Origin of the sequence: Blautia marasmi (assembly GCF_900258535.1) — a bacterium.
Taxonomy (GTDB): Bacteria; Bacillota; Clostridia; order Lachnospirales; family Lachnospiraceae; genus Blautia; species Blautia hominis.
The window spans coordinates 1,238,185-1,295,855 of record NZ_OIWX01000001.1; the positions used below are offsets into that span (position 1 = coordinate 1,238,185).

Consider the following 57,671-nt stretch of genomic DNA (forward strand, 5'->3'; position numbering starts at 1 on the left):
TTTATCCGAGATATCTTTATGGGTTAATACATAGGTCTGCATACCTTCATAGGCCCATCTGTCCGGTGAAAGCTCTGTCACGATCTGATGATAGGTTGTAAATCCCATCAGCACGGTATCTACTGTCCTGATAAACGCAGGATAACTTCCCTCCTCCAGGCCATCCGGATATTCCCCGGTCAGCCAGCTCACATCCCCATCGGGTGCTGCAATAAAACCATCCAGACTTTCCGCAATATATAATACTGTTTTTCTCAAAACTCTCTCCTTTCTGCTGCTAAAATCCTTTTTTCTTCAAACCCGCGATTTTTACTGCTGTCCAAATCATACCAGATAAGAGCAGAATAATAAACGCCGTACTATATTTATTTACAGAAAAATAGGTTTCATCCGCAAATATTGCCATCACATCTGATACAGGGGGAAGTACCCATAAAATCACAGCCAGCACAGGTACTTCTTTTAAAAGAGCCGTCTTTGTCACAGCCGTGACTGCCAGCAGAAAGGTGAAGATAATGGCGGCCTTTCTGTCCTTGTTCAGCCTGGGATGTGAGATCTCTCCCAGGGATGCACCTGAGAATCCGCTCAGGCACATAAGCGTAAAACCGCCGGCCAGGTCTGCAGCACCAAAAGGCCGTTCAAAAAGCTGTCCCTGATTCCACAGATCCATAAGGACCGGAAAGATAACCGCAACGGCACTTATCATCATTCCAAGTAAAAACAGGAACACTGCGTGACTGACATAATATTTTCCGGCACTCTGCACTCTCAGTATCAAGATCTGTTCCGATACCATATCCTCCATATCGCAGGCAGTGACCCCAACCCACACCATGACTAAAAACAAAAATACACAAGATACTGTCAGGCTGTCCATCACTCCCACCGGCTTTGAAGAATAAATACTGTACAATAAGATCATGAGCACGGCAAAAGGCATGACAAACTTGCTGGTGCTGAAATACTGCTGCATCTGATATTTTATCAATCCGTTAAATTCCCGCATCACGCATCCCCCTCAGTTTCCATCCGCACCGGATCATCTCCATTATCATCTGACTGCTCTCATCTTCGGGGATCCTGGCCCTGCAGCCTTCCCCTGTCTGCCGGATATAGTGACTGTATTTCTCCGGCATAGTGGCATTTTTCTGCTTTTCAAACCACAAAATGCACTCTCTTCCGGAGAATGCTGCAGTTATGTCAACCTTTTCCACCTTACCCTCTCCCACTGATAATACCGTGTCCGAAATACTTTCCATCAGATATTGTTCGTGACAGGACATGAGAAGTGTGACATTTTCTGCTCTGAGGGCATTCATTTTCTCAATAAAGACCATCTGGGAATCCATATCCTGGCCGGACAGAGGCTCGTCCAGCAGCAGCACCTGCGGCTTACGCAACAGGGCCTGTATGACACCTATTTTCTGCAAAGTCCCCTTGGACAAGTCCTTCATAGAGGTATTGACCATCTCGGTCAGGAAAAAATCCTCAAACAGGTTTTCGCAACTGTCTTCCAGAACTTTCCGCGGTATCCCGTCTATCTCCCCCATCCTTTTTAAATACTGCCAAGCTGTGAGGCTCATTTTAGGAAAACGTTCCGGTACATAATGAAACAGCAGCCTGTCCCTGTAAACCACTCTTCCGCCGGAAGGCTTGACCAGCCCGGCAATAATCTTTAGCATGGTGCTTTTTCCGCTTCCGTTATGACCGGTAAACGCAATAGACTGCCCCTCATATATGGATAGATTAATTTGGTTTATGATCCGTTTATGATCATATTCTTTTGAAATCTTTTCTAACTGAATGATCTCTTTCATCTGCTCCCCTTAATGGGTGACCATCACTTTTCCGGTGATGTCACGTTCCCTGATCATATGCTCATTATTTTCTGATGCTTTGAGATTATCCTCCAAAACAAAATATTCATCACTGCCAAGTTCTGTCTGCGCCAGACTGCAGTCCTTTGGATAATCCTTGTACTCCCCGTATCGTCTGCCGTCAATGTACACGTCTCCCTGTCTCATCTCCACACATTCCCCGGGCAGGCCTATCACTCTGGTAATATGGTAAATGCCGTCTTTCTCATATACAAGAATATCCCTGCGGCTGGGGACATCTGTTTTGTATGCCCATTTATTTATTATGTAATACTCCCCGTCCCTGACGGTTGGCGCCATACAATCACCTGAGACAATGGCCGGCTGAAACATGCTGGCTGTTATAATGAAGATCAAAACACATAATAATACAACAAGCCCCACCACTCCTGCCCGCCTGCGGCGGATACGCTTTGCCACTTTTTGATACCGCATTCTTTCCTCTGACTCATTGGCCGTGTTGATGTCCTCCCCCTTTATCTTTTCATAGAGCGCTCTGCACTCCCCGCACGCTCTCAAATGCCTGCTGATCAGTTCTTCCGTCTCCTGACTCAGCGCACCATCCCCATAGAGGGGCAGCAGATCCTTTACTGCCGGACAGAAACTATTATCCTTCATCCCCATATCCCTCCATTCTATCACGAATCATGTTCTTCCCCCGGTGATAGATCACCTTTGCGGAATTTTCTTTTATCCCCATCACCTCTGCGATCTCATGAAAAGACATATCGAAAAACAGACGGTAGATCAGCACATCCCTGTACTTTTCTTTCAGTCCCATGATCTCCTGCACAGCATGGGAAAATATCTCCTTCTGCTCTGCCCTTTCCTCCATGGAAGTAAATTCCCTGTCTTTCAGAAAAGCAGGCTCTATTTGCTCAAAGTCTGCTGTGGCAGGATTTTTCTTATAATATCTGCGGCAGACATTTTTTGCAATGGCGCAGATCCAGGTGAGAATGCTGGAATCTCCTCTGTATTTGGGAAGGGAGAGGTATACCTGATAAAAGGTTTCCTGGGTCAGTTCATCTGCAAGGTCCGCATTGGAGTTGGTAAGTTTCAGCATAAAATTGTAGACGTATTGATTGTATTTTTCATACAGTTCCTGAAATTCCTGCATTTTCTCACTCCCCTCTATAGATTAGTAACTGATTTTTCCGAATGGTTACATCTTACCCGCAGAATTTATATGATACTCCGTAATTGTTCAGTACCCTCACAGTTACAGGCAAAAATCCATGCAGAATCGCCTTCAACTACAACAAGCAGGTTCTGCCATTTTGTATGAACTGCCAGACCTGCTTGTTATAATGATTTTACAGCTGTTGTTATCTGTACCCTTTATTGTGAGGCTGAATCATATTTGTTTCTGTGATGAAGGCAAACCATGATAGCGACTGCCGTGGCTGCTGCTAATATAATAAACGGCAGTGTAACTCCCGGAAAGATATTCCATAGAAAATCATTTTCAAAGGAAATACCTCTCAGAAGCACAATAACCGCAATGGCCGCCAGATAAATACCCACACAGCTCAGGACACAGAACTGTTTTTCTTTTCTCTTCCTGCTCTCTCTTGCAAGTTCCTGCTGCTGTTTTTCCAGCATTTCTGTTTTAATAGAAAGCTCATCCAGTTCTGAAGGCTTCAGCAGATGATCGGTAGTCACTTCAAAAATCCCACTCAGCGCCACAAGCTTTTCTAATTCCGGTACAGACTGTCCTGATTCCCATTTTGAGACTGACTGTCTGGAGACATTGAGCTTTTCCGCCAGCTCCTCCTGTGTGAAACCCTTAGCTTTTCTAAGCTGTAATATTTTTTCTGATACATTCATTTATATTTCCTCCTTTTGTTTCCCCAACTATAACAAACATGGTGGTTGCACACCAGCAAGTCTGCCGTATAATTGGGCAACCGGCAGGTGCATACAGGGGAAATGCCTCTATTTCAGCTTTGGAAGTATCTCACTGAGTGTTTTGGCCGCCCCGTTCAACTGCCGCAGTTCTTCCTCTGTGAGCTGTTCCTCCAGCATCTGAATAAAGACTTTGTTTTTCAGATAATACTCATCCAGATAGGCCGATGCCTTTGGGGTGAGCTGAATCCAGACCGTCCTTCTATCTTTTTCATTGCTCACACGCTCCACAAACTCATATTCACTCAGCTTATCGATCAATTTTGTAACCTGCTGCTTGGGCACTTTCAGTTCCCGGGCAATCCTTGTCATGGTCACAGTGCCGCACTGCTTCACCGTCTCCAGACAATAATATGTCTCCAGGCTCATCTCCCGGTTCAGTGTATCCTTAAACGGTTTTACCAACTTAGAATGCCAGTTTGGCATAACCAAAAGTAAATTTTGTACAAACTCTTCCGAAACTTTTACATCCTTCATCTTTTTTCTCCCCGTTGACAAATATATTGAAAGGTGTTATGCTGATAAATTAGTAAACAAAATATGACTATCATATTTATTTAACAATAACAGACTCATTATAAAACATATGGGTTTTAATGCAAAAGAAACAGAAAAGGAGATGCCGTTCTACATGCAAAAAAATAAATGGAGCATACCGGATGTGATAAAGGATAACTTCCGATTCAGTACACTGAGTTTTATTTTTATCATTTTCTATGTGAATGTATTTCAGATCCTCTTCGGCGCCGAAAATTCCATCGTGGGTGTCATCTTTACCATTATGATGTCTGCCTCCATGGTACGCGATCTGACTGCCACACCTTTTCGGCATCTTTGCATTCAGGCCATGGTTCTGATCTGGATGGCACTTGCTGCATTCTGGGTCAGCACACTTCCCGCCCCTCTGTCCTTTGTCATTAATTTTATCACATTATCGGTGATTTTGTATGCATTTACATATGAATATTCCAGTCACATATATTTTCCATATATCTTGTCATATTTATTTCTTGTATTTATTTCACCTGTAAACGCACAGCAGCTCCCCAAAAGAATGCTGGGTATGGCGGCAGGTGCCGTATCCATTATGCTTTATCAATGGATAATGGGAAGAAAAAGAGTGGTGGAAACTGCCAGAGATGTACTGACTGAAATGATTGATGATATATGTCTTCTTATCTCCCATCGGATGGATGAGACAGCGGAGGAGCCGAATCCCCCGGACATACACCGGAAACTCTGCCGGCTTGGCAGAACGGTATATGAGCGCAGAAAAAAAGTACTGTGTATTTCAGATGCAAGTTTCTCCATGGTGGCCGCAGGACGTGGACTGGAACATCTGCTGCTGCTGGTCCATGAACTGCCTGATAAACTTTCTGAACAGGAAACTGCCCTTCTTGCAAAAACTTCTGACTATCTGGCCTCTTTCCGCTCTTTCCTCCATATGGAAATCGCGGAACTTCCGCCTATTGCTTTACCTGACTTTCCCGCTGTTCAAAGCGAAAAAACAGCCCGTCTGTTTTATAATACACTGTTGTATACCCAGGACAGACTTCTGCACATGACTGACCCCCAGAACAAGACCCATTACAGGAAAACAGCCATCTCCTTAAAGGTGCGTATTCAGGCAGCGCTTGATCTAAGCCCTGTGAGAGCCATCTATGCGTTTCGTACCGCACTGCTCTTATCCTGCGCCACCCTGCTTGTGCAGTTTCTCGGTCTTCCCCATGGGAGATGGCTGCTCTTCACCCTGGCATCCGTCTCTCTGCCCTATGCGGACGATGTGCCTTCAAAAATGAAAAAACGTATCGCCGCAACCATAGCCGGCGGGATCTTATCTGTTGTGATCTACTCACTGATCCCGTCTCCGGCGGGACGGACGGCTGCCATGATGCTTTCCGGATACCTTTCCTTTTACTTTACGGATTACAGGGAGACTTTTACTTGTTCCACCATAGGTGCGCTGGGAGGAGCTGTCTTTATGAACCGTTTCGGTTTCCAGGCTGTGGGCAGTATGTTCCTGATCAGACTTGGCTATATTTTTGTGGGGGCTGCAGCCGCTTATCTGGCAAACTGCGTGATTTTCCCTTACAACCGTGCCAAAGCCACAAGACAGCTCTGGAAAAAATATAGATCCGTCACAGAGCTCCTTGACAGGATCTGCCTCTCCGATTCCATGGACACCCAGCTTTATTATCATCTGGTCATACAAGCTTATCTGCTGGAGGAAAAACTTTCCCAAAACGCGGATTTGGATGCCTGGGAAGAGTTCCCCGCACTTCTGACCACATATCAGGAAAAAATACGGAAAGCCCACCGAAAACTCATAGCGGGACGGGCAAATGCCCCTGTGTTTGAAGGCGGACATTTAAAATAGTCCGCCTTTACACATAATCTTCAATCCAGCCAGTGGTCCCCTGCTTTTTCCAGCATCTTTTCTGCGGCATAGGGACCATAGCTCCCCGGTTCATACGCATAGACCGGAAGCTTCCTGTCATGATATCTCTTGCGGATCTCGTCTACATATTTCCAACTGGCCTCAATCTGGTCCCACTGGGAGAACCAGAACCGTTCTCCTCTGACGCAGGCTCCCAAAAGCCGCTCATATGCCTCCGGTGTGTTCATCTGGTTAATAAAAGAACAGCTCTGGCAGAAGTCCATTTTTGCCTGGGCAATCTCATCTTCCTCACCCGGTCTTTTAATATTAAACTGCAGATAGACCCCTTCTGTGGGCTGTATCTTAATATTCAATATATTGGACTGCACATGAGGGGCTGCAGGTTTAAATACCACAAGTACCTGCATTTCACGGTGACCCAGCTTTTTCCCTGTCCGGATATAAAAAGGCATACCTTTCCACCTGTCATTGTCAAGGAAAACCTTCATGGCTGCATAACTTTCCGTCAGGGAATCCTCCGCCACTGCTTTTTCTTCCCTGTAGCCTCTATACTGTCCCAGGACGAGGCTGTCCTCAATATCCTCAGGCGTATGCAGGGAAGACAGGACACGGATCTGTTCCCTGTGCATCTCTTCACCAGCAAGCATCAGATCCCCCGGCTGTTCCATCGCCACTATGGAAAGGATCTGAAACAGATGGTTCTGCACCATATCTTTCATGGCCCCGCTGTGGTCATAATATCCGCCTCTTGTCTCCACCCCAACCTCCTCCAGGGCTGATATCTGTATACACTCAATGTGTTCCGCATCCCAGACCCCCGAAAAAATAGGATTGGCAAACCGTATGGTCTGTATATTCCGCACCATTTCCTTCCCCAGGTAGTGGTCGATCCGGTAAATGTTATCCGGTTGGAAAAAGCTTTCCATCTTCTCATTCAGCTCTTTTGCCGCTGTCAGATTTTCACCAAAAGGCTTCTCCAGAACCACTTTTCCATGGCAGGCATGTTCCACATGGGCCAGTCCTGTCACAATGGAAGAAAAAAATCTGGGGGCAACCGCAAAATAGAATATATGGCTTTCTGCCTCCATCTCTTCGTAAAACTCGTTGAGCTGTGTATAGGCTTTTTCATCCGTAAAATCCATCTTATAGTAGAAAATGCCTGCTGCCAGCCTGTCATAATCTTTTTCCCTGTACGGCAGCCGGGCAAATTTTTCCACCCAGTCCCTGGCGATGACCCGGTACTGCTCACTGGTATAATCTCTTCTGCCGATGATGATCACCTGTCCCACAGATTCCCTTTTGCTCGTCACGGACATATTGTAGAGCGCCGGAAGCAGTTTCCGGAAAGTCAGGTCACCGGTGCCTCCGAATATGGTAAATGTGAGTTTTTTATTCATATCCCTGCCCCCATTCATGATGGAAGGTGCCCTGCCTGTCAACCCGCTCATAGGTGTGGGCACCAAAACAATCCCTCTGTGCCTGAATCAGATTGGCCCCCACGGGCATTCCTCTGAAGGCATCCAGATAGGCTGCGGCCTGGCTCATGGCTGGCATGGGAATCCCTGACAAAATGCCGCAGGATAAGATGCTGCGCAGGCTCTCCTGGTTTTTATTGATCTTGTCCAGGAAAAATCCGTCCAGGATCAGGTTGGTCAGTTTGGGATTCTTCTCAAATGCTCTGGTGATGTCGTTGAGAAACTCTGCCTGAATAATACAGCCGGCCCGGAATATGGCTGCGATCCTGCCAAAGTCAAGATCCCATCCATATTCAGTGGAGGCATGGGACAACAGGTCAAATCCCTGGGCGTAAGCTACGATCTTCGCCGCGTAAAGACCTTCCCTCACAAGGTCTGCAAAGGTCTCTTTCTGCACAGGTGTTTTCCGTGTCCCCTCCATGGTTTTTGGTCCCTTTATGACTTTTTTCGCTGCTGTGCGCTCCTCCAGGCGGTTTGACATGATCCTGGCATTGCAGGCAGCCGTTATCATGGAAACATTTACCCCCTGTTTCAGGGATTCCAGACTTGTCCACCTTCCGGTGCCTTTCTGCCCTGCACTGTCCACAATATGATCCACCAGCCTGCCCTCTTCAAAATCATCCGCCTCACTGAAGATCCCGGCCGTTATGCCGATGAGAAAACTTTTCAGTTCACCCTGATTCCATTTGGAAAACTCATCAGCCAGTTCCTCATTGGTAAATCCACCCGCGTATTTTAACAGTAGGTAAGACTCTGCGATGAGCTGCATGTCCGCGTACTCAATCCCGTTGTGCACCATTTTCACATAATGTCCCGCCCCGTCAGGTCCCATGTATGCACAGCACGGCTCTCCCTGTGCCTTTGCTGCGATCGCCTCCAGTATAGGTGCCACAGCCTTATAGGCCTGTTCATTTCCACCCGGCATAATGGACGGGCCGAACCGCGCTCCTTTTTCTCCGCCGGAAACTCCCACGCCAAAGTAATGAATCCCTTTTTGTGCAAGCGCCTCTGTGCGCCTTCTGGTATCTTCAAAGAAAGAATTTCCCCCGTCAATAAGAATATCCCCCTCATCCAGAAGCGGTTCCAGTTGGGCGATCACTGCATCTATCGGATTTCCGGCTTTCACCATCATCATGAATTTTCTGGGGTGTTCCTGGGATTCCACCAATTCCTCCAAGGTATAAAATGGTATGAGATTTTTATGAGGATGCTCTCTCATGACCGTGTCTGTCACCTCTTTGCTCCTGTTGTACCCTCCTACTTTAAACCCATGGTCTGCCATATTTAATGCCAGACTTCTGCCCATCACTGCCAGGCCTATGATCCCTATATCTGTTTTCTGCATGATCTGCCTCCTTTTTCATTCATTTCCGCGCCACTCCCGGCGAAATACCGGGTCATCTGCCGGAAGTTACACCAGTATCACAGATACTCCCTGGGGAATATTTGTCTGTCCTGTTATCTTCACGATCTTTCCGCTGTTAAGGTCCCTTTTCATACTGACAAGCCCGCCCCGGCTCCTGTTTACGGTCAACACAAATTGCCCGTCACTGCTGAGTATAAAGTCCCGGGGATGTTCCCCCTGGCTGGACACACGCTCCACCGGTTTTAAATGTTCTCCCTCCGCTGCCAATACTGCGATCTGGTCTGCTCCCCGCAGGGAAATGTACAGAAAGCGTTCGTCACCGGATAAACGGACAGCCGCGGCTGCCCCTTCCTCCCTCTGCAGAAGCGGAAATGTCTCCTTGAGCTGAAACTTGTCTTCTTTTACTGCAAAGTAATAAACTTCATTGCTCCACTCGCTGACAACCCAGAATTTACTGTGGGCCCGGTTAAATATTCCATGCCTGGGGCCACTGTTTTCCGGAAAAAGCAGTTCCCCGGTTTTTTCAAAATTCCGGGTTCTGTCAAAACACAGAATACGATCCAGCGTCAGGCAGGGAACCAGCATAAGCGGACCGTGAAACAGGATCTGGTGGCAGCCTGCCCCGGGCGCTGTGACGATCTTTTTCACAGGGCAGAGCGCTTCCCTCTGTCCCGGCCTTTTCTCATATATCATGACCAGGCCTTCGTGATAGTTGGCGGTATATACATACGTCTCATCCTGAAGGATATAGCAGGGCGTATGTTTTTCCGTCAGAACTTCTCCCAGAAATTCAGCCTTTCCGTCCGATATATCTAAAAGGCAGGTGCCGGCCCATGCATGTTTTTCCACAGGTACTGCCATGATATTTTTATACAGGGATATCCATTTTGCATCTTTTGCTTCATAGAATAACTCCGGTTTTCCTAAAGTCCCGCTGACTGTGTCAAATGTAAACCGGTATACGCCCTTACTGTTTTCAGATGCATATGTGCCGATAAATCCATTTATTTTTCCCATGACCTGCGCCTCCTGACCGTTTTTCTTACTCTATCACTCTATGCGGGTTTTCCATGACTTTGCCCCCGGAAGAAGTGCCTGCCACAATACGGCTGCACATCTGTCCAAAATACCCGGTCTCCACAACCCCCGGCATTTTACGGATCCTCTCCGCTGCTGCAGGAATATCCGCATCCTGTGCAAACTGTATATCCAGAATATGGTTCCCGCTGTCTGTCAGATAGGGTGACCCGTTCCTCACGCGCAGGACAGGGACTTCCCCCATCTCCCTGATCCTAAGCTTTACAAACGGCATACCGAAAGGTACTGTCTCAACAGGGAAGGGAAAGGTTCCCAGGTGTTCTACCAGTTTGCTCTCATCCATGATCCAGATCACATCATCTGCCCGGGATGCAATGATCTTTTCCCTCAAAAGCGCACCGCCGCCGCCTTTGACTGCTCTGAAATCCCTGTCTATTTCATCCACACCGTCAATCGCCAGGTGAATCTTCCCTGCCTGCTTGGGTCCAAGAAGTGGTATTCCCAGTGATGCTGCCAGTTGTTCCGATTCCCTTGATGTGGCGATTCCGTAAAAATGAAGTCCCTGTGCATATTTTTTCCCTGCTTCCCGGATCAGATAATGGGCAGTGGTACCGGAACCAAGTCCGATTGTCATGCCTTCTTTGATGTAATTTGCTGCGGTTTGGGCTGCCTGTTGTTTTTGCTGCTCTTTTTTCCTGTTCATTTTCCCACCCCTTTTTGTTATTCCCCAAATGGATGAATCTCACTCTTTTGCTTTTACATGGGAGATTACTATGTTGTATTAATGTAATTATAATTGTTACAGTTTTGTTTGTCAATGTATTTCGGGAATAAAATAAACAGAGCACCAATCATCTCTGACGGGTGCTCTGTAAAACGTTCTGGCTGTCAATTTCGTTTTGGCAACGACAGAAAGCACGCTCTGCGGGCTTTCTATTGTCAAGAATTAAATAAGGCAGTCTTTCTTTTCGAGAATCGCTTCTGCGGCTGCACATGCCGGGCAGTCACAGTATTTTGCTCCGGCTGCCTTGATCTCCTTTGCGTGTGCTGCAACATTTTTCGCAACATCAGCTCCGAAAACCTGTGCACCGGCATCCGATTCTGCAAAAGCGATCAAACCGTCAATGGGCATAATATCCGCTTCCAGCTCAGCTATGTATTTTTTGGTTTCTTCTGCCTCATTTTCCGTCCCAACAGCATCCAGCCAAGCCTGAGCTGCTGTTTTTGCCTCACTGCTGCATGATGCCGCATTCATTAAATCATGCGTTTTCTCAACTACAAAATCTAATACTTCTTTTTCCATAATTGACATACCTTCTTTCTTTTGGAATATCTATATTTTACCATAAAGGGGATGTAATTAGAAGATATGGGGGATATTTAATTTTTATTTTATACTCTGCCGCACGGGTGCAAAAAACAACAGCCTGTTACATTTTCCATATCCGGAACTTTTTACCGCCTATGGTTTGTAGAAAGCTGCTTTTTGAGAGAAGATCAAGCTTTGCGCTTCAAAAAATATTGCACCATGGAGACAGCATCTATCTTTTCTTTCTTTTCTATTTCAAAGAAATCAAGGAGAATTACTTCAAATTCCTCCGTGGACATGTCAAATTTATCAGGCCTGCCCATAGAGGTCTCAACCAAATTCATAAAATGGCGCATTTTTCCTGCATGATCAGGAATATCCAGAACAAATTTACTATAAGGCTTCAGTATCCTATGGATTTCTATAAGAACTTCCCTGACAAATGCTTTTTCATAATATTCCAGAACACCTATACAAGCCCCTATATGGAAATAATTGTCCTCAAAAGGTGTCTCATGTATACTTCCGCAGTGCAGCATACCTACACGGAGTCTCTTCTTTTCGGAAAACTCCCTGAGAAGCTTTATTGTTTCGGTACTTATATCAACCCCATAATAGGTGGATGGCCATTGATCATACCCATTAAACATTAGATTCAGACAACACCCTAAATCAACGAATCTTGCATTTACTGCTGGTGACAGAAACGCTTTGATTTCTATACGCCCGCTGTCTGAATCTAAACCGTTTTCTCTTGCTGTTTGAAAATTAATGTAATCCGGATCCTTCATTAGATATTCCGGTAAATTATTGTATGAATCGATACCGTTTCTTCCTAATTCAATTGCTCTGTCATAGGACTGCGCTATTGCTTTTAAATGACTGTTTATGTTTTTCATCTCCTTCGGTGGCTGTTGATTCCGGGGGCGAACTCTAATTCTGTTACCCGGATGTGCTTATCCTATAAAGAAAGTGTTTCAATGTCTGATTTTTCCACAAACCTAATCTTCACATACTCCCCTCCGCATACTCTAACCCATGCTCCCGGCACCACTGGATCGCCAGTTTCCTGTAACATTCTGTCTGAAAATCATACCACTGCTGTGATATTCCCATTCTATCTACCTTATCCTTAAATCTCCTGAATGCTCCCCGCCCCCGTATGGCACATTCCAGTTTATCCGCCTTTTCACCTTTTAAAGTCCAGATAAATTCTTCCATTATATGGTATTTGTGAATTTCAAAACGATGCCAATAGCATCTGCACGGATGTCCCTAATCCGTTCAAGTAATTCTTTAAAGTAACTACCGCCACCCAAATTTTTCAACCGTTCATTATCCAACGCAAAACCTTTTCGCATATTGCTTGTTCGCCTAAAGGTTCCAATAAAGCGTCTTTAAAGTTCGTTGCCTTTTTAACCAGAGCCTGCCTTTCATGCAGCTTACTTTCAATTTGATGCACTAAAACAGTACTTGACCACCCATTTTCCATACATTGTTGTGCATACCATAAATATTCCTCCAAATTTTCAGTTTTATCTATCAATCTGGTAATTGCTCTCCAACTTAATTTTGCACCCACCTGTTACAAAATTTCTTCTGTAGGTATCCGAATGGCAAACTGCTTCATTTTCCTCCATTATTACTCACAGTAAATCTCTTCTTTTTTTGACAATATAGGACTACCTCTTGTTTAAAGATAGTATACAAAATTTCCCTGGCATAAGTTTCACTAAATTACTCAAAAAGTTGTAATAACTTTTTCTCTGGATTTTCTGTTATAAAATCTTCCATAAACTGTGGTAAATATTGTTCGCAAATATCTGACCTTACAATTGCATTTCCACCATATATCAAAAAAACAACAGCATCTAATTGACTATTAATAATCATTGGTTTTCCTATCACTTGTTGACAAGATTCTATAGCAGCCTTTGGTATTACTGGTCTAATTCTCCGGATTTCCAATTTACATTCATCATCTGCCCAACCCACCCATTGAGTTTGTCCTCCAATATATTCATCTTTCAATTCGATCCAGTAATATTCAGCTCCTTCTGTGATTTCATAATTATTCATGCATCTGAGATATTGACTGTATAATTCGTTATAACCTGTTTCTCCCCTTAATTTGTGTTCGCGTTCCTTCATTTGTTCTTTATATCCCTTTAATCCAAGCAAATAATCTACAGAAACATCAAAGAAAGTTGCAAGCTTTACTAAAGCATAAGTATCTGGTCTATATCCACGTTCATAACGTTGCACAGATTTTACAGTAATGCCTAAGTGCTTTGCAAGCTTCTCTTGACTTAACCCTGCTGCCACTCTTAACTCCTTAATCTTATTAGCAAACAAATCCATGTTCTACCTCCTTTTTATACCCTGATTATATAGTATTAAAATAACAATTAGTAGAGACACTTCTGTCCTTAGAATAAATCTATATGTTTGCTTATAATAGTTTTGGATTTCATTCAACCTTGATTTTCCACACTCAACACTATATTAAACAACAATATTCATCCACTCTTTTGCCAAAACGTTAATTTTTCTTACCCCACCCCAGTAACCGGAAACTTATATCATTTAAATCAGCAAAAAAGCACACCTATATATCCAGCTCAAATCCCCGAAACCCTTTGATTTACTGGGCTTTTCTCGTCAGCAGCGCAACCGTCTCAACATGCACCCCAGCCGGAAACATGTCACAAACTGCCACCCTCTCCAACGCATACCCCTCACCGCACAAAATCTTCAAATCCCTTGCCAGTGTAGAGGAATCGCAGCTCACATACACAATCCTCTCGGGTTTCATGTCCAGCATAGTTGACAGCAGTTCCTCATCGCACCCTTTTCTGGGCGGGTCAACCACAATCACATCGGCACAGATGCCTTCTTCCTTGTATTTCTTTGGCAGGACCTCCTCCGCCTTGCCCACATAAAACGCCGCATTCTCTATCCCATTCAGCTCTGCATTCTTCTTGGCATCCTCTATTGCAGCAGGTACTATCTCAACACCATACACCTGCTTTGCCCTCTGCGCCAAAAACAAAGAGATGGTTCCAATACCGCAGTACAGATCCCAGACTGTCTCGTTCCCCGTAAGACCTGCATATTCCAGTGCCGTCTCATACAGTTTCACTGTCTGCACGGGATTGACCTGGTAAAAAGAAAGGGGGGAGATCTGATATTTTACATTACCGATATAATCCGTGATATATTCCTGCCCCCACAGCGGAATGATCTTGTCCCCTAAAATCACATTGCTCCGCTTTTTATTCACATTTGCCGTAATACTTGTCATTCCCTGAACCTTTGTAAGCTTTTCGATCAACCTCTCCTTTTTCGGAAGGCGCTCCCCATTGATGATCAGACATACCATAATTTCTTTTGTAGTAAAACCATAACGGATCAGCGCATGACGGACAAGGCCTTTCCCTGTCTCCTCATTGTACGGCTCCACGTGGTTCTCTTCCATGTATGCAATGATAAGATTCAGTATCTCCTCATTTTCTTTTACCCCCAGATAACAATTCCTGTTTGGGATAATGGCATGGGTCCTGCCGGCATAAAACCCTGTGACGATCTTGCCGTCCTTATCTTTCCCAAAGGGAAACTGCGCCTTATTTCTGTAACGCCACGGCTCCTCCATACCCATTACCTTTTCAATGGCAAAATCCTGAAATCCCCCGATATGGCGCAAATTTCCATCCACCTTGTTTTTCTTGAACTCCAGCTGTTTTTCATAGCTGAGAAACTGAAGCTGGCATCCGCCGCATGCCCTGGCCTTTGGACATTTGGGTTCAGTCCGGTCAGGGGACGGGACAAGTACATTTATGAGACGGGCAAATCCATAATTCTTTTTTGTCTTCATGATCTTTGCTTCCACTTCATCCCCGATTACCGCGTCTTTAATAAAAAGCGTATACCCGTCCGCTTTACCGATTCCGGAACCGTCATGGCTCATATCTTCTATTTTTACTGTGACAATATCATTCTTCTTAAATTCCATCTCTGCTTCCTTCCATCCGGATAAATTCCACTGCCTGTATCAGAGCGTGTCTGAATCTTTGTTCCGACATAGTGTCACGCACCTCTTGCCAAAAACAATTTTCAAACCCACTCCGGCCCAAAAAGGGAGTGGCTTCTGCCTAATGGCATTCTGCCGCTCCCCTTATAATGATTGCCGGGCAGATAATTACACTCTGCCCGGCTGCCTAGCCAGGTCAAAAAATATTCTCTTCCCCTTACTCTTCACATCCGGTCTTTCTCAAATTTGACTCAAACAGCCGATTATAACCCAGCCATTCCTTACTATCTCCTGCTGCGCGGAAGATTTCCGTCAGCGTCTCCATCTTGGCATCCGTATTGTCCGCAAGATTCAGTGCCATTGCCTCTGCAAGGGCAGGTTTCTTGGGTGACCCGTATTCCAGTTCACCGTGGTGGGCCAGTATACAATGCTTCAGCTCACTCTCCAGCCTCTCCGGAAATCCCGGGATTTCGCGGGCCTTATCATGGATCATTTCCGCCCCGATCATAATATGTCCCAAAAGCTGTCCGTCATCCGTATAATCGTTCATGGGAAACGGGCTGAGTTCTTTTGTCTTGCCGATATCATGGAGCATTGCCGCTGCAATCAGCAGGTCCTCATTCAGAATCGGATATGTACTGCAGTAATAACTGCAAAGTTTCACTACACTCAGCGTGTGCTCCAAAAGCCCACCGATAAATCCATGATGCACGGTCTTGGCAGCGGAATTGCCCTTGAACGCCTTGATAAACGCCTCATCCTCCGCAAAAAAGCTGTGCAGGAGACGGGAAAGATAGATATTCTTCACTTGGCTTACAAAATTCAGGAGTTCCCCATACATGGCGTCCACGCTTTTGTCGCTGACCGGAAGATAATTTCCCGGTTCATACTCTCCCTCCGATGCCTTGCGGGCGCGCTTGATGCTCACCTGCAGAGCGCCCTGGAAGCTGGTGACATCACCCACAACATCCACATAGTCCAGTGTACCGAAATCATCAATCCCAAGAGAATTGGGATCCCATATCTTGGCGTCAATGGTGCCTGTCTTGTCCTGTAAAATCACGTTTTCGTAGGGTTTTCCGTTTTTTGTGACTGCCGGCTGCTTATGTTTGCACAGATAGATCCCCGCTAACTTTTCGCCTTCGTGCAGTTCATTGATAAATCTCATATTTCAACCACCGGCGCGGTAAAATGCGCTCCGCCGCCGGTTCTGTGTGTCTGTTTCACACAGAATCCTTTCTTTTTATAATGCCCCCAGAGTCACTTCAAAAGTGACCTCCACATAGCCTTCTGTTCCCTGGCGCATTGCCTTGACTTCTATGACAGATCCGGCTTTGCAGGACTTAAGCTGCTGCTGATAGCCTTTTACTGTCTCCACCTTTTCTTTGTTGACCTCCACGATCACATCCGCATTCCGGATATCGGCCTGCATAGCCGGTGAATCCACCTCCACGCCTTCCACAAAGACGCCTTTGGGAATGCCTTTCTTCTCGGAAATCTCTGTGGTGATGGTCTGGCCTGTGATTCCCATATAGATAATATCCTTATTGTTGGACAGATTTTCGATCAGATCCTTCGTCTGGGAAATGGACAAACCGGTAATGATATTTTTTGTATCAGCCTTGGCAAAGGACTGGGCAATCACACCCACAACCTCTCCTTTGAGATTGACCAGAATACCGCTTCCGTCTCCGCTCCCCACAATATCCGTCGTGAGGATACCGTACTCCGCATCCACTTTTGACACAGAATTGGTGGTAGAAGTCACCACTCCATAAGCTATAGAATCACTATACCCCATCGGGCTTCCAATTGCAATAACAGGTTCACCCTGATTTAATCCGTAGGAATTTCCCAGAGGTGCGGTTATGATTCTTTCCTTTGTCTCCGCCGGGATATCGGTCACGGGAACCTTCAGGATAGTAAAACCTGTATTCTTATCCGCCTTTTGGAATCTGGCATCCACCATGCTTCCGTCACAAAATACCACTTGGATCCGGTCCACATTCTCCACGATCCTATACTCTGTGAGTATAAACATCTCCTGCCCGTTATCTGCCACGATCAGACCTGATATCTGGTTCTCATAAGGCGTTTGAAACCAGTCCTCGTCCTTTTTGCTGCCGATCACAGTCACCATGGCTTTCTTAGGTTCCTCCGCCTGCTTCAGGATCTCCGTATACAGGTTCTCGTAATCATCCAGCGTGATTTCCCTGGGTTCCGCCTGGGCTGTCTGGCTGTCCTCCCCGGTATTGTCCCCTGTCTGCGGTTCTTCCTGCCCGTTGTCTTCTGAAGACTGCTCCTCCTGTGTCCCGGGTTCTTCATCCCCAGGAATATTTACATAAGGAACCTCTTTGCGCTGCATGTTTTTCTCTATCTTGGGTTCCACATAAGCAAATGTCAGCGCAGCCACAAGTCCGAAAAGAACGCCACCGGCTGCAAGAAAGCCGGCGTGCCTGGCCAGCTTTTTTTTATCAATAGGGCGCTCTTTGATTGTCTCTTTCAGAAACTCATAATTATCTGTTATACTGTCCTGTTCCTGCTTTTCGTCCTCGTGCCTTAAATCTTCTTTTTTTTCATCATCCATAACACATCTCCTGCCGCTCTGTAAAAGATGCAATAATTTGTAACTATACAGCAGGTCTGCGCATTTACTGCGCTGACCGTAAGAAAACGTTCAACAGCCAGGCAAAAATCCCATCGCCATAGGCGATTCTGCATGGATTTTTGCTTGTAACTGTGAAGGTACTGAACAGTTACAATAACTTTTAACTATTTTATCAGACAGATATGAACAATTTGTGAAGAAGGAGAAAATTATTTCTCCTACTCATAAAATGCACCTTTCCTTTCCGGCAATTTTGCGTTAGAATAAGAATATCTGTGTTACTATTCACGGCTGTTGTCCCGCGAGGCGTTTTTATGCGCTTGCGCATGAAAATCCCGAGGCAGCCAGCGCGATATGGGGCAGCATGCTCCATATCTGTGCATCGCGAAGCGTGTTACTGTTTACAGAACTGCGTTTTTTGCAGGGCTGTGAATAGTAACATATCTGTATCATGGCCATAGTATGCCATCACAGAACCGGACATATCAATGATATACTGAAAAAGGTGAAATTTATGAATGAAAAAGCATTAAAAACTCTTGAGTATCACAAAATCATAGAACAACTGGAGAGCTTTGCCACATGTTCCATGGGAAAGGCCCTGTGCCGGGAACTGGCTCCGCTGGATGAGATCGGAAAAATTGAAGTGATGCAGCAGGAAACTGCAGATGCCCTGGCCCGGGTCTATCAGAAGGGCAGCCTGTCTTTCGGCGGGGTAAAGGACGTTCGCGGCTCCTTAAAGCGCCTGGAAGTGGGAAGTACCCTGGGCGCCGGTGAACTGCTGGCTGTCTGCTCCCTGCTGGAAAATACAAACCGGGCAAAAGCGTACTCCAGAAAGGAAAACGAGGATGACCGTACAGACTCCCTGGACAGCATGTTTGAGGTACTTCAACCCCTGACTCCCCTGTCTGCAGAGATAAGGCGCTGTATCCTCTCCGAGGAGGAGATCGCCGACGACGCAAGCCCGGGACTCCGCCAGGTACGGCGCTCCATGAAAAACGCCAACGACAAGATACACAGCCAGCTTACTTCCATTGTGAACGGCGGCTCCCGCTCTTATCTGCAGGATGCGGTGATCACCATGCGGAATGGCCGCTACTGTATCCCTGTAAAAGCAGAGCACAAAGGCCAGGTACCCGGTATGATCCATGACCAGTCCTCCACCGGCTCCACTATTTTTGTAGAACCGATGGCTGTAGTAAAATTAAACAATGACCTGCGGGAACTGGAGATCGAGGAGCAGCAGGAAATAGAGATCGTGCTGTCAAACTTAAGCGAATTAGCTGCCGAAAATCTGGAACTTATCGGTGACAACCTGAAAATCATGGTAGAACTGGATTTCATCTTTGCCCGCGCCCTGCTGGCGAAATCCCAGAACGCCTCAGAACCTGTCTTCAACCGGGATGGGATCATTGACATAAAAAAAGCCCGCCATCCGCTAATTGAAAAGCACCAGGTAGTACCCATTGACGTGCGCCTGGGCGAATCCTTTGACCTGCTGGTAGTCACAGGCCCCAACACAGGCGGCAAGACCGTATCTTTAAAAACAGTTGGGCTTTTGACCCTCATGGGACAGTCCGGCCTTCACATACCGGCCTTTGACAACTCCCGCCTCAGCGTTTTTAAGGAAGTCTACGCAGATATCGGCGATGAGCAGAGCATTGAACAAAGCCTCAGTACCTTCTCCTCCCACATGACCAATGTGGTACGTTTCATTGAAAAAGCGGACAAAGATTCCCTGGTGCTCTTTGACGAGCTGGGTGCCGGAACAGACCCCACAGAGGGTGCTGCTCTGGCAATCGCCATCCTCTCCTCCCTGCATGAGCGGGGTGTGCGTGTTATGGCAACTACCCATTACAGTGAACTGAAGGTCTATGCCCTCTCCACCCCCGGTGTTGAGAACGCATCCTGTGAATTTGACGTGGAGACCCTGCGTCCCACATACCGTCTGCTCATAGGTATTCCCGGAAAGAGTAATGCCTTTGCCATCTCCGGCAAGCTTGGGCTGCCGGAACATATTATTGACCGCGCCAAAGAGCAGATCAGCCAGGAGGATGAATCCTTTGAAGATGTACTGACCAGCCTGGAGCAGAGCCGCATAACAATTGAAACGGAACGGGAGGAGATCGCTTCCTACAAAGAAGAGATCAAAGCCCTGAAGGCACAGCTTGAAGAAAAACAGGACAAACTGGAACAGCGTAAAGAACGGATCCTTGCCCAGGCCAACGAGGAAGCACACCGTGTACTGCGGGAGGCCAAGGAGTACGCAGACCAGACCATGAAAGTATTCAACAAGGCCGGTAAAGAAACCCTCTCCGCCAAAGAACTGGAGCAGAGACGTTCCGAACTGCGCAAAAAAATGGATTCCGCAGGCAAAAAGGTTGCCCTTAAAACACCTCCTAAAAAAACATCCACACTCCGCCCCCAGGATTTATCTTTGGGCGACTCCATCAAGGTACTGAGTATGAATGTAAAAGGGACCGTAAGCTCCAAACCCGATGCCAAAGGAATGCTCTTTGTACAAATGGGCATCCTGCGCTCCAAGGTACACATTTCGGACCTGCAGCTTCTGGATGAACCGGTCATCACAGGCCCGGCACTTTCCAAAACAGGGGCCGGCAAGATAAAAATGAACAAATCCGCCTCTGTCAGCACAGAGATCAATCTGCTGGGCAAAACCGTGGATGAGGCGGTGGCAGAGCTGGACAAATACCTGGATGACGCATATCTGGCGCACTTAAACAGTGTCCGCGTAGTCCATGGAAAGGGCACAGGCGCCCTGAGAAAGGGAATCCACAATTACTTAAAACGCCTGAAATATGTAAAAGACTATCATCTGGCTGAATTCGGCGAAGGGGATGCCGGAGTCACCATAGTAGAATTCAAGAAATAAACCATAGGGGGTATATAATGGCTGCGAAACAGAAAATACTGATCGTTGATGATGACAACAACATAGCAGAGCTTATCTCTCTGTACCTCACCAAAGAATGCTTTGACACCATGATCGTCAATGACGGGGAGGAGGCTCTGAAGGCCTTCGCCTCCTTTGGCCCCAACCTCATTTTACTGGATCTGATGCTGCCGGGTATGGACGGCTATCAGGTCTGCAGGGAGATCCGCCACAAATCCAATGTTCCCATCATCATGCTCTCCGCCAAAGGGGAGATTTTTGACAAGGTGCTGGGACTGGAGCTGGGCGCGGATGATTATATGATCAAGCCTTTTGACTCTAAGGAACTGGTGGCAAGAGTGAAAGCCGTCCTCCGCCGCTACCAGCCCACCGTGGCTCCCGGAAACCAGCCTTCAGGAAAATACGTGGAATATCCGGACCTGGCCATCAATCTGACCAACTATTCTGTTGTGTACTACGGAAAACAGGTGGATATGCCGCCAAAGGAACTGGAGCTTCTCTACTTTCTGGCTGCTTCCCCCAATCAGGTCTTCACAAGGGAACAGCTTTTGGACCACATCTGGGGATATGAATATATCGGTGACACAAGGACCGTGGACGTACATATCAAACGTCTGAGAGAAAAAATAAAGGACCACCCCGCCTGGTCGATCAGCACCGTATGGGGTATTGGCTATAAATTCGAGGTCAAAAACGGATGAAAAAATCGCTTTATATCAAGTTTGTGGCCTTCTTCCTGATCCTGGGGTTTATGGGATTCTTCGCAGTTTCCATGATAGGCCCCTCCATGGTGGAAAGCCACCTGGAAGATGTCTACAGCGGAGATTTATACCGGGAAGCTGCCTCCATAGCGGAAAACAGAGCCTCCAAATATTATCAGGAACAGGCCTCCCTGGACAGTGTGGCCATGAATCTGAAAACCCTGTCCATCTATCAGGATGCGGAGATCTGGCTCATCAGTCCCAAGGGTGAGATTCTTCTGAATACCTCCGATGATTTTTCCGCGGAGGAGAAAAAGATCATAGAGCATTTTAACCCCGGACATTCCAGCGGCTCCTATTACCAGATTGGCAGCTTTTACAGCCAGTTTGAGGAGGACCATCTCAGCGTCATGGTGCCTGTCACCTGGAAAATGTCCATTCAGGGCTATGTTGCCATGCATCTGCCCATGTCCATTCTGCAGGAGCAGGAAAATGATGTCATGAATATTATTTACATTCTGATCCTGATCATTTTTCTGGTCATGCTTTTAATGCTGGCTGTATTTTCCTTCATGGTCTATCGTCCCCTGAAGAAGATCATTGCGGGAGCGGACCAGTTCGCCTCAGGTAACCTGAAACACAATATCCCGGTTTACACCAGGGATGAGATGGGCTATCTTGCCCTGACTCTGAATTATATGTCTGATGAGCTTGACAAGACAGGAGAATACCAGCGGAAATTCGTCTCCAATGTTTCCCATGACTTCCGCTCCCCTCTGACTTCCATCAAAGGCTATACAGAGGCCATCCTGGACGGCACGATCCCCCCTGAACTGCAGACCAAGTATCTGAACATTGTGGTGTACGAGACAGACCGCCTCTACAAATTGACCCAGAGTCTTCTCACCCTGAATGACATGGATGAAAAGGGCAGGATGCTGGACTATACGAACTTTGATATCAACAATACCATCAAGACCACTGCTGCCGCCTTTGAGGGCACCTGCCGGGAAAAACGCATTTCCATTGAACTGCTGCTCACAGGCCAGACCCTGTATGTTTCCGCAGACATGGGCAAGATCCAGCAGGTCCTTTATAACCTCATTGACAATGCCATCAAATTCAGTCCCGCAGATTCCGTCATCAAGGTGGAGACCACCATAAAACATGAGACTGTATTTGTCTCCGTAAAGGACTCGGGCTGCGGTATCCCCAAGAGCAGCCTTCCGAAAATCTGGGACCGCTTCTACAAAACCGACCCCTCAAGAGGCAAGGACAGAAAAGGCACCGGACTTGGACTTTCTATTGTCAAGGAGATCATCAATTCTCATAACCAGCATATCAATGTCATAAGCACAGAGGGCGTGGGAACGGAATTTATCTTCACGCTTTCTAAAGGCACCGAAAACAAAAACTAAAAACAACAGGCAGCCAAATACAGTGGATCATACTGATTTTGGCTGCCTGTTATTTTTGTGCCTTCTATTAATTCCAATCGTATTTCGTCAGATGTCCCTCCATCTGCATATGGTCAAAATGATTCTGCCGCAGCGCCTCATAGAGTACGATAGCCACGGAATTAGCCAGATTCAGAGAACGGATATTTCCGATCATAGGGATACGGATGGCTGTCTCCTGGTTTTCCAGAAGGATCTCCTCAGGAATCCCGGCACTCTCTTTGCCGAACATAATGTAACAGTCCTCCTCATACCGGACATCCACATAAGTCTGAGGGCCTTTTGTTGTTGCCATATATATTTTCGCCCCCGGATTGCGCTCCAGAAAATCCTCATAATTAATGTAGGTGGTCACATCCAGGTCCTTCCAGTAGTCCATCCCTGCGCGTTTGATCGCCTTTTCATTCAGCATGAAGCCCAAAGGCTCGATCAAATGCAGTCTGGTGCCTGTGGCCACACAGGTTCTCCCGATATTTCCTGTATTTGCCGGAATCTCCGGCTCGAAAAGTACAATGTTAAGTTTTGCCATAATTGCTTCGCCTCTTTTTCCGCCCGGACGCTTTCCGGTCCGCCTGCGGATCTTTATCCAAGATATATTTTATAAAGCTCGTCACTCTGGGGTTTATCCAGATATCTGGTATCCTCACCATTTCTCAGGATCCTGTCATTGCTGTCCGTGACTTTTCCCACCACTGCCGCATGAATGCCCGCCTGCCCCAGCTTTCTGACCAGACCAAAACCGTCATCCGTGGTTATGAGCATAGAGCCGCTGGACATGAGGATATAAGGGTTCAGCCCCAGCACCTCACACACCTCCACCGTCTCCTGCCGAATGGGTATCTTCTTCAGATCAATATCAAGACCCGTGCCGGAACCGCTTCCCATCTCCCAGAGCGCACCGAACACACCGCCCTCCGTAATGTCATGCATGGCAGAAACACCCCAGGCTTTTGCCACTCTGGCCTCGGGTACCACGGAGAGATACTGGTCAAACCTTTTCGCCGTCTCCACAAAAGAAGGGGCAAAACGCTCCAGCAGAGTTTCCTCTTTCTCTTTGGCAGCAATGGAAGTGCCTTCCAGTCCGATCCATTTTGTTATGACAACATCCTGGCCGGGCTTTGCCGCAGAGGTGGTCAAAACTTCTTCTTTTGGAATCCTGCCCACACCTGTTATGGAAATGAGAGGCTGCTTCACCACATCTGTGATCTCCGTGTGCCCTCCCATAACCTCAATATTCAACTGTTCACAGGCTGCCTCCAGCCCCCGCATCATCTCTTTTAGCTGTGCTTCCTCTGTCTCCGGTGTCAAAAGTATCGTCACCATGATCCCCAGAGGCTCTGCCCCGGAAGCAGCCAGGTCATTGGCTGTGATATGCACACTGTGGCTTCCGATATCCTTCACGGTCCCGGTGATGGGGTCAGAGGAGAATACCAGCACATCTCCTTTTGCCGGCTCCAAAACCGCACAGTCCTGTCCCACTGCCGGTCCGACCAGGACCTCCGGCCTTCTATGCTGTACTTCTTTTAAAACGGAACGGATCAGCACCGGTTCCGGTAATTTTCCTATCTTCATGTTCCCTGTCCTCTCTGTCTGTCAGTTTAAAAAGGACAATGCCATGGGAAGGACCATAGCCAGGACCAGAATCCCTGCCACAATACCTGCAACCACGCGTTTCACTTTTTTATTGTTCATATTCATCATTGTCATTTCACCTCTTAATCTTTCCATAAGACCCTAGGATCGTATCTATCAGTCTGGAGGCTTCATTTTTAGTCAGGCTCTCCACATCCATGCTAAGCTCTATTCTATGATATTTTACTAATTCCTGCAAGTGGCGTTTTTGTGCCTGTGTGGCAGGTCCCTGCTTTTTTACTCTGTAATTCAGTTTTTTGGGTGTAAACAGCTCTGCATTGTCTTCACCGTACTCACGTTTCAGCCTTTGATACAGAAGGTGTGTTGTCAGTGCATCGTCCAGTGCCCTGTGGGCATTCTCCTGGGGGATCCCATAGTGTAAGCGGAGGCTCTGCAGGCTGCGGCTCGGAAGGTCTGCAAGCAGCGCTCTGGAAATTTTCAGAGTATCCATTCCCTCCGCCTCAAAAGTGAGGCCGCTGTTGACTGCACTGTGCTTTACAAACCTGTAGTCAAACATAATATTATGGCCCAGAAGCGGCAGATCACCGCAGAACGCAACAAGACCTGCCACCACATCTTTTATTTCCGGCATCCCCGCCACCATATCCTGGGTGATTCCCGTCAGTTCTGTGACCTTTTCCGGAATCTCCATCCTTGGATCAATGAGTGTGCTGCATCTTTCCTCCACAATTCCATTCACCACCCTGACAGTGCCTATTTCCAGGATCCTGTCTGATTTTGGTGACAATCCCGTAGTCTCCAGGTCCAGAGCTATATATGCATCCATATCCTTAATTCCCCTGTAACTGCTCGGTAAGTGTCCGTACCGTTGCTGTTCACATGTAACAGTTCAGACAAACTGAACCGTTACGTTCAGATGCCTTCACCCAGTGAACAGTAACTCCGGGCCTGCTGATCCGTTACTTTTTCCTTTTCTTTTTTTGTCGTTCTTTATACTCTTTACAGTAATCTGTCAAAAAACATTCCTCACATTTCGGACTTCTGGCAAAGCAGATCTGCCGTCCAAAGGTGATGATCTGTATATTATAGAGGATCCAGTGTTCCTTTGGCAGAACCTTCATAAGATCCATCTCAATCTTTTCAGGGTCCTCCTCTTTTGTGAATCCCAGGCGTTTGGAGATCCGCTTTACATGGGTATCCACCACAACACTGGGCTCATGAAAAATATTTCCCCGGATGACATTGGCAGTCTTACGCCCCACGCCCGGAAGCAGTGTCAGCTCCTCCAGGGTGCTCGGCACCTCACCGCCGTATTTTTCACAGACCATCTGCGCACATCCTATAATATTCTTTGCCTTGTTGTGATAGAATCCCGTGGGCTTAATATCCTGCTCCAGCTCCTTTAAATCCGCATGGGCAAATGCCTGCATATCCGGGTACTTTTTAAATAAATCCTTTGTCACTATATTAACCCTGGCATCTGTACACTGGGCGCTTAACATGGTAGCGATCAGAAGCTGGCCCGGATTTTCATGGTTCAGATAACATTTATATTCTGTTGTATAGACTTCATCCAGTTTATCAAGTATCTCTTTTGTCCTTTTTGTCATGGTCATCTCCTTTATTTTTATAATCCGTTTCCCGGCAAAACATTTACCGCTGCTGTCCATGCCTGGCCCGGTTCCCATCTACAGCTGCAGGTCAGCCGCGTACATGGCGGCATCATAAGTCAGCGGGTTCCGCTTCCGGTAATCAAAAAGCACCGGAAACTCCCCTCTTGCAGGCAATGCATGTTGGCCATCCGCTGTTCGCACAATGCCGGCACGCTTCTCACTAACGCGCATTATATCGTAGTGGAAAACTTCCAGATGGGTCATTTTCATGGTCTGTCTGGCCTGATATCCTTTGTAGTCCCCAAGGAGAACCGGGGCTTCCTCCTCTTTTTTGTAGAACTCCATTACTTTTTTCTTATAGGGTGCCATGTCACATGCCCAGGCAGGCCTGGTCTTCAGGTTTTCCCTGGCATACAGGTCAAACAGCATCAGTTCCCGGAAATACGCCATATCCGCCTGCTGCCTCTCCTCCAGATATTCCAGAAGGATTTCATACCTCCGGATACGCGTGTGGGAGATCCCCCGGTATCCCTTTTCATCATAAAACGCTGCCAGAGCCTCATACATGGAAAAGGCATCTGCAAACAGCTCTTCCATAGCTGTCACTGTGCGGATAAACTGGCTGCTGTTATAATAAACCTCCACCATCTCCTCCACACCTTTTAATTTCAAAATATCCCCATAGGAAATCCAGTCGGTCCTCAGGACTTCATAGGGTTCTGTCTCCTGATAGACACATCCGTACGCCTCTGCCCTCTCATACATATAAGAACCTTTTAATACCTTCAGAAACCCAAGCTGAAGCTGCTGGGGCCTGAGGCTGTAAACCTGATCAAAGGAATGGCAGAAGCTTTTGTAATCCTCAAAAGGAAGTCCCGCGATCAGATCCAGATGCTGATGCACATTCTGCCCCTTCTGCACTTTCTTTACGGTCTCCTCAATTTTATCAAAACTGGTCTTTCTCCGTATTTCCCGGATGGTCTTTTCATTGGTGGACTGCACCCCGATTTCAAGCTGGATCAGCCCCGGCCGCATGGTAGCGATCAGACTGATCTCTTCCTCTGTCAATAAATCAGCGGCAATCTCAAAATGAAAGTTCGTTACCCCGTTGTCATGGTCCCTGAGATATGTCCAGACAGCCATGGCGTGTTCTTTTTTGCAGTTGAATGTGCGGTCCACAAATTTCACCTGGGGCACCCTTTGATCCAGAAAAAACTGCAGTTCATCAAGCACCAGGTCCAGGCTGCGGAACCGCAGTTTTTTGTCAATGGAGGACAGGCAGTAGCTGCAGGAAAAAGGACAGCCACGGCTGCTCTCATAGTAGATGATCTTATGAGAGAACAAGGACATATCCCCATAGGGAAATACCAGTTTGTCCATATCCATGATGGGCCTTTGGCCTGTCTTTATCATGTCTTCGCCCTGTCTGAAAACGATCCCCTGAATGTCTTCCAAGCTCCCTGTCTGCTGCACATAATGGGAGGCCAGTTCCAGGAAAGTCTCCTCCCCCTCCCCGCACATAACACCGCAGGCCCAAGGACAGCCCTTTAAAAACGTCTCCGCATCAAAAGAAACCTCCGGTCCACCCACCCAGATATCCGTATCCGGCAGAATCTTTTTCACATCCCCCATAAGCTCTTTTACATAGGAAATATTCCAGATATAGCAGGATACACAAAGTACATCCGGCTTCTGCCTGTATACTCCCCGCAGGATCTCATCCTTCTGCTGATTAATGGTATACTCTGCAATATCTGCCCGGATCCCATGCCCGGCCGCATAAGACTGCAGGCTGTATACCGCCAGATTAGAATGTATATATTTGGCATTCACTGCCATAAGCATGATCTTCATGACTCATCCACCTTCTTTTTCTGCCCCCCGCAGCCTCTGCCGCAGTCCGCACAGCTGCCGCTGCAGCTGCAGAATTTTCCTTTTTTTATATCTTTCACCTTTTTTCGGATCACAAACCCGGCATAGGCTGCCACCGCAGCAGCAAGTATAATGGTAACTGCCATATTCCCTCCTATTCAAAGGAGGTGCCGCACCCAAAAGCTCCCTGCGAAGCCCGATACAGCACCCCCACTATAATTGATTCTTACACGATTGTCACAGGTACGCCATCCGGCCAGAAACCATAGCTGCAGCACCGCTGCTATGGTTTCTGACCGACGGCATACCAGGAGACTACAGGAACAGACTTCCCACCTGGAAGACCAGCACAGATGCCGCGTATGCCAGTATGAGCTGGAACAACACCATTTTTAAAGTCCAGGCCCAGGACCTTGTTTCCCTCTTGATAGTGGCCAGTGTTGCCACACACGGTGTATACAGCAGACAGAATACCATCAGGGAGTAGGCATTCAGTGCACCGAATCCCACAGTACCCAGTGAAGCGCTGAGCACTGCCATCCCCTGCACGGAGTTTACATTGTTCACACCGTAGAGCACGGAAAAACTGGATATTACTACCTCTTTGGCAGACAGACCGGAGATCAGCGCCACCACGATCTGCCATGTGCCCAGCCCTGCCGGAACCAGCAGCGGTGCCAGCACTTTTCCGATCTTCGCGCCGAAGCTCTGTGTCACATCCGCAGTCATGCCATGGATACCGTAATTCAGGATAAACCAGATAACAATGGAGGCAACAAAAATGGTTGTACCTGCTTTTGTCAGATAATCCTTCACCTTTTCCCACACATATATGCGGATCGTCCTGGCATTCGGCACTTTATAATCAGGAAGTTCGATCAGAAGGGTTGCTTTCTCTTCACTCTTCCACACTTTTCCTATCACCAGCGCTATGGCTATTGCCATGAGAAGACCCAGCGCATAGAGGGAAAAAGCAGCGATCATGGCATACTTTCCGAAGAACATATCCGCAAACAGAACGTAAATGGGCAGCCTTGCCGAACAGGACATAAACGGTGTCAGGAGTATGGTCTTCTTCCTGTCCTCCTGGTTTTCCAGCGTCCGGGATGCCATGACGGCAGGAACCGTACACCCAAATCCCAGCACCATGGGAAGAAATGCCTTGCCAGAGAGTCCCACCCTTCCCATGATCCCATCCATAACATAGGCCACACGCGCCATATAGCCGCTGTCCTCCAAAAAGGCCAGAGCCAGAAACAGGATAAAGATGTTAGGCAGAAAGGTCAGGATACCACCCACACCGGTCATGATCCCGTCCACGATCAGGGAGACAAGCCAGTCCGCGGTACCCAGATTTTCCAGGGTGTTCCTTGCCACGGTAAAAGCCAGATCCATCCAGGATTCAAACAATCCTTTGACGGCATCCCCCACCGTAAAGGTAAGAAAAAACACCATCGCCATAATCCCCAGGAAAACCGGAACGCCCCAGACGGGATGGGTCAAAACCCTGTCCGCTTTCTCTGTCAGGGATTCCCTGTTTCCCTTATAGAAAACACACTCTTCCAGAACTGACTCTATATATTCATATTTCTGATTGATGATCTGTTTTTCATAATCCTTGTCCATCAGGTCAGACACATCAAGGGGATGCTCCTTGAATATCTGCTCATCATTTTCCAGGATCTTTATACTGTGCCAGCGGATATTTTCACTGTCAGGATGTTCCGCTTTAATACGCTTGGACACTTCCAGGATCTTTCTCTCAATATCCGGACTGTAAGTGACAACCGGATCAGCCACAGGCTCCTCATAATGATGCTTGACTGCGTGCAGAAGTACATCCAGGCCGCTCCTCTTTCTGGCAGACACAGGCACCACCGGAATATTGCCCAGCATTTCCGGAAGTCTGTGAAGGTCCAGCTCCATTCCCCGCTCCTCCACAATATCCATCATGTTAAGAGCCAGGATGACCGGTTTCCCCAGCTCCAGAAGCTGCAGCGTCAGATACAGATTCCTTTCCAGAGCGGAGGCATCCACAACATTTACGATCACATCCACCTCACCGCCCAGAATAACCTTCCGGGATACCATCTCCTCCATGGAGTAGGAGGTGAGACTGTAAATGCCGGGCAGGTCGATCAGCCTCATCTTCTGCCCTTTATAGGATGTCTCCCCCTCTTTTTTCTCAACCGTGACACCCGGCCAGTTGGCAACCTTCAGGTTTGCCCCTGTATATGCGTTAAACAAAGTGGTCTTGCCGCAGTTTGGATTGCCTGCAAAGCCTACGCGAATTTCCTCTTTCATCCTCCAAGCTCCTCCACTTCTATTCCCTCCGCGATCTCATTGCCAAGCGCCCATCTGGTCCCTCTCACCTTGATAATGGTGGAACCATTGTTCTTTCTGTTCAGGACCACTACCTTTGTCCCCTCCAGAATCCCCAGAGCCTCCAGGCGCCGCTGGATCTTTTCCTGCTCCTGAACGCTGGTTATGCGGTAATTCTGCAATATTTCCGCCTGATTCAGCTTCATCTGTTGTACTTCCTTCCGTTTCTATTTTCCCTGCTGCTTTCCGCCCACATAACGGGACGCATCGCTTTTTCCAGCCGCCTCGGCTTCTTCTATATGTTTTGCGTATTCATTCTCCTGATATTCCACCTTGCCGCTCTTCTCACTGAAGGTCATCTTGAGCAGAATAGGTGAAATGATCGTAGTGATAACTACCACTACCACGATCGGCCCCAGAAGGGCGGAGGACATCAGACCTACTGCATTGCCCTTTGCGGCAACAATGAGGGCCACCTCGCCTCTGGATACCATGCCCATGCCGATGCGGACACAGTCCTTGTTCTTATACTGACAGACTTTAGCGCCCACACCGCAGCCCACGATCTTAGTGAGCACAGCGACAATGACCAGAACCACAGCAAATGTCACGATCATGGGACTCATATCCGGAAGTTCCACCTGAATACCAATGCTGGCAAAAAACACCGGTGACAGCAGAATATAGGACAAAATCCCAAACCGCCTTGCAATATAATTGGTGTGCGTTGTCTTTGTGATGATCAGACCTGCGAAAAATGCCCCTGTAATGTCCGCAACACCGAAAAACTTTTCTGCACAATAGGAAAAGAGCAGACAGATAACAAAGGAGATAATGACGAACCGCTGCAGGTCCCTCTCATAACCTTTCACCCATTTTTTAAAAACTATGTGAAGCACATAGCCGCCGACACCTACGAACACGAAGAATCCCACGATCTTTGCAAATACAACCACCACATTGACGCTGGAATCCGCCAGGCTTGTGATGACAGTCAGAGCGATAATGCCCAGCACATCATCAATGATGGCAGCGCCCAGAATGGCATTACCGGCCTTGGTGTTTAACTTGCCCATCTCTTTTAAGGTCTCCACAGATATGCTCACACTGGTGGCTGTCAGAATGACACCGATAAAAATGTTCTGCAGCATAATACTTGCTGACGCATTGGATGCTATCATGCCCGGCCGGTTAAAGAACCAGGCTACTCCAAATCCTCCCGCAAGCGGAACCAGCACACCTAAAAGGGCAATGACAAAAGAGGCCTTGCCGCTCCTTTTCAGTTCATCAATATCTGTCTCCAGGCCTGCGCAGAACATCAGCACAATGACACCGATCTCCGACACTTCGTGGATAAATTCCGTCTGCTTCAGTATCCCAAAACAGGCCGGCCCCAAAAGCAGTCCCGCAAGCAGGGCGCCCACCACCTGAGGCATCCTGACTTTCCTGGTAAGAAGTCCAAAAACCTTGGTGCTCAGTAATATAAGCGCCAGGTCCAGTAAATAATTATAAGAGTTCATGTTGTTCCGTCCTTTCTCTCCCCTGTGTCTTGCTCTTTTCCCGTTTTCCTCACAAAACGAAATCGAATTAATCGTACCACACTTCTAAAAAAAAGGGAATGGAAAAACATCACAAAACCTCAAAAAACCACACAAAAGGCCGCCCCAAAAGGGCAGCCTTATCCTTGTCCGTCATCTCTGCGCTTTACATGGATCTGCGCTCTGCAATCTCCGCCATCTTGGCAGTGTTCAGCCTGGTATCACCATGTACACGGCTGTACGACAGATACCCGTTCATCCTGTCAATCTTAGTCAGGTTTGTGGATCCGCAGACCGGGCACACATCCATCTCCAGCTCCTCATGGCCGCAGTCATCACAGTAAGCCAGGGAAAGATTCACACCCTCATAATATCCCAGCGTCATGGCTCTTCTCACCAGCGCCCGGATCGCATCTGTGTTGTACCCGATGGGATAGCGCACATACTGGATCTTGCCGCCGTTGCACAGCTCCCAGAAACGGCCCTCGCAGTCCTGCTTCTCAATGGGGGTGATCTCCTCTGTCACATGGCAGTGGAAACTGTTGCTGACATAGGGACGGTCCGACACGCCCTCCACGATGCCGTACATCTTCCTGAACTGCTCCACCTGCAGACCACACAGGCTCTCTGCCGGGGTGCCGTAGATCGCGTACAGATTGCCGTCCTCCTCCTTGAACTGGGTCACCTTACTGTTGATATACTGAAGGACTTCCAGGGCAAAGGCACCGTCCTCCCGGATAGACTTTCCGTTGTACAGCTCTTGCAGCTCGTTGAGCGCGGTGATGCCAAAGGAAGCTGTCATAGGCTTCAGAAGGGGTTTTATCTTGTCAGAGGGTTTTAAACTGCCTCCGTAAAATCCGCCCTCACAGTATGCCAGCGGATTGGTGGATGCTTTCATCTCCCCCAGGTAGTCATAAGTTCTGATATGAAGCTGGCGGATCATCTCCAGATAAAAGTCAAGCACCTCATAAAAATCACGGTTCTCCGCTCTGGCTTTTGCCAGGATCATGGGCAGATGCAGGCTGACAGCCCCCACATTGAACCTTCCCACAAACACGGGCACATCCCGGTCATCCGCAGGTGTCATACCGCCCCGCTCATACCAGGGGCTTAAAAAGGCGCGGCATCCCATGGGACTGATCACCTTTTTATACTTTTTGTACATACTGGAAATATAGCCTTCCCCGCTCATGGACAGCCAGTCCGGATACATGGTTTTGGCTGAGCACGCAATACCGGCCTCAAACACATCCTCGCTGGCACCGCCCTCCCCGTGAATGGCCTCGTCATATAAGAAGACGATCTTGGGAAACAGCACCGGTTTCCTGTGTCCTGCTTTTCCCTGTCCTTCTTTATGCACATTGAGCAGGGAAATACTGCACATCTTCTCAAAGCGCCCGGTTCCCAGCCCCAGTGTCACTGTCACAAACGGATAGTCTCCTCTGGAGGAACCCACGGTATTGAGCTTGTACTCAATGCCCTGCCATCCCTGGTCAAAATCCCGCTGTACCTTGTCATATGCGTACGTTTCCGCTTTCTCCTGCGCGTGTTCCCACTCCGGGTCTACATATTTTAAAAATTCTTCTCTGTATTTTCTGTAGCTTTTCTCTGCATAAGGGGCAAGTATCTTATCCACCTCCGGCACGGTAAACCCGCCGTACTGCTGGGCCGCTGTACTCAGAATGATATCCCCCATAACATCAAAGGCGGTATCCAGTGTCTTCGGTTCATTGTACCACACATTCCCCATCTCAAATCCGCCCTTCAGCACATTGGCCACATCGAAGAGACAGCAGTTCATGGTATCCAGCCTTGCGGACTGGTCGTGAATGTAAATATAACCGTCCTTACATGCCTGCAGCTCATTGCGGTTCATAAAGAATTTACGGTACAGTTCCTTGTTCAGTTCATTAAATATCAGGCTCCTCTTGGTCGCGACCAGAGCACTGTCCGTATTTGCATTACTCTTGTCACCGATATAACGGATGGACTGGCTTTTGGTATACACCTCGTCCATCATGTGGATAAAATCATGCTTATAATTTCTGTAATCCCGGTAGCTCTTGGCAACCGCAGGGTTCACCTGCTCCAGTGCTCCCTCCACGATATTGTGCATCTCCTGGATAGTGATTTCACCCTTTCCCAGGGATTCTGCCTTATCTGTGGCATATCTGCACAGAAAGTCAATCTCCTGCTCCGTAAAGCTGTACATAATTCTTTCCGCGGATTTATTGACTGCTCTGACTATCTTCTGTACGTCAAATTCTTCTCTTGTTCCGTCTTTTTTAATCACATAAATCATTGCCTTCACCTCATTGCAGCACTACATCTTGTGTCACTTATTATTTTATTCTTTTGTTATTACCAGATTTTGTATCACAAAGTATATCATGTTTTTCTTTGAAATGGAAGTGGGAATATTGCACAAATTCTTGACGAATTTAATCCAATATCCCCATCAAAGCCCTGTGGCCTCTGCATTTTTTATCGCGTAATATTATTAAGCCATTTATAACTTTTATACCGCTTCCAGGAAAACGGCACCTTTATCACTTCATCGCTGCACAAGATTATGTAAACCCATGGCATGGGTACATGTATCACAAAGGCTGCCACAGCCGCAGCGAAAATAGAGCAGAGCCACATGATCCCCACATCCAAAAACAGCCCGAACATGGTATCACCCCCGGCCCGGAACACGCCCACCACCAACGTGGAGTTAAAGGACTGCCCCACCACATAATAGGACATGATCACCATCATGACCTGAAGATAGGATTTTGCCAGAGGCGTCAGTTTCAGCATATTGCACACAAAGGGAGAAATGAACAGGATCAGGATACCTCCCGCCGCCCCAAACAAGAGGGACAGCTTGGCAAACCGGTTTCCATAGTCCCTGGCAAGTTCCTCTTTCTTCTCCCCGATCGCCTTGCCTATCATGATGGCCGTGGCGTTGGAGATGCCAAAGGCAATGACCATGGACAACTGTCTGCACACCTGTGCCACGGAATGCGCTGCCACAGAGGCGCTGCCCAGATGCCCTACAATGGAGGATATGGCAGCCATACCCGCGCCCCAGGCAAATTCATTGAGGAGCACCGGAAACGCATACACGAAAAAGTCCTTTTCCAGCCACTTATATCTCTTAAACATATCTTTTATGCGGATGCGGACCACATCATTTTTCTTCCGCGCATAATATACCACAATGATAACCTCCACAGCCCTGGCGCAGAGCGTGCCGATAGCCGCACCCGCTGCCCCCAGAGCCGGCGCCCCAAAAAGGCCGAAGATAAATATTGCATTCAGTATGATATTCACAGACAGGGATGTGGCGTACACCACCGTGGCGATGACCACACGCTCAATACTTCTGATTATGTTCAGATATACATTGGTAAACGCTGCAAGTATGTATGAAAATGCCACGATCCGCAGATAACTCACGCCCTCCGCAATGATCGCCTCGTCCGAAGTAAAGATCCGCATCAGCAGGTCCGGCACACACAGAGCCAGCGCCGTAAATACTGCTGCAGACAAAATGGCGATCCGAAAAGACATGCCCATGACCTTCTCAATGGTTCTGGTATCATGTTTTCCCCAATACTGGGCAGTCAGCACACAGGCCCCTGAGGTGAGCCCGAAGAAGATCAGTGACAATATAAAGTACACCTGGTTAGCCAGGGAAACGCCGGAAAGGGCAGTCTCACCCACTCTTCCCAGCATGATAACGTCCGTGGATGTAACCCCCACGTTGATCAGGTTCTGAAGTGCCATAGGCATGACAAGCCTCCATACATTTCTGTAGAACCGCTTGTCCTCTGTTGTCATGCTAAATCTCATAGTTCTATCGTACCGTCAAAAACCACTTCCGCCGGACCTGTCATGTAAATGGTATTCTCTTTTCTGTCCCAGAAAATCTTCAGGTCGCCGCCCAGCAGTTTTACCGTTACCTCCTCCTCTGTATATCCGTTCATCACACAGGCCGCCGCCACTGCACAGGCTCCGGTTCCGCAGGCCAGGGTCTCCCCGCTGCCTCTCTCCCAAACCCGCATCTCCACGGTCTTCTCGTCCAGGACCCGGACAAACTCTGTGTTAACCCCCTCAGGAAATGCCTCGTGTTTCTCAAAATACGGACCGATTTCTTTAATATCCAGCCCTTTTACATCATCCATGAACACAACTGCATGGGGATTTCCCATGGAAACCGCAGTCACCTCGTAGACCTGCTGATTGACAGCCAGAGGCTCCCGGATGACTTTTTCTTTTTTATGCTTCATGGGGATATTTTCCGTGTGAAACTCCGGCTTTCCCATATTCACTTTCACCTGGGCTACCCTGCCGTTTTTCACCGTCAGATCCAGATATTTGATTCCGCTTTTGGTATCCACACTGATTCTTGTCTTGTCTGTCAGGCCGTAGTCGTACACATATTTTGCCACACAGCGGATGCCGTTGCCGCACATGGCGCCCTGACTGCCGTCCGCGTTATACATTTCCATCTCAAAATCTGCTTTCTCTGAAGGTTTGATCAGGATTAACCCGTCAGATCCAATGCCGAAATGCCGGTCACTGACCTTTCTTGCGGCTTCAGACGGATCTTCCACTGTCTCCTGAAAACAGTTCACATACACATAATCATTGCCGATTCCCTGCATCTTTGTAAATTTCATCGCAGCTGCCTCCTTTGCTTTGTAACCCGTGTTCTCCTTTTTCTTTTCCTCCGGACAGCATAATCCCCTATCCAGTCCGCAGAGAAAAAAGAGGGTGTCTGTAAAAGATACCCTCTTCGTTTCTTTGCTATTAATCATAGCAATCCATAATTCTTTTGTCAATGCAGAAAAACAGTTTGTGTCAGGACTCTCCTTATTAACAGGTAGCTCCGCCCACCTCATGGAGCTTGGCGGAAAGGATTTCCTCTTTCCTCTCCAGGATCTCATCAGAGATCAGCTGCGCTTCCACATTCTCAAATCCAAGACGTTCAATGGTATCGGAGAAACGCTCCCCTGTCTTTCCCTGTTCCCTGTACAGAAGCAGTGTTTTCTCAATCACGCTCATAAGCTCTTCCTTGGTTGTGAAAATCTTGCTCATAGGCTTGCCAATGGCAATTTTCTTTCCCCATCTTCCGCCCAGGTAAATCTTATATCCGTAAGTACCATCCTCGATGGCGTCAAAATGACAGGTTCCGATACAGCGTCCACAGTTGATACATTTCTCTCTGTCAAGTTCCATAATGCCGTCAACCAGTTTCACGGCATCAATAGGACAGGCTTTCACAACTCCGCATTTCTTACATCCGCTGCACATGTCCTCATCATAGTTGGGAATGAGCTGGCCCACAATACCAAGATCATTCAGGTTAGGCTTTACGCAGTTATTTGGACATCCGCCCACGGCGATCTTAAATTTATGAGGCAGTTTTACATCATGCCAGTTTACATAAAACTCATCATGGATTTCCTCTGAAAGACCAAAGGAATCTAAAAGACCGTACTGGCAGGTAGTTCCTTTACAGGAAACCACAGGGCGCACTTTGGAACCGGTACCGCCTGTGTCCAGCCCGCATTTCTGGATATAGGCACGGAACTCGTCGATCTTCTCATAGGGAACTCCCTGTACTTCAATGGTAAGACGTGTGGTATATGTAACTGCGCCGTTGCCGTACAGCTTTGCCGCCTCCCCAATACAAATCTGCTGTTCTGCTGTAATTTTTCCGTTCTTTGTAATGATCCTGGCGGAAAAATTATCGGTTCCCTTGTTGCTCAAAAAGCCCAGGGCTTTTACTCTTTTTTCATCTTCACTGCTCACTGTTAATGTTGCCATTTTAATTTCCTCCAACTTTTTATCTTTTATGGCCTTGCCTGTCCTGTGTGATCCTGTTGTTTCTATTGCTCATTTTGTCAGTCTTCCATCAAATCTTCCCCGTTAAAGGTACTTCCGCCTTCCAGAACCTTTGTATTGGTATACCCATAAGATTTCAGGCGGTTCTGCAGCATGTATGCCCTTTTTCCTTTTGCACATACCAGAAGCATCTTCTCATCCTTGCTGTGTCCTTCCACTTCTCCGTCAACTTCCTCCAGGTTCATGAACTCCACACCTTCCAGGGTTGGTTTCAAAGAAGCGTCGATCACCTTATAACCTTCTGCCTTGCCCTCCGCAAACTCAACCGGAGTAAAGGTCTCGAAAGAACCGGACATCTTGTTCAGAAGGATATTGATGCAGTGTGCAAATGGATGGATAGCGGTTGAGAACGGCGGTGCATAAGCAAAATCCAGATGCTCCAGCTGCTGCACCGTGGCCTTCAGACTCAGTGCCACTACAGCGATATCCACCATCTTGTCTACAGCACCTTTTCCAAGAACCTGGATACCCAGGAATTCACCTGTTGTCTTATCCGCGATCATCTTAACCAGGAAGGAATCTGCTCCCGGATAATAATGAGCCTTATCATCCACTACAGCCACAACGGAAACCACATCGTGTCCTACATCCTTTGCCACCTGCTCTGTAAGTCCTGTGCGGCCTGCGTTCAGACCCGGCAGTTTTACCACACCCGTTCCCAGAACACCGGGATAGGAAACATCAGCACCGGCAATATTCTGTGCCGCGATCCTGCCCTCAATGTTAGCTGAGGACCCCATAGGTGACCATGCCCTGGCCTGTGTCATGCGGTTGGTGATCATGGAGCAGTCCCCCAGCGCATAAATATCCTCGTCATTGGTCCTCATATGATCATCTACTAAAACGGTCCTGTTTGGCGCAAGCTCGATGCCCGTATCAGCTAGGAATGCAGTATTTGCACGGATACCAAGGGAGAGCACCAGCGCATCCGCTTTGATGGCTCTTCTGGATGTTTTGACCTTCTCAACCGTTCCGCTGCCTTCCACGCCTTCCAGCTTTGTATCGAGGAGTGTCATGATCCCCTGGTCTGCCAGGTGGTTTTCCACAAACTCTGCCATCTCCGGGTCAAATCCCGGCATAATGTGTGGCAGCATATCCAGAACTGTGGTGCGGATGCCGCGGCTCTGAAGATTCTCTGCAACTTCCAGGCCGATAAATCCACCGCCTGCGATCACTGCACGCTTAATTGTGCCCGACTCTGCTGCTTTTCTGAGCGCTTCCGCATCATCAGGAGTCCTCATAAGAAATACATTTTTCATATCCAGTCCCGGAAGGGGCGGTACAACCGGAGACGCACCTGTTGCTATTACCAGTTTATCATATGTATACTCTTTTGTCTCACCGGATTTTAAGTCTTTTGCAGTGACCTTTCTGCCCTGGCGGTCAAGCCCTGTCACCTCAATGCCTGTCTCCACTTCCGCACCTGTCAGTTTTGCAAATTTCTGAGGTGTGTTGACGATCAGCTGGCTTCTCTCATGAATGACATCCCCTACATAATAAGGAAGTCCGCATCCTGCATAAGATATGTCTTCACTCTTGGTCAGAATCAGAACTTCTGTTTCTCTGCTTTCTCTTTTCAGTTTTGCTGCTACCTTTGTACCTGCGGCTACACCGCCAATGATCAATACCTTCATAGCCCATACCTTCTTTTCTCAAATTTGCTTTTCGTGTTATCCGGTCCCTGCTCCCGTCTCCGTTCCGAAATCGTTACGGTCTGCAGACCTGCCTGCGAACAGTGACCAAGGATTCGTTACTGTCCGCGGGATAGTGTTATACGATCAGTAACAGGAATTATTTTCCTTAGCTTTATATCCAGTATAGCACTTGTACATGTATAAGAAAAGTAATATAATATTATATAATTAATAGGTTTTACCTATGTTACTGTACACAGGCGATTGTACCGGGAGGCATTTTCATGCCGGAAGCATGAAAATCCCGAGGCAGCCAGCGCGATATGGGGCAGAATGCTCCATATCTGTGCATCGCGAAGCGTGTTACTGGACACGGAGTGTACAGTAACTTACCTATGATAAAGGAGATGTGTTATGACAATCCGACATCTGAAAATATTTCTGGCTGTTGCAGAAGCGGGAAAGATGAGCCTGGCAGCGGAACAGCTTTTCATCACCCAGCCCTCCGTCAGCCAGGCAATCCGGGAACTGGAGGAACACTATGGGACCCTGCTCTTTGAACGTCTCTCTAAAAAACTGTATATCACAGAGGATGGCAAAACCCTCTATGTCACTGCCAAACAGCTTGTCACACAGTTTGAAAGCCTTGAGGAGAGCATGCGAAAGGAAAACCGGCGGGAGAAGATCCGCATCGGCGGTACCATTACCCTTGGCAGCGGCATCCTCTCTAAGGTAGTCCGGGACCTGAAAATGGAACAGCCGGACCTTGATATTTATTCTTATATGAATAATACGCAGATCATAGAACAGAAGCTTCTGAACATGGAACTGGATGTGGGCATCGTGGAGGGCAGGGTCAAAAGCCGTGATCTGATCAGCATCCCCCTCATAGATGACATGCTTGTACTTGCATGCGGTCAAAACCATCTTTTTTATGGCCGTCATACCTTATTTATCAATGAGCTGAACGGACACGATTTTGTAAAGAGAGAGCCCGGCAGCGGCACAAGAGAGCTGTTTGAAAATTTCATTGTCCGCCACGGCCTTGATATCCACACAGTCTTTGAGGAGAGCACCCCTGATTCCATAAAAAATGCCATACAGATCAACAACTGTATGGCTGTTATCTCCATCCGTCTTCTGGAAAAAGAGATCCAGAACCAAGAGATCCATGTATTCACCGGCCCTCACAAAGAATGGAACAGGGACTTTTCCTTTGTATACCACAAGGACAAATACCTGACCGATTCCATTATCCGCCTGAAGGAGATCGTGAGCAGTTACAATGATGTGGAAGAAATAAAAAAACTGCCCGGAGGACAGTTAGTTGACCGCTGAACACAGAATGGCTGCCGTTTTTAGCGGCAGCCATTCCTATTTCATTTAAGCTTCTACAAATACTTCTTTTCCCATACCGCAGATCGGGCAAACCCAGTCTTCCGGAATATCATCAAATGAAGTTCCCGGTGCGATTCCGTTCTCAGGATCTCCTACCTCAGGGTCATATTCATATCCGCATGGTTCACATACATATTTTTTCATAATATTATATACCTCCTATAATTAGCTTCTCCAGTTATCTCCTGAATTACACTGATTTTATCACATATTCATTCATAAATCCAGTCTTTTTTTGTCCAATTTATCCATTGCTAAATATTGTGTTACTGTACACAGGCCACTGTTCCGGGAGGCGTTTTCATGCCGGAAGCATGAAAATCCTGAGGCAGCCAGCGCGATATGGTGCAGAATGCTCCATATCTGTGCATCGCGAAGCGTGTTACTGGACACGGAGTGTACAGTAACAATATCGTTAAGAAGAGACTGCACACTTACAAAACTCATAAGTGCGCAGCCTCTCTATCCGGGAAAGTAAGAGGAGTTTACTTTCCCTTCCCTATAATTTGGAAATCCGTATGTATAAAACAGATTTCCAGGACATATTCCAAGTAACTATTTCTTTTTCTTGTAGCCAGCCATCTGCCGCGGGTCAGCATCCGCCACCACAGCTCTGGAATTTTTCTTTCTGGCCAGTACCATAATCTGTTTTGCATCTGCCTTTGTGAAAAACAAGCGCTTGCTTCTATTGCCCCTGCCAAAATGGAGCGCTATCAGTTCCGGATGCTTTCTGTCCTCGCGGATCACCGAAACGATCTCTTTCCAGCTCCAAAAATCATAGTGTGTGGTAATCCTCATCTGATAAAAAATCTCCAGTCCCCTCTCGGTAATGACGGTATCTTTTTTCATCATCAGTGTCAGTATGTACAACACACCAAATACAGCAGCCACGCGGTAAGGCGTGATAATACCGCCGATAATCAGGGCAGCGGATAAGATCCAGCAGCCATATGTCACCCACGGTTTACGTGGTTTCAAATCCCTTGCATAATATATCGGTCCTTCTAATGAGTCCCAGGGAAGATGCTCAACACTCACTATGATACTCCTTTCAAAAAACAATAGACATCATGTTTATGCCTGTGCTCTCGGTGCTTTACCTGCTGCACGCATAGCTTCAAGATTCTTCACTGCCAGCTCATGTTTATCTGCCGGAGCCGCAGCCGGTTTGCGCATGGTCGTCTTTCCAAAAATATTGGTATACGCGCCGTCAGCCCAGAAGATATTGCGTCCCAGGAACGCCAGGATTGCTGCAAGAATCGGGTTTAACAAGTTAACGAATGCAAATGGGAAGTACATGAACGGATGCACTCCCAGAACGCCCATCTGGTAAGCGCCGCAGCCCGTCCACGGGAACATAACTGCCCATAGAGTACCACAGTCCTCCAATATCCTGGACAACATATTTCGTCCCAGACCCATCTCATCATATTTGTCCACATAAAGCGGAGCCGGCACACCAATTCCCAGGAACTGGTCGCACATGGTAGCATCGCAGAATAAGGATGTCAGAAGTGTGGCAAGGATAAGACTTCCCACAGAGTGAAGTCTCTTCTTCAGACCTCCGAACAGTGTATCCACACATCCGCAGCGCTCCAAAGCACCGCCGTAGGCTACAGCCAGCAAGATCAGGTTAATGGTCCACATCTGGTGGTCCATACCTCCCCTGCTCAACAAGTCGTTGGCCAGATCGTTGGTGGATTCAAATGTTGTACCATAATGCAGAACGTCGAACAGTTCTCCTAAGCTGTGCATACCCTGGAAAACTGCTGCAAACAGAACACCGCATCCCACAGAGATGGAAATACCAACCAGTCCCGGTACCTTCATGATACAAACAACCACGATCACAACAATAGGAAGCAGCAGGATCGGACTTAAATTAAAGCCTTCTGCCAGTGCTGCCTGCAAATCTGTTGCAACAGAGGCATCAAATCCTGATGTATCAATATTCAGGCCCATGATCGTATATAAGATCAAGGCGATCACAAACGTTGGCCCGGTGGTCGAGACCATGGCCGTAACGTGGTCAAACAGTCCCGTCTCCGAAACTGCTGCTGCCAGGTTTGTAGTATCGGACAGCGGTGAGAATTTATCTCCCACGTATGCGCCGGAGATGATCATACCGGCTGTGATGGCAGGATTAATACCAAGACCTGCACCAATACCTAAAAAAGCAATACCGATGGTAGCGGTAGCAGTCCAGGAAGAACCACATGCCAGACCAACAACAGCACACATAATACAGCCGATTGGCAGGAAAAGCTTAGGTGTCAGTAAATCCAGGCCGTAATAGATCAGGGCCGGAATTGTACCGGACATAATGAAAGATGCCACGAGAATACCAACTGTACAAAGAATCAGTATCGCTTCCATTGTAGCATTCAGCCTGTCCAACATACCAGCCAGCATGTCGGAGAAGCTGTGTCCGCAGAGACAGCCGATGATACAAGCCACTACGATAGATACCAGTAACGGCATATGGGCATCGCTGTATCCGCTTCCTCCTACGAAGCCATAAAGCATGAGTGCCATCATGACAACGATCGGAATGATCGCTTCGATAAAATTAGGAAGGCGAACTGTACGTTCTTTCTTTTCTTTTTTTCCCATTAAGACTTACCCTCTTTTCTTAAATTATTTTTGCAGGACAGTTTAAGAATTTATTTTGTTTCTATAGCTCCGCCAAGGGCCTCCTCTACCGCTTTGACGAGAGAGCCATCCTTAATAATTTCTTCACAGTAGTTGATATCACCATATAATTCACGGTCCTCATCTAATGTGGCAACCTGTTTGCGGACTAAGTCATAAGCAGCCTGTGTTCCTTTGCCCAGACCTTTATTGCCGCGCATATCAATACCCTGGCATGCAACCATAAGCTCCATAGCCAGAACACGTCTTACATTCTTAGCGATCTCCCCTGCTTTTCTGGCAGCGATCGTACCCATGGATACGTGGTCTTCCTGACCGGCGGATGACGGGATACTGTCAACAGATGCCGGATGTGCAAGAACTTTATTCTCGGAAACTAATGCTGCTGCAGAATACTGCACGATCATGAATCCGGAGCAAACGCCGCCGTGAGGTGTTAAAAATGCAGGCAGTTCACTGTATGCCGGGTTGACCAGACGCTCAATACGTCTCTCAGAAACGTTAGCCAGCTCGGAAACTGCGATTCCCAGGAAGTCAAAGCTTAATGCCATAGGCTGTCCGTGGAAGTTACCGCCGGAGATTCCGTTCTTATCCTCTTTAAAGATGATCGGGTTATCTGTTACAGAGTTGATCTCAATATTTACATGGTCAAGTACATAATTCACTGCATCCTTGCTTGCGCCGTGGATCTGCGGTGAACAACGCAAGGAATAAGCATCCTGTACGCGGATCTCGCCCTGGCGTGTGGTGTTCTTGCTGCCGTCCAGAAGTCTCAGCAGGTTTCTTGCTGTTGCAAGCTGTCCTGAATGGGGACGTACATCATGCAGACGATGATCCAGAGCGCTCACAACACCGTTCTGCGCCTCAAAGCACAGAGAGTCTGCAATATCTGCAACCTTCAGAAGCTGCAGCGCGTCGTGCAGTGCCAGTGAACCGGCGCTTGTCATAGCCTGTGTACCATTGTTCAGAGCCAGTCCTTCTTTTGCGGACAGTTCAATCGTCGGGATACCTGCACGCTTCATAGCCTCTGCACCCGGAAGGAGCTCTCCTTCATAGTAAGCCATACCCAGGCCCAGCATCGGCAGAACCATATGAGATAAGGGTGCCAGGTCTCCGGAAGCTCCAAGGGAACCTTTCTCCGGGATAAACGCAGTAACACCTTTATTCAGCATATCAACCATAGTCTGAACGGTTTCCAGACGAATGCCTGAAAAACCTTTCACCAGGTTGTTGATCCTAAGCAGCATAATACCTCTTGCAACATCAACGGGGAACGGATCACCAGCACCAACCGCATGGGTGATGATCAGGTTTTTCTGAAGAGCCTTGCACTGGTCCTGAGAAATCACAACATCACTGAATTTACCGAATCCGGTAGTGATCCCATAGACAACCTTCTCTTCCGCAACAAGGTCATCCACCACTTTTCTTGATTCGATAATGTTCTGTTTTGCCTCCTCGGCTAACTCAATTTTTGCATTCTCACGACAAATTAAAGCAATCTGTTCCAGTGTGAGGTCTTTACCAGTAATTACAATATTGCTCATATCGCACCCTCTTTTCCTTATATTTTATAGTGCAATTATACAGACCCTCGTGTCAAAAAAGCGTCAATAAATGTCAATTTCCACAAATGCAATTATCTGACAATTCTCTTTCATCGTCAAATTCTTTGTGGTACGGTCATTTTTCCGTCATTGGCGAACAATATTTTTTCGTGTTATCAAGCTAAATTAAAATATTTTTTTTATAGCGGGAATCTTTTATCAGAATCCCGCTTTATTCTTGATCTCCTTCAAAACTTTCACAGTGGTAGGATTATTCATTTTTTCCGAGAGTTGTACCCCCTTTTTGTAATGACGCTCTGCCTGTTCCGTCTCTCCCTGTTCCAGAAGAACAAGTGCCATATACGCCTCCGCCCGTTCCAGTCCCCAGTAATATCCATGCCTTTCAAAACAGGCGATCGCCTGTTCCAGATATTCCCGGGCTGCTTTTATCTTTCCCAGAAGATAATAAATCTGGCCCGCATTGGAATAGAACTGCCCCAGTCCGTTTGTGACCACCTTGCCGGTCCCCTTTTCTATGGCAATTTTATAGTAGGACAGGGCTGACTGGTAGTCACCGGTAGCACGGCAGGCATCCCCAATGTAGTTGTAACATGCCGCAATGCTCATAATATAGCGGGAATCTCTTCCGCTGTAATCCTCAAATATCTGACGAGCCTCTGTCAAAGTCTGGCGGGATTCCTCATATCTGCCTTCATGGAGCAGATACCAGCCTTTCAGCCTCATAAAGGCGCCTCTCTCATCCGGTTCCTGTACATTTATCAGGGACAGACCTTCATCCACGTATTTCTTTACCAGTTCCAGGTCCTCCACCTGAATCCCGTAAAAGATCATCTGCTTGAAATTATTCAGAAGAGACTTTTTATCCTCCAGCATCTCAGCCAGTTTCATGCTCTCCTCAATATTGCGGATGCCGGACGCGTAATCCCCTACAGCAATGTCAAAACGGCCCTTGACATAATACATTTCCTTTTTCATTTCCTGCAGCTGATGAGAATCCTCGTCAAACTGGATCACCTTCTGGGCCAATTCTAACAGTTCATTTGCCTCAAAGGTCACTCCATAATTGTCGTCGCCATATTCCATCTCCCAATGAAGTACAGGAAAGTTTTCATTGACAATCGTATAATACTCTTTCAGATATTTAATCTTATATTGATACGCTTTCACCATGTTATGGCACTTCTCATAGTGGTGGATCGTCATTGGAAGATACCCAAAATTTTTCTTCCCCTCAGCCTTTGACTCATAATACTCAGCCAGCATCTGATGATACATGCGTTTCTTGCCTTCGCTCTGGCGCTCGTATATAAACTGGCGGAATACCTGATGCTCAAATTTATAGTAGACATTCCAGCCAACAAGGATCTCTTTGATCAGATGGCGTTCCTGCAGTTTTTCCAATATGCGGACCAGCGTCAGCCTGTCCATCTTTGGCAGCAGAAGCTCTATCTCCTCAATACTGATCTTTTCCGGAAACATGCTCATGCAGTCCAGCACTTCATTTTCCGTTTCCGGCAGACCTGCGAGCCGGGCTTTTATCACATTGTTGGTCTTCTGGGATTTTTCCAGGGTATATCCTTTTTCTTTTATGAGACTGACCAGCTCCATCAGGAAAAATGCATTTCCGTCCGTCATCTGGTAAATGCTTCTCTGTTTCTGCTCATCCCCATTGAGTTCAGGCAGATACTTGTGAAGCAGCTCCATGGTCTCCTCCTCCGTAAAGGGGTTCAAAGAGATCACATGGAGATAATCCTTTTTCATCAGTTTCTCCAGCGATTCCATAACCTCCACATCATTGTTCTGGTTATAGGTACACATGAGCAGGATCCGTTCTGTCCCAAGTGTCAGCAAGATCCTGTTCAGCAACTGGAAACTCATGGTATCCATCCACTGGATATCGTCAAAAAACAGCACTACCTTATGCTTCTCCACAATTTTGCGGAACATATCCAGAATGGCCTTCTCCATAAGCTGATATGTGAGTCTTCCAAGGGGTTTCTCATCCCCCAGAATACTGCCTTTGAAGAAGCGGTCAAGCTGTGCCTGTTCCTCCTTTGTGATGGAGCGCTCCAGCAGCCCATTTTCCACGCATTGCTCCACCTCCCAGAAGATATCATTCCAGGGACGCAGGAAAAATTCGGACTCCTCCCTGTAGCAGGCAGCATACAGAGGGATCATCTGATACCCCCGGACCATCTGTTTTGCCTTGTCAAGAAGGGCTGATTTTCCCACTCCGTCCTCCCCGCTGATGGCCACACATTGGGGATGGCGGCTTTTCCCTGTGCCTACAATACACTCGCTGACCTGGTATATTTCAGAAGTCCTGCCCAAAAAAGGAGCATTCCAGCCAGCGGCTTCCACAGTGGTATTTCCTTTTACATTAAAAATGCGGTGAAACAGTTCCTTGATCTCCGGGGACGGCTCCACACCCAGTTCATCAGCCAGGACCTTCTCCAGATCGTAATACAGCTTGATCGCCATATTATAGTTTCCATTCACCGCATAGATGTCCATGATCTCATAGTACAGCTTTTCATTGTAGGGATCATGCTTCAGCAGGATATTGCTGTACTTTTGAATCAGATCCACATCTTTTGTGGCATCTGCGTCGTACAGCTTTTCCCTGGCACATTTTATAAATGCCTGATTGTACTGTTCCTGCATGGAAGTGATCCACTCTTCATATTCGTAGCTGTTCTTTATCATAAAATGGGAGAGAAATCCCTCCTCCTCGTTTTCCAGAATGTTCTCCGCACTGATATGGTCCCAGTCAATATCGGGCATACAATCCGGATTCAGGGAGATACTGGTATGGCCTGCTGTCACCAGAATTTCTTTGCCCAGCAGTTTTTTAATCTGGTAAACCGCTTCTCTCAGGTTCTTTCTGCCCACATTCTCATTGTCCGCACCCCAAAGCACGTATATGATCTCTTCCCTTGTAGCTGTCTTCTTCACACAGAGGTAATAGAAAAAACCCTCTGCTTTCTTATATGGAAAATTCACACGTTCTCCGTCTACCTCTACATAAGGTCTTCCCAAAAGATGTACACTGATGTTCGCCACAATTCATCCCTCATATTCTAAATCGGTCACTGCCCACAGCCCTGCAAAGCAGGAGCCTCATGAACAGTAACCTCAATTTACAGTCCCAAAGTCATAAATTATACTGTGTTAAGTATACTCTAATGCGGACACAACTGTCAATACTTCACCAAATTATGGAAATTTAAAGCTTCTTCTTGTTATTACTTTACCATACAAAAATATAGCAGATAGATTTCCTTGTATTTTTTCACTGATATAGGCTGGTTTCTTTTCTGTTTCTTATATATTTTCACAGTTTGTTTTTTCACCGTAACTATTCAGTAGGTCTGCGCATTTACTGCGCTGACCGTAAGAAAGTGTACCACGGCCAAGCAAAAATCCCATCGCCAAAGGCGATTTTGCATGGATTTTTGCCTGTAACTGTGAGGGTACTGAACAGTTACTTTTCACCTATTATTATAGGAAGAAACTCCTTCGCAAAGTGTAAAACGGTTCTTGCGGAATGTGATCAGCCCTTCCTCCTGCATTCTCCCCAGCTCATCGGACAGAACACTACGGTTCACGCAGAGATAATTTGCCATTTCCTCCCTGGAATAGGGAATCTCCACGGTATCACTGCCTCTTTTGCGGCATTGAATGCGCAGGTATTTTAATACTCTCATTCTCACACTTTTGGTGGAGAGAATATCAATTCTGTAAAACTTCCTTACGTTTTCATTGGCAATGAACGCCATCAGCCTGCGTTCCAGCTCCTCCTCCCATTTTTCATGACCCGGCATCCAGTCAAAATACCAGACTTTTGCATCCTGGCTGCAGTAGGCCGAATAGGGACTCTGCCGTGTGGGAGTGCAGACCACATCTGCGCCCAGCATATAGGAGGGGACCAGTTTCTGGAAAAGTCGTTCATTTCCCTCCATATCAATGCGCACAATGCGCACCTCCCCTTCCAGAACAATGCCCAACTGTCCCACAGTGTCGCCTTCGTGCAGGAGTAGTTGTCCTTTACCATAGTCCTGTATCCTTCCTCCGAGGAGACTGCAAAGTTTTTTGATTTCTTCTTTATTTTTTTGCCTGAACAGGCAGCTGCGTGTTAATATTTTTTCATAATTTTCCAGTTGGCCCATTTTGTGTTGTTCCACCTTTTTTGTTTGCTTGTTTTATTTTATCATTTTTGGGTGGGTTCGTAAATTGTCACTTTGGATGGATGGGGTGGACGGGCTGGCGGGGGTGTCTGCTGTGCGCCTTTGGCAGCCAGCTTCGTTCCCCTTCAACTAATCGCTAACTCCGACTAAGACGCTCAGCAAAGGCTTCGCGCCAAGTCTGCATAAGCGATGGATTTTCAGGCTCTCTACCGCAATGTCTGCCAAAGGCGCACAGCAGACACCCCCACCAGCCCTGGTTTTCTCTCCGGCAGTAAAAGCATTGTAAGCGAAACATTTTTCCAAAACATAGCAACCATCCACTACAACTTCCGATCCGCCAACAACCAGGAAGAGGCATTTCTCTTCCCCGGCCCTCTCCCTGCCTCTTCCGTCCCCCCTTTCATTAATATTTTCAAAAGATGTAAGAACCCCGTTGAAAATTCATAACATATAGTATATGATGAACTTATGAAAACTGCCTGGAGGGATTGTTATGATTCGCAGACCCAATATTTTATACTATAACAATGGGCAGACGGAAAAGGAAAAAGTTTTGGAAAAAGCAGCACGCCGTATGGGATTTGATTTTTCTCCCATTCTCCCACAAAATGTACTGCAGACAGTGGGATATCTGGCAAAAATCAAAGGCTTTCCTCCTCGGAAAATATCCGTGCTGGAAAACCTTCCTTCTATTCCTATGGATGTTATGGTTATGTGTAATTTCACTGACGATAACCTGAACCACCTTCTTCGTATGATGAAGAACGGGGAACTTCCATCCGTTGCCTTAAAAGCAGTCCTCACATCCCAGAACTGCTTCTGGACATTTGCTCATCTTGTAAAAGAGCTGGAGGAAGAACACAGAGATTTTATGGAGAGAGAAGAGGAAAAATAAGGCTGAGGGAACGCAGGTGATGCGTTCCCTCAGCCTTGTTTCATAGCTGTTTATTTCTTTTTCTGTATGGGCAGGGTGACAGATTCAGGGACGTTCTCAAACCGGGCCTGTACGTTTCCGTCCACGGATATTTGAAATCCGGATGGGCCGCCATATCGTTGGCCGTTCTTATCATACTGGATTGACACCAAATGCCCTCCTGCCGGAACATCTGTCAGCTTGAAATAGTTCCAGTCTTCGTCCAACAAAGGAGATATGATCAGTTTTCCCTCTTCATACATATGGATCCCTGCTGTGCCGCTGATGAGCAGGTCACAGAAGGTGGAGTGGTTGTAATCTTTCCCCCGCTCATATCCTCCCGCTTCCTTTGGGAATCCCTGTTCTTTTAAAAAACTGCGTGCTTCCCATTCTCCCGTTTCGGGATGCAGGTTCTCATCTATCCAGCAGATTTTTTGACCATCTTTGTTCAGCCTGTAATGAGAATCTGCATACAGGCGGAGTAAATCCGTATATCCTTTTTTTCCGAATCCCGTGTCTCTTCTATTTTCCCTGCACTTTTGCAGGTATTCTGCCGCTGCGGTCAGGGTCTGTGATGTGGAAAAGGGCCAGGAATAACCATTCCACAGACATGGGTGATTGACCGTTTTTTCTAAGTATCCGGGATAAGGGCTGCAGGTTCTTGGCCCATAGGGCGCATAAAAACATGCGCTGTCCAGCAGACAGGAAAAGGACCTCCCCATTTTTTCCGCCTGGGTATTGCCCTCAAACAGATACGGCAAAGCGAAGTACCAGGGCAGATAACCGCTGATCTCATCCATTTCCGTAAAGCTGCCCAGATCTGCGTCTCTGCTTTCTGCCTGTATTCCTCTGTAAAAATTCAAATCCGGCTGCCAGAGCAGTGTCTGTATTCTTCCCCATAGCTGTTCTGCCTCTTCAAGATATTTCTCCTGCGCAAAATGGTCTCCTGTCCATTTTGCCATATGGAAGAGCGCATAGGCCGCTGCTGTCATATAAGAATTTAAGGTAAGACGGAGTCCGCTGCCCCCTGCAGAGTATTCCATACCGTCCCGGTCGTCTGAGGACCAAAACAGGCCGCATTTATGCATATTTTTCGCTTTCCATTTTCCATAGCTTTCTTCCATGCAGGGAAACAAGTCTGCCGCCAGGCTGTGAACCCCTGTTGTTCTGCAGAATCTGTAAACTGCGTGAATCAGCCAGTTGCTGTATTCCAGCTCGTATTTGCGGCCGCTTCCCTTGAACCAGTAGATGCAGTAATCCCTCAGATATTTTTCACCGCCCCTGAGCCATCGCCCTTCCATCAGATGATGGCCTGCTGCGCACGATATGGCGTTATAAGCACCGGACCAGGGGACTTCCGGAAGAAATTCTGTGATGATATATCCCTCTGGGGTTCTTTTTATATGTTTCCGGTAAACCCACCAGCGGAAATAATAGATTTCCTCTATGACCGGATCCGGGCAGTCCAGCAGGGGAATGTGTTCCTCCATCCAGGCTGCGGCATGTGCATTGTCAATCTCCTGTCTGCAGACTTCCTCATCCTGACCGGAAAACTTCCCTGCATAGTATTTTACTTTCCCTTTCAGGTGCATTTATCTGTCCTCGTTTATGTACCATGGAAATTGACTGACTCTCAGCTTTGTGCAGCCATAAGGGATCAGAGCAATCTCTTCCTCCTCACCGTCCGGACGTACGGGACTGGTGGGAAGGGTTCCCGCGCTGTTTGCTTCCAGCTCCCAGGCGTCCAGCCGCCGCCCTTTCGTTTTCAGCTTCACCGGGGGATGCGCTTTTGAAAAAGGTGTTTCCCCCACTGGGTTTATGCTGACTTCAAAAGCCGGATTTTCTTCCAATGCATAATTCCAGGCACTTTCCGGGTAAACCTCATAATCCCTGACTCCGGCTACCTCTTTTACTGTTTTCCATTTTTCTTTCATATCCAGGGCATACACCAGCGGACCTCTTTCCACTGCCATGCTGTTGCGGAACCAATAGGATCTTTCAATGTCCATGGAAAACTCTGCCCGGATCACATCACCTGTCTTAAGCCCTCTGCACACAGGTATTATGACTCCTGTCTTTTCTCTGTGATCCTCTTCTTTTATACAAGTTCCGTTTTTGTATAATTTATAGCTGGTGCACCACTGGGGGATCCTGATACCAAATTCCAGGTTTTCATGGGAGGCTTCCTCCACGTGGTATGTAATTTTATCTTTGAAGGGATATTCTGTCTCCTCCCTGATGCATATCTTTCTTCCCTCCGCCTCTGTCTCCAGACTGCAAGGGGCAAATACCATGGAAACCAATCCCAGATCCTCCGCTCTGTACCACAGGCTCTTCACGAACTTCGGCCAGCCCTGATGCATATTTGCCGTGCAGCAGCCAAAATTCGGCTCCAGTCCAAACATATTGGACTCCTCATTGTTATTGAACCAGCATCGTTTGGCCCTGCTGACCAGCACCTGGTTCGCCTGCTGCACATACTGATGGGCCATAAAATCCTCTGTGATGGTGGCAGGCAGCGCATTGTAAGCCAGCCGCTCCATTTGATCCGCAAAGTCCGGAAGTCCGAAGGCTTCCAACATGGTCTGAAGGCTGAACATGTACTCCACCACGGAGCAGAGTTCCGCGCCCTGGGAAGGGTTATTTCCGCTCAAATGCTCATCCCCATTTACAGCGCCGCTTGCTACCCCGTGATATTTCCGGGCATTCTCTATTCCTGCAAGGGAAATCGCCTCATAATCCCTGTCCTCAAAGAAATAAGACAGCATTGCCGGGTATTTAAATCCCATGGTCACATTTACGATATGATTGGCGTGGTACTTCATGGTGTCATGGTAATCCTCACATGAAAAATGGCTGTACTCCTTATCCCAGTTATAATAATAACCTGCGGGCCTGGTAAATGGAAAATCCTCAAATATATCTGCCCAGTCAAGCGCCTGCTCACGGAGCATCCTCACCAGTGCATGGATGTCAAACGAATCCCCCTCTGTATGGATATGCTCCTTTTCTCCCTGCTCACAATACCACCGGATACAGTACAGCAGATCCCCAATCCTGGCGCTGGACCACTGCTTCATGGGAACTTCCCGGATCCTTTTATACAGGTATTGAAGATATTTGTCAAAAAGCTTCAAAACCCTTCCGTCTCTCTTGATCTCATAATATTGGATCAAGACCTTCAGCATAACAAACCTGGACCAGTAGTCATCCTTGCTGGCTATGGGGCCGAAATTGCCCTCCTCGTCCTGGCTGCCCAGGGTCCATTCCACGAACCTGCATGCAGTCTCCCAATGCCGGGTATCATCCAGATAATAGGCCAAAGGAAGCAGGCCGTCCAGATAATAAGGTGCCCTCTCCCAGTTTTCCCCCGTGCCGCCCAGCCATCCGGAATAGCTGCCTACACTGTCCCAGATGTCATACAGAATACCGGTAAGCCCCTGCATCTGTATTTCCAACTGGCGTTTCAGCCATCCCTGGGGTTTTACTTCAGGTATGGTAAAGGTATGTAATCTTTTTTCTGTTTTCTTGCTCATAATCGTTCCTCCAAGGTGCCATTTTATTTTAATGCCCCGCTCAGCATTCCCTTAATAAAATATTTCTGCAGGAATACAAACAGGATCAGGATAGGCAGCAGGCCTATAATGGAGCTGGATGTGAGAAGCCCCCAGTCCGTCCCGTACTGGCCGATCGCCAGGTTGGTAAGTCCCACATTGAACGTTTTGATGGAATTGCTGTTGGCAAATACCAGCGCGATCAAATAGTCGTTCCATGTAGTGTAAGCCGCGTATACGGCAATGGTCGCCACAGACGACCAGGTGAGCGGAAGGCATATTGTGGAAAACACAGAGAAAGCCCCCGCACCGTCCAGTTTGGCGGATTCCAGCAAACTGTCCGGCACCATATCAAAAGCATTTTTCATCATATAAATACAAAACGGTGACTGGAAGGTAGCGTAGATCAGCACCATGCTTGGGATTGTATTCAAAAGATGCAGTTTTGACATAATGGAGTACAGCGGGTTTAACAGCGCCTGAAACGGGATCATAATTGCCGCCAGGATACAGGCCATAAGCAGTCCCTTGCCCTTTAACTGCAGTTTGGAAAACCCATATCCCGCAAGCACACTGACAAAGACTACCAGTAAAATAGTGATTGCCGTAATGATAAAGGAATTCAGCAGATATCCTCTGTACAGACCGTCATCCAGAGTAAAGATCTTTATGTAGTTAGCCAGAGTCGGATGCTTGGGGATCAAGCTGGGCGGTGTCCCGTAAATCTCCGTCTTATCCTTCAGTGAAGTCACAATCGTCCAGTACAGCGGCAGGAAAAAGATGACTGCCAGAACTGTATTCATCCAGGTTTTTTTCGTCACTCTCTTCATACGTCTCCTCTATTTCGTGGGGTCCTGCAGGACCTTATTTTCAAAATAACTCAGGAATCCCAGCACAACCAGCAGGATCATAGTCATAGCAGACCCATATCCCATCTTAAAGTATTTAAATGATGTGTTATATATGTAGTGCACAATGGTGGTTGTATCCTGGGCCGGGCCGCCCTTGGTCATGATCAGAAACTGCTCAAATGCCAGGACAGAACCGATAACGGAAAGGATCAGTGCCAGAGCTGCGTGAGGCTTGATAATCGGCAGTGTGATCCTGAAAAACTGTTTTACTTTATTTGCTCCGTCCACACTTGCAGCTTCATAAATCTGTTCATCCACGGACTGGAAGGCTGCCAGGATGATCAGCATGGAGAATCCCGCCATTTTCCAGGTGACCATAAAGATCACGGCAGGAAGGGATGTCTTTGCGGAGTTCATCCAGAGAATGGGGTCCTGTATGATTCCCAGTGTCTGGAGCAGATAGTTCAGCACCCCGTACAGATCATTGTAGATCCAGAGCCATACCATGCTGCAGCAGGTCATGGATATGACCACCGGAGCGAAATAAAGAGAGCGGAACAGATTCACACCTTTAAATGCTCCGTTGATCATAAGCGCAAGGACAAAAGCCAGAATAAACAGGCAGGGGGTTACAAAAACCGCATATTTCATGGTAAAAAGCAGTGAATTCCAAAACTGGGAATCCTGAAACAGCTTTATATAATTATCCAGAAAAACAAACGTTTTTTCCCCCAGCACCGGCCAGTCATAGAATGACATGAGCAGGGACTGGAGAAACGGAAATACAAAAAACATCAGATTCAATATCAATGCCGGGAGTATGAACAAATAGGATACCAGCGATATTTTCTTTTTATGTCCTCTCTTCATCAGATCTCCTTATTAGGGAGGGTGCCTGCCCTCTCAGACAGGCCCTCCTATCCATCACTGCATGATTTTATTGATAGCCTCCGCAGCATCCCCAAATGCCTGTTCCGGTGTCTTTTCTCCGTTCAGACAGGTCTGCATAGCCTCCAGAATGGGCACATACATCTCATCATATTTCAGGGATACCGGAGTATGTCCAACTTCCAGTGCCTCTTTCAGTACCTGATATTCCGGTGTATTGTTAAAATACTCATTGTCAAAGAAATCGCTTCTTGCCGGAAGCAGGCCGCCTTTTGCCAGCTCATCCACCTGCACTTCTTCTGAGAGGCCAAACCGGATGAAATCCCAGGCTGCATCCACATCTTCACACTGGGAGGTGATCCCAATGGAATCTCCGCCGGAGAAAGATGCATATTCCGTACCGTCCGGTCCTTTTGGAAGAAGACAGGCACCCCAGTCCATATCATCGTGCTCACCGCTTATGAAGGAGTAGATAGCCGCGCTTCCCAGCACTACCTGGCTGGCCTTCCCGGTAAGGAATGCATCCTGTGCTTCATTCCAGGAATATGTGGTGACACTTGGAGGCGTGACTTTATAAGTGTTCGTCAAATCGTTGAACATGGAGAGGGCTGCAACCGCATTTTCCGTATCCAGTTCACATGTCTTTCCGTCCTCAGATAATACCTCACCGCCGTTATTCCATACATAGGGCATGAACGTAAACATATGTCCTCCTGCGTCACCTCCCGCATAGACATAGCCGTACCGGTCTGATGTGGTCAGCTTCTGGGAATACGCGATCAGCTCATCCCAGGTCTTGGGCGGGGTTTCCGGGTCCAGTCCTGCCTCCTGGTAATGGTCTTTGTTGTACAGGAGTACAGAGACATCCGGTGCAAACGGCACTGCGTAAGTCTTGCCCTCAAGCTGCCCTGACTTTATCATGCCCTCACTGAAAGTATCCTTATAGTCCAGCGCTTCATACTTGTCAGAAATATCAGCAAAAGCTCCTATGGATGCAAAGTAGGGAACTTTTGTACAGTCCAGGGACACAATGTCCGGCGCCTCGTCAGAGGACAATGCCAGGGAGAGCTGGTCAGCCATCTGGGACGCGGGCTGCTCCACTACCTTGATCTCCACTTTATCGTTCTGTTTATTATATTTCTCTGCTGCGCTCTTTACGGCAGCAACGGTGGAATCACGGGTCAACACAACAATCTCTGTCTTCCCGGATGCTGCTTCCTTGTCCTTTTTTTCTCCCGAACCGCCATCACCGCCGCAGCCCGCCAGCATGGAAACTGCCATAAGCGATGTCATAGAAAGAGCTGCCCATTTTTTCATTTTTCCTGCTTTCATAATTTTCCTCCTGGGATGCAGACCCCTTTTGTCTGCTCCATTATGCATTTTGATATGTTTTACGTTGTATCGGACCGATATCTTGGGTATATTATACAAAAGCTTTTTCTATAAGTAAATTCATATTCTTTACCCAAAATAGTAAAATATTAACAGCATAAAATTGTAATAATTTAACATATTATCTTGTTATTTTTTTCTTTAATCGTTGATTTACAACAAATATTCATTTATAATTATATTAAAATATAAACATATCAGATAGGAGGCCGTCATGGAATATGTGAACTTTTCTACTCCCCCTTACCCCCATTTCATTATTGCCGGGTCTGCGCTCTACCGCCCCGGAGACGCGCACGGCAGAAGAAGCAATATCGGTATCTTTGATCTGATCTTTATTGAATATGGGGAACTTTATATCACCGACGGAGATGCTGCTTATCATCTCCGGGAAAATGAACTGCTTATCTTAAAACCGGATTCCACCCATTACAGCCACAAAAAAGTGGCGGAAAAGACTAAATTTGACTGGCTTCATTTCAGAAGTGTGGGAGATTATCAATACTCCCGGGAATTCCATCTGGTGAAAGAAGAACGGAAATCCCTGAGTATCTATACAGACCGGAAAAGCACGCTTACCCTTCCCTTATATAAAAAAATGACTCCCATGGAAAGCAGTGAATTCACATCCATATTTTCAAAGTTGATCTCAGCCAATATAGACAAATACCAGCAGAAGGAGACCCAGGACCAGGCTCTTTTATCTCCCCTGGAATG

The 57,671-nt window shown here is 47.3% G+C and carries 51 protein-coding genes and 1 pseudogene (2 of these 52 only partly in view); 7 read left to right on the forward strand and 45 right to left on the reverse strand.

Going from position 1 to position 57,671, the window contains the following annotated elements; genetic code table 11:
* The 7 genes from C6P39_RS05510 to C6P39_RS05540 form a co-directional block, all read right to left on the reverse strand.
* Positions 1–258 carry the start of a dihydrofolate reductase family protein gene (locus tag C6P39_RS05510; RefSeq protein ID WP_104803098.1) on the reverse strand. It extends 273 nt beyond the left edge of the window, so the window shows 258 of its 531 coding nt (coding positions 1–258); the start codon lies at positions 256–258; its stop codon lies off the left edge, out of view.
* A gap of 19 nt (positions 259–277) precedes the next feature.
* Complete coding sequence (locus C6P39_RS05515; protein WP_104803099.1) at positions 278–1,006, reverse strand: hypothetical protein; 729 nt, start codon at positions 1,004–1,006, stop codon at positions 278–280.
* On the reverse strand, positions 993–1,817 hold the full coding sequence (locus tag C6P39_RS05520; protein ID WP_104803100.1) for an ATP-binding cassette domain-containing protein: 825 nt from the start codon (positions 1,815–1,817) through the stop codon (positions 993–995). Before C6P39_RS05520 ends, C6P39_RS05515 begins: the two co-directional genes overlap by 14 nt.
* 9 nt (positions 1,818–1,826) lie before the next feature.
* The gene (gene lepB / locus C6P39_RS05525; RefSeq protein WP_158661467.1) at positions 1,827–2,495 is read right to left on the reverse strand and encodes a signal peptidase I; all 669 of its coding nucleotides are present in this window, start codon (positions 2,493–2,495) and stop codon (positions 1,827–1,829) included.
* Positions 2,485–2,994, reverse strand: a complete 510-nt coding sequence (locus C6P39_RS05530; RefSeq protein WP_095175412.1) for an RNA polymerase sigma factor — start codon at positions 2,992–2,994, stop codon at positions 2,485–2,487. The genes lepB and C6P39_RS05530 overlap by 11 nt, the downstream gene beginning before the upstream one ends.
* 221 nt (positions 2,995–3,215) lie before the next feature.
* Positions 3,216–3,704 (reverse strand): helix-turn-helix domain-containing protein, encoded by a 489-nt coding sequence (locus C6P39_RS05535; RefSeq protein WP_104803102.1) that lies wholly within the window; start codon positions 3,702–3,704, stop codon positions 3,216–3,218.
* A 108-nt stretch (positions 3,705–3,812) separates the two neighbouring features.
* Positions 3,813–4,259 carry a MarR family winged helix-turn-helix transcriptional regulator gene (locus C6P39_RS05540; RefSeq protein ID WP_095175414.1) on the reverse strand — a complete coding sequence of 149 codons (447 nt, stop codon included), beginning with the start codon at positions 4,257–4,259 and terminating at the stop codon, positions 3,813–3,815.
* 154 nt (positions 4,260–4,413) lie between these two features.
* On the opposite strand from C6P39_RS05540, the gene C6P39_RS05545 reads away from it, so the two are divergent.
* On the forward strand, positions 4,414–6,159 hold the full coding sequence (locus tag C6P39_RS05545) for an FUSC family protein (RefSeq protein WP_104805861.1): 1,746 nt from the start codon (positions 4,414–4,416) through the stop codon (positions 6,157–6,159).
* Positions 6,160–6,179: 20 nt separating this feature from the next.
* On the opposite strand, the gene zwf is transcribed toward C6P39_RS05545, so the two are convergent.
* The 13 genes and pseudogenes from zwf to C6P39_RS05610 form a co-directional block, all read right to left on the reverse strand.
* A complete protein-coding gene (zwf, locus tag C6P39_RS05550; protein WP_104803103.1) occupies positions 6,180–7,577 on the reverse strand; it encodes a glucose-6-phosphate dehydrogenase in 1,398 nt (465 codons plus the stop codon).
* Positions 7,570–9,000, reverse strand: coding sequence for an NADP-dependent phosphogluconate dehydrogenase (gene gndA / locus C6P39_RS05555; RefSeq protein ID WP_104803104.1), 1,431 nt, complete (start codon positions 8,998–9,000; stop codon positions 7,570–7,572). The genes zwf and gndA overlap by 8 nt, the downstream gene beginning before the upstream one ends.
* A 66-nt stretch (positions 9,001–9,066) precedes the next feature.
* Positions 9,067–10,038 carry a beta-propeller fold lactonase family protein gene (locus tag C6P39_RS05560; protein WP_104803105.1) on the reverse strand — a complete coding sequence of 324 codons (972 nt, stop codon included), beginning with the start codon at positions 10,036–10,038 and terminating at the stop codon, positions 9,067–9,069.
* Between the two features lie 25 nt (positions 10,039–10,063).
* Positions 10,064–10,762, reverse strand: coding sequence for a ribose-5-phosphate isomerase RpiA (gene rpiA, locus C6P39_RS05565; protein ID WP_104803106.1), 699 nt, complete (start codon positions 10,760–10,762; stop codon positions 10,064–10,066).
* Positions 10,763–11,005: 243 nt separating this feature from the next.
* Positions 11,006–11,362 (reverse strand): molecular chaperone Hsp90, encoded by a 357-nt coding sequence (locus C6P39_RS05570; protein ID WP_095175420.1) that lies wholly within the window; start codon positions 11,360–11,362, stop codon positions 11,006–11,008.
* 194 nt (positions 11,363–11,556) lie between these two features.
* Positions 11,557–12,267, reverse strand: a complete 711-nt coding sequence (locus tag C6P39_RS05575; RefSeq protein ID WP_104803107.1) for a class I SAM-dependent methyltransferase — start codon at positions 12,265–12,267, stop codon at positions 11,557–11,559.
* A 109-nt stretch (positions 12,268–12,376) separates the two neighbouring features.
* Complete coding sequence (locus C6P39_RS05580) at positions 12,377–12,589, reverse strand: UPF0158 family protein (RefSeq protein ID WP_242986943.1); 213 nt, start codon at positions 12,587–12,589, stop codon at positions 12,377–12,379.
* Between the two features lie 41 nt (positions 12,590–12,630).
* A pseudogene (rhuM, locus tag C6P39_RS28430) lies at positions 12,631–12,729 on the reverse strand (RhuM family protein); the annotation flags it as partial.
* The gene (locus C6P39_RS05590; protein WP_242986945.1) at positions 12,693–12,950 is read right to left on the reverse strand and encodes a DUF1016 N-terminal domain-containing protein; all 258 of its coding nucleotides are present in this window, start codon (positions 12,948–12,950) and stop codon (positions 12,693–12,695) included. The gene C6P39_RS05590 and the pseudogene rhuM, both read right to left, overlap by 37 nt.
* 155 nt (positions 12,951–13,105) lie before the next feature.
* Positions 13,106–13,729 carry a helix-turn-helix domain-containing protein gene (locus C6P39_RS05595; protein ID WP_104803108.1) on the reverse strand — a complete coding sequence of 208 codons (624 nt, stop codon included), beginning with the start codon at positions 13,727–13,729 and terminating at the stop codon, positions 13,106–13,108.
* 283 nt (positions 13,730–14,012) lie between these two features.
* On the reverse strand, positions 14,013–15,380 hold the full coding sequence (gene rlmD / locus C6P39_RS05600; RefSeq protein ID WP_104803109.1) for a 23S rRNA (uracil(1939)-C(5))-methyltransferase RlmD: 1,368 nt from the start codon (positions 15,378–15,380) through the stop codon (positions 14,013–14,015).
* Positions 15,381–15,615: 235 nt separating this feature from the next.
* Complete coding sequence (locus C6P39_RS05605; protein WP_095175423.1) at positions 15,616–16,566, reverse strand: 3'-5' exoribonuclease YhaM family protein; 951 nt, start codon at positions 16,564–16,566, stop codon at positions 15,616–15,618.
* 75 nt (positions 16,567–16,641) lie between these two features.
* Positions 16,642–17,985: a S1C family serine protease gene (locus tag C6P39_RS05610; protein ID WP_187144051.1), complete on the reverse strand. Its 1,344-nt coding sequence runs from the start codon at positions 17,983–17,985 to the stop codon at positions 16,642–16,644.
* A 535-nt stretch (positions 17,986–18,520) separates the two neighbouring features.
* Here C6P39_RS05610 and C6P39_RS05615 point away from each other — a divergent pair.
* From C6P39_RS05615 to C6P39_RS05625, 3 genes are read left to right on the forward strand one after another with little or no spacing between them, the layout of a single operon-like run.
* A complete protein-coding gene (locus C6P39_RS05615; protein WP_104805862.1) occupies positions 18,521–20,899 on the forward strand; it encodes an endonuclease MutS2 in 2,379 nt (792 codons plus the stop codon).
* 17 nt (positions 20,900–20,916) lie between these two features.
* On the forward strand, positions 20,917–21,621 hold the full coding sequence (locus C6P39_RS05620) for a response regulator transcription factor (protein ID WP_018592951.1): 705 nt from the start codon (positions 20,917–20,919) through the stop codon (positions 21,619–21,621).
* Positions 21,618–23,039, forward strand: coding sequence for a sensor histidine kinase (locus C6P39_RS05625; RefSeq protein WP_095175424.1), 1,422 nt, complete (start codon positions 21,618–21,620; stop codon positions 23,037–23,039). The genes C6P39_RS05620 and C6P39_RS05625 overlap by 4 nt, the downstream gene beginning before the upstream one ends.
* 67 nt (positions 23,040–23,106) lie before the next feature.
* Here the strand turns inward: C6P39_RS05625 and trmL are convergent, their stop codons facing one another.
* From trmL to C6P39_RS05695, 14 genes are all read right to left on the reverse strand, one after another.
* Positions 23,107–23,607, reverse strand: a complete 501-nt coding sequence (trmL, locus tag C6P39_RS05630; RefSeq protein ID WP_104803110.1) for a tRNA (uridine(34)/cytosine(34)/5-carboxymethylaminomethyluridine(34)-2'-O)-methyltransferase TrmL — start codon at positions 23,605–23,607, stop codon at positions 23,107–23,109.
* Positions 23,608–23,660: 53 nt separating this feature from the next.
* Positions 23,661–24,650 (reverse strand): AIR synthase family protein, encoded by a 990-nt coding sequence (locus C6P39_RS05635; RefSeq protein WP_095175426.1) that lies wholly within the window; start codon positions 24,648–24,650, stop codon positions 23,661–23,663.
* Between the two features lie 136 nt (positions 24,651–24,786).
* Complete coding sequence (locus C6P39_RS05640) at positions 24,787–25,497, reverse strand: 3'-5' exonuclease (RefSeq protein ID WP_104803111.1); 711 nt, start codon at positions 25,495–25,497, stop codon at positions 24,787–24,789.
* Positions 25,498–25,630: 133 nt separating this feature from the next.
* Positions 25,631–26,281 carry an endonuclease III gene (gene nth, locus C6P39_RS05645; RefSeq protein WP_095175673.1) on the reverse strand — a complete coding sequence of 217 codons (651 nt, stop codon included), beginning with the start codon at positions 26,279–26,281 and terminating at the stop codon, positions 25,631–25,633.
* 78 nt (positions 26,282–26,359) lie between these two features.
* Positions 26,360–28,138: a B12-binding domain-containing radical SAM protein gene (locus C6P39_RS05650; protein WP_104803112.1), complete on the reverse strand. Its 1,779-nt coding sequence runs from the start codon at positions 28,136–28,138 to the stop codon at positions 26,360–26,362.
* A complete protein-coding gene (locus C6P39_RS05655; RefSeq protein ID WP_095175429.1) occupies positions 28,135–28,302 on the reverse strand; it encodes a FeoB-associated Cys-rich membrane protein in 168 nt (55 codons plus the stop codon). Before C6P39_RS05655 ends, C6P39_RS05650 begins: the two co-directional genes overlap by 4 nt.
* A 169-nt stretch (positions 28,303–28,471) precedes the next feature.
* Positions 28,472–30,460 (reverse strand): ferrous iron transport protein B, encoded by a 1,989-nt coding sequence (gene feoB, locus C6P39_RS05660; RefSeq protein WP_104803113.1) that lies wholly within the window; start codon positions 30,458–30,460, stop codon positions 28,472–28,474.
* Positions 30,457–30,684 carry a FeoA family protein gene (locus tag C6P39_RS05665; RefSeq protein WP_095175431.1) on the reverse strand — a complete coding sequence of 76 codons (228 nt, stop codon included), beginning with the start codon at positions 30,682–30,684 and terminating at the stop codon, positions 30,457–30,459. Before C6P39_RS05665 ends, feoB begins: the two co-directional genes overlap by 4 nt.
* A gap of 21 nt (positions 30,685–30,705) precedes the next feature.
* Positions 30,706–31,998: a cation:proton antiporter gene (locus C6P39_RS05670; protein WP_104803114.1), complete on the reverse strand. Its 1,293-nt coding sequence runs from the start codon at positions 31,996–31,998 to the stop codon at positions 30,706–30,708.
* Between the two features lie 184 nt (positions 31,999–32,182).
* Positions 32,183–34,318 carry an anaerobic ribonucleoside-triphosphate reductase gene (gene nrdD / locus C6P39_RS05675; protein WP_095175433.1) on the reverse strand — a complete coding sequence of 712 codons (2,136 nt, stop codon included), beginning with the start codon at positions 34,316–34,318 and terminating at the stop codon, positions 32,183–32,185.
* Positions 34,319–34,500: 182 nt separating this feature from the next.
* Positions 34,501–35,847: an MATE family efflux transporter gene (locus C6P39_RS05680; protein WP_330407030.1), complete on the reverse strand. Its 1,347-nt coding sequence runs from the start codon at positions 35,845–35,847 to the stop codon at positions 34,501–34,503.
* Positions 35,848–35,855: 8 nt separating this feature from the next.
* On the reverse strand, positions 35,856–36,689 hold the full coding sequence (gene dapF / locus C6P39_RS05685) for a diaminopimelate epimerase (protein WP_104805863.1): 834 nt from the start codon (positions 36,687–36,689) through the stop codon (positions 35,856–35,858).
* 196 nt (positions 36,690–36,885) lie between these two features.
* A complete protein-coding gene (locus tag C6P39_RS05690) occupies positions 36,886–37,839 on the reverse strand; it encodes a 4Fe-4S binding protein (RefSeq protein WP_095175436.1) in 954 nt (317 codons plus the stop codon).
* Positions 37,840–37,916: 77 nt separating this feature from the next.
* The gene (locus tag C6P39_RS05695) at positions 37,917–39,551 is read right to left on the reverse strand and encodes an FAD-dependent oxidoreductase (protein WP_104803116.1); all 1,635 of its coding nucleotides are present in this window, start codon (positions 39,549–39,551) and stop codon (positions 37,917–37,919) included.
* 414 nt (positions 39,552–39,965) lie between these two features.
* Between C6P39_RS05695 and C6P39_RS05700 the strand changes: the two genes are divergently transcribed.
* Positions 39,966–40,889 (forward strand): LysR family transcriptional regulator, encoded by a 924-nt coding sequence (locus C6P39_RS05700; RefSeq protein ID WP_095175438.1) that lies wholly within the window; start codon positions 39,966–39,968, stop codon positions 40,887–40,889.
* A 45-nt stretch (positions 40,890–40,934) separates the two neighbouring features.
* Here C6P39_RS05700 and rd read toward each other — a convergent pair whose 3' ends face one another.
* From rd to C6P39_RS05735, 6 genes are all read right to left on the reverse strand, one after another.
* On the reverse strand, positions 40,935–41,093 hold the full coding sequence (rd, locus tag C6P39_RS05705; protein WP_095175439.1) for a rubredoxin: 159 nt from the start codon (positions 41,091–41,093) through the stop codon (positions 40,935–40,937).
* 411 nt (positions 41,094–41,504) lie between these two features.
* Entirely contained in the window at positions 41,505–41,987 is a 483-nt protein-coding gene (locus C6P39_RS05715; protein WP_095175440.1) for a hypothetical protein, read from the reverse strand.
* A gap of 36 nt (positions 41,988–42,023) precedes the next feature.
* On the reverse strand, positions 42,024–43,562 hold the full coding sequence (nhaC, locus tag C6P39_RS05720) for a Na+/H+ antiporter NhaC (protein WP_104803118.1): 1,539 nt from the start codon (positions 43,560–43,562) through the stop codon (positions 42,024–42,026).
* A gap of 50 nt (positions 43,563–43,612) precedes the next feature.
* On the reverse strand, positions 43,613–45,148 hold the full coding sequence (gene hutH / locus C6P39_RS05725; RefSeq protein ID WP_065544521.1) for a histidine ammonia-lyase: 1,536 nt from the start codon (positions 45,146–45,148) through the stop codon (positions 43,613–43,615).
* 219 nt (positions 45,149–45,367) lie between these two features.
* A complete protein-coding gene (locus tag C6P39_RS05730; protein ID WP_095175442.1) occupies positions 45,368–48,232 on the reverse strand; it encodes a tetratricopeptide repeat protein in 2,865 nt (954 codons plus the stop codon).
* A 428-nt stretch (positions 48,233–48,660) separates the two neighbouring features.
* On the reverse strand, positions 48,661–49,338 hold the full coding sequence (locus C6P39_RS05735) for a Crp/Fnr family transcriptional regulator (protein ID WP_104803119.1): 678 nt from the start codon (positions 49,336–49,338) through the stop codon (positions 48,661–48,663).
* A 511-nt stretch (positions 49,339–49,849) separates the two neighbouring features.
* On the opposite strand from C6P39_RS05735, the gene C6P39_RS05740 reads away from it, so the two are divergent.
* Complete coding sequence (locus C6P39_RS05740) at positions 49,850–50,251, forward strand: DUF3783 domain-containing protein (protein ID WP_095175444.1); 402 nt, start codon at positions 49,850–49,852, stop codon at positions 50,249–50,251.
* A 50-nt stretch (positions 50,252–50,301) separates the two neighbouring features.
* Here C6P39_RS05740 and C6P39_RS05745 read toward each other — a convergent pair whose 3' ends face one another.
* Genes C6P39_RS05745 through C6P39_RS05765 form a run of 5 tightly spaced genes read right to left on the reverse strand, consistent with a single transcriptional unit; the run spans position 50,302 to position 56,894 of the window.
* Positions 50,302–51,861, reverse strand: coding sequence for an MGH1-like glycoside hydrolase domain-containing protein (locus tag C6P39_RS05745; protein ID WP_104803120.1), 1,560 nt, complete (start codon positions 51,859–51,861; stop codon positions 50,302–50,304).
* Positions 51,862–53,805 (reverse strand): beta-L-arabinofuranosidase domain-containing protein, encoded by a 1,944-nt coding sequence (locus C6P39_RS05750; protein WP_104803121.1) that lies wholly within the window; start codon positions 53,803–53,805, stop codon positions 51,862–51,864.
* A 23-nt stretch (positions 53,806–53,828) separates the two neighbouring features.
* The gene (locus C6P39_RS05755) at positions 53,829–54,653 is read right to left on the reverse strand and encodes a carbohydrate ABC transporter permease (RefSeq protein WP_095175447.1); all 825 of its coding nucleotides are present in this window, start codon (positions 54,651–54,653) and stop codon (positions 53,829–53,831) included.
* Positions 54,654–54,662: 9 nt separating this feature from the next.
* Positions 54,663–55,544, reverse strand: a complete 882-nt coding sequence (locus C6P39_RS05760) for a carbohydrate ABC transporter permease (RefSeq protein ID WP_095175448.1) — start codon at positions 55,542–55,544, stop codon at positions 54,663–54,665.
* A gap of 54 nt (positions 55,545–55,598) precedes the next feature.
* On the reverse strand, positions 55,599–56,894 hold the full coding sequence (locus C6P39_RS05765; protein ID WP_104803122.1) for an ABC transporter substrate-binding protein: 1,296 nt from the start codon (positions 56,892–56,894) through the stop codon (positions 55,599–55,601).
* A gap of 274 nt (positions 56,895–57,168) precedes the next feature.
* On the opposite strand from C6P39_RS05765, the gene C6P39_RS05770 reads away from it, so the two are divergent.
* On the forward strand, positions 57,169–57,671 hold the 5' portion of the coding sequence (locus tag C6P39_RS05770) for an AraC family transcriptional regulator (RefSeq protein ID WP_095175450.1). 391 nt of this gene lie beyond the right edge of the window; only the first 503 of its 894 coding nucleotides appear in the window; its start codon is at positions 57,169–57,171; the stop codon falls past the right edge of the window.

Bases quoted from the DNA above. Each gene is read 5' to 3' on its own strand.
- C6P39_RS05515 (WP_104803099.1), bottom strand. From the start codon at position 1,006: ATGCGGGAATTTAACGGATTGATAAAATATCAGATGCAGCAGTATTTC.
- C6P39_RS05520 (WP_104803100.1), bottom strand. From the start codon at position 1,817: ATGAAAGAGATCATTCAGTTAGAAAAGATTTCAAAAGAATATGATCAT.
- lepB (WP_158661467.1), bottom strand. From the start codon at position 2,495: ATGAAGGATAATAGTTTCTGTCCGGCAGTAAAGGATCTGCTGCCCCTC.
- C6P39_RS05530 (WP_095175412.1), bottom strand. From the start codon at position 2,994: ATGCAGGAATTTCAGGAACTGTATGAAAAATACAATCAATACGTCTAC.
- C6P39_RS05535 (WP_104803102.1), bottom strand. From the start codon at position 3,704: ATGAATGTATCAGAAAAAATATTACAGCTTAGAAAAGCTAAGGGTTTC.
- C6P39_RS05540 (WP_095175414.1), bottom strand. From the start codon at position 4,259: ATGAAGGATGTAAAAGTTTCGGAAGAGTTTGTACAAAATTTACTTTTG.
- C6P39_RS05545 (WP_104805861.1), top strand. From the start codon at position 4,414: ATGCAAAAAAATAAATGGAGCATACCGGATGTGATAAAGGATAACTTC.
- zwf (WP_104803103.1), bottom strand. From the start codon at position 7,577: ATGAATAAAAAACTCACATTTACCATATTCGGAGGCACCGGTGACCTG.
- gndA (WP_104803104.1), bottom strand. From the start codon at position 9,000: ATGCAGAAAACAGATATAGGGATCATAGGCCTGGCAGTGATGGGCAGA.
- C6P39_RS05560 (WP_104803105.1), bottom strand. From the start codon at position 10,038: ATGGGAAAAATAAATGGATTTATCGGCACATATGCATCTGAAAACAGT.
- rpiA (WP_104803106.1), bottom strand. From the start codon at position 10,762: ATGAACAGGAAAAAAGAGCAGCAAAAACAACAGGCAGCCCAAACCGCA.
- C6P39_RS05570 (WP_095175420.1), bottom strand. From the start codon at position 11,362: ATGGAAAAAGAAGTATTAGATTTTGTAGTTGAGAAAACGCATGATTTA.
- C6P39_RS05575 (WP_104803107.1), bottom strand. From the start codon at position 12,267: ATGAAAAACATAAACAGTCATTTAAAAGCAATAGCGCAGTCCTATGAC.
- C6P39_RS05580 (WP_242986943.1), bottom strand. From the start codon at position 12,589: ATGGAAGAATTTATCTGGACTTTAAAAGGTGAAAAGGCGGATAAACTG.
- C6P39_RS05595 (WP_104803108.1), bottom strand. From the start codon at position 13,729: ATGGATTTGTTTGCTAATAAGATTAAGGAGTTAAGAGTGGCAGCAGGG.
- rlmD (WP_104803109.1), bottom strand. From the start codon at position 15,380: ATGGAATTTAAGAAGAATGATATTGTCACAGTAAAAATAGAAGATATG.
- C6P39_RS05605 (WP_095175423.1), bottom strand. From the start codon at position 16,566: ATGAGATTTATCAATGAACTGCACGAAGGCGAAAAGTTAGCGGGGATC.
- C6P39_RS05610 (WP_187144051.1), bottom strand. From the start codon at position 17,985: ATGGATGATGAAAAAAAAGAAGATTTAAGGCACGAGGACGAAAAGCAG.
- C6P39_RS05615 (WP_104805862.1), top strand. From the start codon at position 18,521: ATGAATGAAAAAGCATTAAAAACTCTTGAGTATCACAAAATCATAGAA.
- C6P39_RS05620 (WP_018592951.1), top strand. From the start codon at position 20,917: ATGGCTGCGAAACAGAAAATACTGATCGTTGATGATGACAACAACATA.
- C6P39_RS05625 (WP_095175424.1), top strand. From the start codon at position 21,618: ATGAAAAAATCGCTTTATATCAAGTTTGTGGCCTTCTTCCTGATCCTG.
- trmL (WP_104803110.1), bottom strand. From the start codon at position 23,607: ATGGCAAAACTTAACATTGTACTTTTCGAGCCGGAGATTCCGGCAAAT.
- C6P39_RS05635 (WP_095175426.1), bottom strand. From the start codon at position 24,650: ATGAAGATAGGAAAATTACCGGAACCGGTGCTGATCCGTTCCGTTTTA.
- C6P39_RS05640 (WP_104803111.1), bottom strand. From the start codon at position 25,497: ATGGATGCATATATAGCTCTGGACCTGGAGACTACGGGATTGTCACCA.
- nth (WP_095175673.1), bottom strand. From the start codon at position 26,281: ATGACAAAAAGGACAAAAGAGATACTTGATAAACTGGATGAAGTCTAT.
- C6P39_RS05650 (WP_104803112.1), bottom strand. From the start codon at position 28,138: ATGAAGATCATGCTTATGGCAGTGAATGCCAAATATATACATTCTAAT.
- C6P39_RS05655 (WP_095175429.1), bottom strand. From the start codon at position 28,302: ATGGCAGTTACCATTATACTTGCTGCTGCGGTGGCAGCCTATGCCGGG.
- feoB (WP_104803113.1), bottom strand. From the start codon at position 30,460: ATGAAAGAGGAAATTCGCGTAGGCTTTGCAGGCAATCCAAACTGCGGC.
- C6P39_RS05665 (WP_095175431.1), bottom strand. From the start codon at position 30,684: ATGAAGCTGAATCAGGCGGAAATATTGCAGAATTACCGCATAACCAGC.
- C6P39_RS05670 (WP_104803114.1), bottom strand. From the start codon at position 31,998: ATGAACTCTTATAATTATTTACTGGACCTGGCGCTTATATTACTGAGC.
- nrdD (WP_095175433.1), bottom strand. From the start codon at position 34,318: ATGATTTATGTGATTAAAAAAGACGGAACAAGAGAAGAATTTGACGTA.
- C6P39_RS05680 (WP_330407030.1), bottom strand. From the start codon at position 35,847: ATGACAACAGAGGACAAGCGGTTCTACAGAAATGTATGGAGGCTTGTC.
- dapF (WP_104805863.1), bottom strand. From the start codon at position 36,689: ATGAAATTTACAAAGATGCAGGGAATCGGCAATGATTATGTGTATGTG.
- C6P39_RS05690 (WP_095175436.1), bottom strand. From the start codon at position 37,839: ATGGCAACATTAACAGTGAGCAGTGAAGATGAAAAAAGAGTAAAAGCC.
- C6P39_RS05695 (WP_104803116.1), bottom strand. From the start codon at position 39,551: ATGAAGGTATTGATCATTGGCGGTGTAGCCGCAGGTACAAAGGTAGCA.
- C6P39_RS05700 (WP_095175438.1), top strand. From the start codon at position 39,966: ATGACAATCCGACATCTGAAAATATTTCTGGCTGTTGCAGAAGCGGGA.
- rd (WP_095175439.1), bottom strand. From the start codon at position 41,093: ATGAAAAAATATGTATGTGAACCATGCGGATATGAATATGACCCTGAG.
- nhaC (WP_104803118.1), bottom strand. From the start codon at position 43,562: ATGGGAAAAAAAGAAAAGAAAGAACGTACAGTTCGCCTTCCTAATTTT.
- hutH (WP_065544521.1), bottom strand. From the start codon at position 45,148: ATGAGCAATATTGTAATTACTGGTAAAGACCTCACACTGGAACAGATT.
- C6P39_RS05735 (WP_104803119.1), bottom strand. From the start codon at position 49,338: ATGGGCCAACTGGAAAATTATGAAAAAATATTAACACGCAGCTGCCTG.
- C6P39_RS05740 (WP_095175444.1), top strand. From the start codon at position 49,850: ATGATTCGCAGACCCAATATTTTATACTATAACAATGGGCAGACGGAA.
- C6P39_RS05745 (WP_104803120.1), bottom strand. From the start codon at position 51,861: ATGCACCTGAAAGGGAAAGTAAAATACTATGCAGGGAAGTTTTCCGGT.
- C6P39_RS05750 (WP_104803121.1), bottom strand. From the start codon at position 53,805: ATGAGCAAGAAAACAGAAAAAAGATTACATACCTTTACCATACCTGAA.
- C6P39_RS05755 (WP_095175447.1), bottom strand. From the start codon at position 54,653: ATGAAGAGAGTGACGAAAAAAACCTGGATGAATACAGTTCTGGCAGTC.
- C6P39_RS05760 (WP_095175448.1), bottom strand. From the start codon at position 55,544: ATGAAGAGAGGACATAAAAAGAAAATATCGCTGGTATCCTATTTGTTC.
- C6P39_RS05765 (WP_104803122.1), bottom strand. From the start codon at position 56,894: ATGAAAGCAGGAAAAATGAAAAAATGGGCAGCTCTTTCTATGACATCG.